Annotated in this window: 47 protein-coding genes, 1 pseudogene and 1 riboswitch (2 of these 49 running past the window's edge); of the genes and pseudogenes, 17 read left to right on the forward strand and 31 right to left on the reverse strand. The window is 64.1% G+C overall.

Translation table 11 applies throughout. The features are described from left to right. The 11 genes from ACTJLC_RS07000 to uvrA form a co-directional block, all read right to left on the reverse strand. Positions 1-1,361: the 5' portion of a TldD/PmbA family protein gene (locus ACTJLC_RS07000; protein ID WP_073430096.1), read on the reverse strand. 1 nt of this gene lie to the left of the window's left edge; only the first 1,361 of its 1,362 coding nucleotides appear in the window; the start codon lies at positions 1,359-1,361; its stop codon straddles the left edge of the window (only 2 of its three bases are visible, at positions 1-2). After that, a complete protein-coding gene (locus ACTJLC_RS07005) occupies positions 1,361-2,797 on the reverse strand; it encodes a TldD/PmbA family protein (protein ID WP_073430097.1) in 1,437 nt (478 codons plus the stop codon). Before ACTJLC_RS07005 ends, ACTJLC_RS07000 begins: the two co-directional genes overlap by 1 nt. Next, a complete protein-coding gene (locus ACTJLC_RS07010) occupies positions 2,790-4,451 on the reverse strand; it encodes an ABC transporter ATP-binding protein (protein ID WP_073430098.1) in 1,662 nt (553 codons plus the stop codon). The genes ACTJLC_RS07005 and ACTJLC_RS07010 overlap by 8 nt, the downstream gene beginning before the upstream one ends. Then, a complete protein-coding gene (locus tag ACTJLC_RS07015; protein WP_073430099.1) occupies positions 4,448-5,563 on the reverse strand; it encodes an ABC transporter permease in 1,116 nt (371 codons plus the stop codon). The genes ACTJLC_RS07010 and ACTJLC_RS07015 overlap by 4 nt, the downstream gene beginning before the upstream one ends. After that, the gene (locus ACTJLC_RS07020; RefSeq protein ID WP_073430100.1) at positions 5,517-6,569 is read right to left on the reverse strand and encodes a microcin C ABC transporter permease YejB; all 1,053 of its coding nucleotides are present in this window, start codon (positions 6,567-6,569) and stop codon (positions 5,517-5,519) included. The genes ACTJLC_RS07015 and ACTJLC_RS07020 overlap by 47 nt, the downstream gene beginning before the upstream one ends. Before the next feature lie 16 nt (positions 6,570-6,585). Then, on the reverse strand, positions 6,586-8,505 hold the full coding sequence (locus ACTJLC_RS07025; protein ID WP_073430101.1) for an extracellular solute-binding protein: 1,920 nt from the start codon (positions 8,503-8,505) through the stop codon (positions 6,586-6,588). A gap of 182 nt (positions 8,506-8,687) precedes the next feature. Then, positions 8,688-9,362 (reverse strand): energy transducer TonB, encoded by a 675-nt coding sequence (locus tag ACTJLC_RS07030; RefSeq protein ID WP_235004893.1) that lies wholly within the window; start codon positions 9,360-9,362, stop codon positions 8,688-8,690. Between the two features lie 86 nt (positions 9,363-9,448). Next, the gene (locus tag ACTJLC_RS07035; protein WP_073430103.1) at positions 9,449-9,868 is read right to left on the reverse strand and encodes an ExbD/TolR family protein; all 420 of its coding nucleotides are present in this window, start codon (positions 9,866-9,868) and stop codon (positions 9,449-9,451) included. Between the two features lie 22 nt (positions 9,869-9,890). Beyond that, positions 9,891-10,502, reverse strand: a complete 612-nt coding sequence (locus ACTJLC_RS07040; protein ID WP_073430104.1) for a MotA/TolQ/ExbB proton channel family protein — start codon at positions 10,500-10,502, stop codon at positions 9,891-9,893. 95 nt (positions 10,503-10,597) lie between these two features. Next, positions 10,598-13,300, reverse strand: coding sequence for a TonB-dependent receptor plug domain-containing protein (locus tag ACTJLC_RS07045; RefSeq protein WP_073430105.1), 2,703 nt, complete (start codon positions 13,298-13,300; stop codon positions 10,598-10,600). 1,080 nt (positions 13,301-14,380) lie between these two features. Beyond that, a complete protein-coding gene (gene uvrA, locus ACTJLC_RS07050) occupies positions 14,381-20,293 on the reverse strand; it encodes an excinuclease ABC subunit UvrA (RefSeq protein WP_374710295.1) in 5,913 nt (1,970 codons plus the stop codon). A gap of 354 nt (positions 20,294-20,647) precedes the next feature. Between uvrA and ACTJLC_RS07055 the strand changes: the two genes are divergently transcribed. Together ACTJLC_RS07055 and ACTJLC_RS07060 are read left to right on the forward strand one after the other, a co-directional pair. Beyond that, positions 20,648-20,911 (forward strand): PepSY domain-containing protein, encoded by a 264-nt coding sequence (locus ACTJLC_RS07055; protein ID WP_073430488.1) that lies wholly within the window; start codon positions 20,648-20,650, stop codon positions 20,909-20,911. Between the two features lie 19 nt (positions 20,912-20,930). Then, positions 20,931-21,452, forward strand: a pseudogene (locus ACTJLC_RS07060) (cytochrome b/b6 domain-containing protein); the annotation flags it as partial. On the opposite strand, the gene ACTJLC_RS07065 reads toward ACTJLC_RS07060, so the two are convergent. From ACTJLC_RS07065 to ACTJLC_RS07075, 3 genes are all read right to left on the reverse strand, one after another. Further along, positions 21,339-22,901: an amino acid racemase gene (locus ACTJLC_RS07065; RefSeq protein ID WP_084561450.1), complete on the reverse strand. Its 1,563-nt coding sequence runs from the start codon at positions 22,899-22,901 to the stop codon at positions 21,339-21,341. The pseudogene ACTJLC_RS07060 and the gene ACTJLC_RS07065 sit on opposite strands and share 114 nt — an antisense overlap. A gap of 165 nt (positions 22,902-23,066) precedes the next feature. After that, a complete protein-coding gene (locus ACTJLC_RS07070) occupies positions 23,067-23,384 on the reverse strand; it encodes a single-stranded DNA-binding protein (RefSeq protein WP_073430490.1) in 318 nt (105 codons plus the stop codon). 123 nt (positions 23,385-23,507) lie between these two features. Next, a complete protein-coding gene (locus ACTJLC_RS07075; RefSeq protein ID WP_073430491.1) occupies positions 23,508-24,431 on the reverse strand; it encodes a LysR family transcriptional regulator in 924 nt (307 codons plus the stop codon). 233 nt (positions 24,432-24,664) lie between these two features. Here ACTJLC_RS07075 and ACTJLC_RS07080 point away from each other — a divergent pair, with 233 nt between their 5' ends. Further along, positions 24,665-25,114 (forward strand): VOC family protein, encoded by a 450-nt coding sequence (locus ACTJLC_RS07080; protein WP_073430492.1) that lies wholly within the window; start codon positions 24,665-24,667, stop codon positions 25,112-25,114. A gap of 9 nt (positions 25,115-25,123) precedes the next feature. Here ACTJLC_RS07080 and ACTJLC_RS07085 read toward each other — a convergent pair whose 3' ends face one another. Further along, positions 25,124-26,035 (reverse strand): LysR family transcriptional regulator, encoded by a 912-nt coding sequence (locus ACTJLC_RS07085; RefSeq protein ID WP_310132260.1) that lies wholly within the window; start codon positions 26,033-26,035, stop codon positions 25,124-25,126. Positions 26,036-26,174: 139 nt separating this feature from the next. Here ACTJLC_RS07085 and ACTJLC_RS07090 point away from each other — a divergent pair, with 139 nt between their 5' ends. Continuing rightward, positions 26,175-26,918 (forward strand): SDR family oxidoreductase, encoded by a 744-nt coding sequence (locus ACTJLC_RS07090; protein WP_073430494.1) that lies wholly within the window; start codon positions 26,175-26,177, stop codon positions 26,916-26,918. A gap of 113 nt (positions 26,919-27,031) precedes the next feature. On the opposite strand, the gene ACTJLC_RS07095 is transcribed toward ACTJLC_RS07090, so the two are convergent. Continuing rightward, positions 27,032-28,057: an aldo/keto reductase gene (locus tag ACTJLC_RS07095; protein WP_073430495.1), complete on the reverse strand. Its 1,026-nt coding sequence runs from the start codon at positions 28,055-28,057 to the stop codon at positions 27,032-27,034. Positions 28,058-28,242: 185 nt separating this feature from the next. Beyond that, entirely contained in the window at positions 28,243-28,833 is a 591-nt protein-coding gene (locus tag ACTJLC_RS07100) for a DUF4142 domain-containing protein (RefSeq protein ID WP_073430496.1), read from the reverse strand. 398 nt (positions 28,834-29,231) lie between these two features. Between ACTJLC_RS07100 and ACTJLC_RS07105 the strand changes: the two genes are divergently transcribed. Next, entirely contained in the window at positions 29,232-30,212 is a 981-nt protein-coding gene (locus ACTJLC_RS07105) for a chemotaxis protein CheV (protein ID WP_073430497.1), read from the forward strand. Between the two features lie 63 nt (positions 30,213-30,275). Here the strand turns inward: ACTJLC_RS07105 and ACTJLC_RS07110 are convergent, their stop codons facing one another. The 5 genes from ACTJLC_RS07110 to ACTJLC_RS07130 form a co-directional block, all read right to left on the reverse strand. Beyond that, the gene (locus ACTJLC_RS07110) at positions 30,276-30,701 is read right to left on the reverse strand and encodes a response regulator (protein WP_073430498.1); all 426 of its coding nucleotides are present in this window, start codon (positions 30,699-30,701) and stop codon (positions 30,276-30,278) included. 20 nt (positions 30,702-30,721) lie between these two features. Beyond that, entirely contained in the window at positions 30,722-31,354 is a 633-nt protein-coding gene (locus ACTJLC_RS07115) for a response regulator (RefSeq protein ID WP_073430499.1), read from the reverse strand. A gap of 142 nt (positions 31,355-31,496) precedes the next feature. Then, complete coding sequence (locus ACTJLC_RS07120) at positions 31,497-32,069, reverse strand: ferritin-like domain-containing protein (RefSeq protein WP_073430500.1); 573 nt, start codon at positions 32,067-32,069, stop codon at positions 31,497-31,499. Between the two features lie 108 nt (positions 32,070-32,177). Next, positions 32,178-32,339, reverse strand: a complete 162-nt coding sequence (locus tag ACTJLC_RS07125) for a DUF1328 domain-containing protein (RefSeq protein ID WP_073430501.1) — start codon at positions 32,337-32,339, stop codon at positions 32,178-32,180. Between the two features lie 89 nt (positions 32,340-32,428). Continuing rightward, the gene (locus ACTJLC_RS07130) at positions 32,429-32,605 is read right to left on the reverse strand and encodes a DUF1328 domain-containing protein (protein ID WP_073430502.1); all 177 of its coding nucleotides are present in this window, start codon (positions 32,603-32,605) and stop codon (positions 32,429-32,431) included. A gap of 192 nt (positions 32,606-32,797) precedes the next feature. Between ACTJLC_RS07130 and ACTJLC_RS07135 the strand changes: the two genes are divergently transcribed. After that, complete coding sequence (locus tag ACTJLC_RS07135; RefSeq protein WP_084561448.1) at positions 32,798-34,231, forward strand: sensor histidine kinase; 1,434 nt, start codon at positions 32,798-32,800, stop codon at positions 34,229-34,231. A gap of 199 nt (positions 34,232-34,430) precedes the next feature. Then, on the forward strand, positions 34,431-34,565 hold the full coding sequence (locus ACTJLC_RS07140; RefSeq protein ID WP_073430504.1) for an entericidin A/B family lipoprotein: 135 nt from the start codon (positions 34,431-34,433) through the stop codon (positions 34,563-34,565). A gap of 269 nt (positions 34,566-34,834) precedes the next feature. Here the strand turns inward: ACTJLC_RS07140 and ACTJLC_RS07145 are convergent, their stop codons facing one another. Next, on the reverse strand, positions 34,835-35,629 hold the full coding sequence (locus ACTJLC_RS07145; RefSeq protein ID WP_073430505.1) for a DUF4397 domain-containing protein: 795 nt from the start codon (positions 35,627-35,629) through the stop codon (positions 34,835-34,837). Between the two features lie 362 nt (positions 35,630-35,991). On the opposite strand from ACTJLC_RS07145, the gene ACTJLC_RS07150 reads away from it, so the two are divergent. Further along, the gene (locus ACTJLC_RS07150; RefSeq protein WP_073430506.1) at positions 35,992-38,052 is read left to right on the forward strand and encodes an NADPH-dependent 2,4-dienoyl-CoA reductase; all 2,061 of its coding nucleotides are present in this window, start codon (positions 35,992-35,994) and stop codon (positions 38,050-38,052) included. A gap of 151 nt (positions 38,053-38,203) precedes the next feature. Here the strand turns inward: ACTJLC_RS07150 and ACTJLC_RS07155 are convergent, their stop codons facing one another. The 4 genes from ACTJLC_RS07155 to ACTJLC_RS07170 all read right to left on the reverse strand — a co-directional run bounded on the left by ACTJLC_RS07155 (position 38,204) and on the right by ACTJLC_RS07170 (position 41,332). Further along, positions 38,204-39,145, reverse strand: coding sequence for an EamA family transporter (locus ACTJLC_RS07155; RefSeq protein WP_073430507.1), 942 nt, complete (start codon positions 39,143-39,145; stop codon positions 38,204-38,206). A 365-nt stretch (positions 39,146-39,510) separates the two neighbouring features. After that, complete coding sequence (locus ACTJLC_RS07160; RefSeq protein WP_073430508.1) at positions 39,511-39,750, reverse strand: pentapeptide MXKDX repeat protein; 240 nt, start codon at positions 39,748-39,750, stop codon at positions 39,511-39,513. A 119-nt stretch (positions 39,751-39,869) separates the two neighbouring features. After that, positions 39,870-40,661 (reverse strand): molybdopterin-dependent oxidoreductase, encoded by a 792-nt coding sequence (locus tag ACTJLC_RS07165; protein ID WP_073430509.1) that lies wholly within the window; start codon positions 40,659-40,661, stop codon positions 39,870-39,872. 32 nt (positions 40,662-40,693) lie between these two features. Continuing rightward, positions 40,694-41,332, reverse strand: a complete 639-nt coding sequence (locus ACTJLC_RS07170) for a cytochrome b/b6 domain-containing protein (RefSeq protein WP_073430561.1) — start codon at positions 41,330-41,332, stop codon at positions 40,694-40,696. Positions 41,333-41,876: 544 nt separating this feature from the next. On the opposite strand from ACTJLC_RS07170, the gene ACTJLC_RS07175 reads away from it, so the two are divergent. The 5 genes from ACTJLC_RS07175 to ACTJLC_RS07195 all read left to right on the forward strand — a co-directional run bounded on the left by ACTJLC_RS07175 (position 41,877) and on the right by ACTJLC_RS07195 (position 47,014). After that, on the forward strand, positions 41,877-42,287 hold the full coding sequence (locus tag ACTJLC_RS07175; RefSeq protein WP_073430510.1) for a GreA/GreB family elongation factor: 411 nt from the start codon (positions 41,877-41,879) through the stop codon (positions 42,285-42,287). A 153-nt stretch (positions 42,288-42,440) separates the two neighbouring features. After that, positions 42,441-42,559: riboswitch (TPP riboswitch) on the forward strand. Between the two features lie 116 nt (positions 42,560-42,675). Further along, positions 42,676-44,607 (forward strand): phosphomethylpyrimidine synthase ThiC, encoded by a 1,932-nt coding sequence (thiC, locus tag ACTJLC_RS07180; RefSeq protein WP_073430511.1) that lies wholly within the window; start codon positions 42,676-42,678, stop codon positions 44,605-44,607. A gap of 294 nt (positions 44,608-44,901) precedes the next feature. Beyond that, positions 44,902-45,114, forward strand: coding sequence for a glycine zipper 2TM domain-containing protein (locus ACTJLC_RS07185; protein WP_073430512.1), 213 nt, complete (start codon positions 44,902-44,904; stop codon positions 45,112-45,114). A 252-nt stretch (positions 45,115-45,366) separates the two neighbouring features. Then, on the forward strand, positions 45,367-45,849 hold the full coding sequence (locus tag ACTJLC_RS07190) for a hypothetical protein (RefSeq protein WP_073430513.1): 483 nt from the start codon (positions 45,367-45,369) through the stop codon (positions 45,847-45,849). Positions 45,850-46,087: 238 nt separating this feature from the next. Continuing rightward, positions 46,088-47,014 carry a DMT family transporter gene (locus ACTJLC_RS07195; RefSeq protein WP_073430514.1) on the forward strand — a complete coding sequence of 309 codons (927 nt, stop codon included), beginning with the start codon at positions 46,088-46,090 and terminating at the stop codon, positions 47,012-47,014. Positions 47,015-47,480: 466 nt separating this feature from the next. Here the strand turns inward: ACTJLC_RS07195 and bamC are convergent, their stop codons facing one another. Next, on the reverse strand, positions 47,481-48,713 hold the full coding sequence (gene bamC / locus ACTJLC_RS07200; RefSeq protein ID WP_073430515.1) for an outer membrane protein assembly factor BamC: 1,233 nt from the start codon (positions 48,711-48,713) through the stop codon (positions 47,481-47,483). Between the two features lie 457 nt (positions 48,714-49,170). Here bamC and ACTJLC_RS07205 point away from each other — a divergent pair, with 457 nt between their 5' ends. The 3 genes from ACTJLC_RS07205 (at position 49,171) to ACTJLC_RS07215 (ending at position 52,971) form a co-directional block, all read left to right on the forward strand. Beyond that, on the forward strand, positions 49,171-49,635 hold the full coding sequence (locus ACTJLC_RS07205; RefSeq protein WP_073430516.1) for a DUF2844 domain-containing protein: 465 nt from the start codon (positions 49,171-49,173) through the stop codon (positions 49,633-49,635). Between the two features lie 50 nt (positions 49,636-49,685). After that, positions 49,686-50,951 (forward strand): DUF3443 domain-containing protein, encoded by a 1,266-nt coding sequence (locus tag ACTJLC_RS07210; protein ID WP_073430517.1) that lies wholly within the window; start codon positions 49,686-49,688, stop codon positions 50,949-50,951. A gap of 139 nt (positions 50,952-51,090) precedes the next feature. Next, a complete protein-coding gene (locus tag ACTJLC_RS07215) occupies positions 51,091-52,971 on the forward strand; it encodes a glycosyl transferase family 1 (RefSeq protein WP_310132276.1) in 1,881 nt (626 codons plus the stop codon). Positions 52,972-53,081: 110 nt separating this feature from the next. Here the strand turns inward: ACTJLC_RS07215 and ACTJLC_RS07220 are convergent, their stop codons facing one another. Further along, complete coding sequence (locus ACTJLC_RS07220) at positions 53,082-53,552, reverse strand: hypothetical protein (protein WP_310132279.1); 471 nt, start codon at positions 53,550-53,552, stop codon at positions 53,082-53,084. Between the two features lie 331 nt (positions 53,553-53,883). On the opposite strand from ACTJLC_RS07220, the gene leuA reads away from it, so the two are divergent. Beyond that, positions 53,884-55,599 carry a 2-isopropylmalate synthase gene (gene leuA / locus ACTJLC_RS07225; protein ID WP_073430562.1) on the forward strand — a complete coding sequence of 572 codons (1,716 nt, stop codon included), beginning with the start codon at positions 53,884-53,886 and terminating at the stop codon, positions 55,597-55,599. A gap of 106 nt (positions 55,600-55,705) precedes the next feature. Here leuA and ACTJLC_RS07230 read toward each other — a convergent pair whose 3' ends face one another. Continuing rightward, positions 55,706-56,473 (reverse strand): amino acid ABC transporter ATP-binding protein, encoded by a 768-nt coding sequence (locus ACTJLC_RS07230; protein ID WP_073430520.1) that lies wholly within the window; start codon positions 56,471-56,473, stop codon positions 55,706-55,708. Beyond that, positions 56,473-57,004, reverse strand: the 3' portion of a protein-coding gene (locus ACTJLC_RS07235; RefSeq protein WP_073430521.1) for an amino acid ABC transporter permease. 146 nt of this gene lie beyond the right edge of the window; 532 of the gene's 678 nt are visible here — the last part of the coding sequence; its start codon lies beyond the right edge, outside the window; its stop codon occupies positions 56,473-56,475. Before ACTJLC_RS07235 ends, ACTJLC_RS07230 begins: the two co-directional genes overlap by 1 nt.

Raw genomic sequence — 57,004 nt, forward strand, 5'->3', positions numbered from 1 at the left:
CACAACGTCAATTCAAACGATCTCACCAGAATGCCGGGCAATTGCATGCCGCCCGTGGCGCGCTCGCCCCAGGTCGAATCGCTCAACAGCAATTCCGCTTGCGCGCCGAGTTGTTCGAGTTCGCTGCCGAGCAAACGGTACAGGCTGTCGTCGAAGCGCATCGCCTCGAGCGGCGCGACGATCTCACCGTCCTCCACCCAGAACGTCGCGAAGCGCGTCATGCCGGTGAGGCGGCAATTCATCCGGTCGGAGAAATTCACGTACCACAGGTTGCCGATATAAAGACCGGTGCCGAGTTTCGCCAGCACGTCGTCTTCGGGCAGATCGCCGCCTTGCATCGAGAGCGCCGCCGGCGACTCGCTCGCCAAGGCGCCGTTCGGCGTCAAACCGTATTCGCGCGCGCTGCGTGCGTTGGTCAGGCATTCGGCGCTGCGGCCGGCCTCGATCAACGGCACGGTGTCGCGCAGATAGCCGTCGTCGTTGAAACCGGGTGTGATGCCGAGCGTCAGATCCTCGCTGATCGTCACGCGCGGGTCGAGCGCGATTTCTCCCACATGCAGCTTGTACAACTCGCTGCGCGAGCTTGCCTGGGCGCGCGCGGAGAAGCCGCTCCATGCAGCCGTGCCGAGCAATTCCGCGAGCGCCGCGGGCGCCAGATACGCGCGGTAACGCCCCGGCGGCAAGGCGCGCGGCGTGCGCGCGAGCACGCCGAGACGGCTTGCCGCCTGTTCGAGCTTGTGCGCGAACACGGCATCGCTCCAGTCGTCGCCGGCGTAAGCGGTCTTGATCGCGCGGCCGCTCGGATCGTAGAGCGACCAGCTGAAATTGAAGTTGTCCACTTCGTACCAGCCACGGCTGCCGCTCGTGGATGCGAAGCCGCGCACGATGGTGCCGCCCGCATAGAAGCCCACGAAATCGAGCCCCCGCGCGCATTCGGCAACCGTGCGCAACAAGCCGTCCGGGTCCGGCAGCTTGCCGGAGCGCTGCGTGCTTCGCTGCCATGCCGATGTGTCGAACAGCAGATGCGGATCGTCCGCCGCGCCGCGCAAGCCTTCGCGCAAGGCGGCGAGCGCCGCGCTGATTTCGTCGAGATCCTGTTGCGGATCGCCGCATACGGTCAGCGTCGAATAAGCCTGGCGCGCGCCGTCGATCAGGCGCAAGGTCAGCTTGCCTTGCGACACGCTGCCCGTCTGCCGCACCTTGCCGCCATTGAAGCGGATGAAGTCCGACTGTTCTCCCGCGAACGAACTGAGCGTGGTTTCCGCGCCTTGCCGCAGGCGCTCGATCGCATCGGCGAGCAAGGTGAAGTGCCACTGCCAATCCACCGACGTGGCGGCACGCGAGGACATGAACTGGCTCATCAGGCGCCTCCGAACACGTCGACGTTGCTGAACACGCAAGCCGGCGACGCATGGCCCACGCGAATGATCTGCGCGGGTTCGCCCTTGCCGCACATCGACGTGCCGTACACCTCGCGCGTGGCCGCATTGCCTACCGCGCTCAGGCTGCGCCAGAAATTCGCCGAGATGCCGCGATAGTTCGGCTGCTTCACCACTTGCGTGAGCTTGCCGTTCTCGATCAACTGGCCGAATTCGCAGCCGAACTGGAATTTGTTGCGATGGTCGTCGATCGACCAGGACGTGTTCGTGCGCATCAGAATGCCGTGCTCGATGTTGCCGATCATCTCGTCCAGCGAACTCGCGCCGGGCTCGATGTTGAGATTCGCCATCCGGTCGATCGGCGGCCGGTTCCAGTTCGACGCGCGCGAATTGGCGACGCCCGGCATGCGCGCGCGTTGTTGCGACAGCGCGCCGCCGAGCGGACGTTCGAGCACGCCGTTGCGGATCAGATACTGCTTGTGCGCCTCGCTGCCGTCGTCGTCGAATGCGTAGGACGCGGCTTCCTCGCGCAGTTCGGGATCGAACGTGACGTTCAGCAATTCCGAGCCATAGCGATACGAGCCGAACATCTCCTGCTTCACGAAGCTCCAGCCCGCGAAGTTGCGCTCGTCGCCGAGAATCCGGTCGAGTTCGAGCGGATGCCCGATCGACTCGTGAATCTGCAACATCATCTGATCGGGCATCAGCAGCAGATCGCGCTGGCCCGAAGGACAATTCGGCGCGGCCAGCAATTGCAGCGCCTCGCTGGCGACGCGCACACCCGCGCCGTCGAAGCCGAAGCGCGCCAGCACTTCCACGCCGCCCTGCGCGAGCGTGCCGTAGTTGCCGCCGAGCGTGCGCACCTGGGTATCGCCGTTCGCGTGCGCGGCCACGCTCAGTTGCGGCATCAGGAAGCGGAACTGCTGGTCGATGCGCACGCCGTCGCCGGTCATGTATAGCTGGTCGGTATGGATGATCTGCACGGACGCCACGCGCTCGACGATCCGTGCATCGAGATTCGCGCTCGCGCATTCGGCGCCCAAACGGTCGAGCCATTCGGCGCGGCCCGGCAGCGCACGTTGCGCGTTCGGCGACAGGTAGTGCCCGCTCGCCGTGGGCCGCGCCACCTCGCGATGATCGATCAGCGACACCGCCGCGCTCGCCTCGGCGCGCGCGGTGGCGATGTCGAGCGCGGCTTGCAAGCCGGCCGCCGAGAGATTCGCGGTGGCCGCATAGCCCGCTCCCGCGCCCACCCACGCGATCAGCATCGCGCCGCGGTCGCGCACCGAGCGCAGCGGCTGCGCGACGTCGTTGCGAATCTCGTGGTCGTCGATCTGTTCGTCGACAATGCGCAGCGACCAGAAGGCCGCGCGGCTCTTCAGCGTGCGGGCGGCTTGCGCCCAACGTTCGTCAATCATTGGCGGTTTCCGTATGAGTCGCCATCACGCCCGGCTGCGCGACGGTCAGCGAGGACGCCAGCAAAGACCGCGTATAAGGATGCGACGGCGCGTGCAGTACGTCGAGCGTGTCGCCGGCTTCGACAATGCGCCCCGACTTCATCACGATCACGCGATGCGCCATGGCTCGCATCACGGCGAGATCGTGCGTGATGAACAAAAAGCTTAGCTTGTACTTTTTCTGCAGATTTGTCAGCAGGTTCAGCACCTGTTTCTGGATCGATACGTCGAGCGCGCTGGTCGGTTCATCGAGCACGATGAGTTCGGGCTGCACCGCGAGCGCGCGCGCGATCGCAATGCGCTGACGCTGCCCGCCGGAGAATTCATGCGGATAGCGCAGCATCGCGTCGGCGGGCATACCCACCTCTTCCAGCAAGCTGCCCACGCGGGCGCGCCGCGCCTTCGGGTTCACTTCGGGACGATGCACGGCAAGCCCTTCGCCGATGATCTGCTCCACCGTCATGCGGGGCGACAGCGAGCCGAACGGGTCCTGAAACACGACCTGCATGCGCGCATAGAGCGCCCGGCGGGACGTCGCGGTCTTGAGCGTCGACAACGGCATGCCGTCGATATGAACGTGGCCCGCCGCCGGCTGCTGGAGGCCGAGCACCGCGGCGGCCAGCGTCGATTTGCCGGACCCCGATTCGCCGACGATGCCGAGCGTCTCGCCGCGCCGCACGCTCAGATCGACTTCATGCACCGCGCGAAATGTCGAGCGCCTGAACATCGAACGCCAGCCTTTCGCGGACGTGCTGTAGTCGACGGCGAGCCCCTGCACTTCGAGCAGGCGCCGCGCGCCGGCTTCGACCGGTTCGATTGCGCGTTGCGGCTCGCTGTCGAGCAGGCGTTTCGTGTACGGATGCCGCGGATCGGCGAACAGCGCTTCGGTCGTATTGGTTTCGACCAGCACGCCTTTCTCCATCACCGCGACGCGCTGCGCGAAACGCTTCACCAAATTCAGATCGTGCGTGATCAGCAGTACGGCCATGCCGCGGTCGGCGGCTTCCTGTTCCTGCAATGCGAGCAACAGATCGACGATTTGCTGGCGCACGGTGACGTCGAGCGCGGTGGTGGGCTCGTCGGCGAGCAGCAAACGCGGACGGCACGCGAGCGCCATCGCGATCATCGCGCGCTGCCGCTGGCCGCCCGACAGTTGATGCGGAAAACTGTCGATGCGCCGTTCCGGCTCGGGAATGCCCGTGCGCCTGAGCAACTCGATGCCGCGCTCGCGCGCCGCGTTCGGCCGCAAGCCTTCGTGCAGGCGCAGACTTTCGGCGATCTGCTTGCCGATCGTGAAGAGCGGATTGAGCGCCGTCATCGGCTCCTGAAACACCATCGCCACATCAGCGCCGCGAATGCCGCGCATCTGCTGCTCGGTTTTTTGCAGCAGATCGTCGCCGTCGAGCAAGATGCGGCCGCTCAATTCGGCTTGCTCCACGAGACGCAAGATGGATAACGCGGTCACGCTCTTGCCCGAACCCGATTCGCCGACCAGGGCCACGCGCTCGCCGCGCGCGATCGAAAGGCTCAATTCATGCACCGCGATCGTGTCGCCGAAACGCACGGAGAAGCGGTCGACTTCCAGCAAGGGGCGGCTCGGCACTGCATCGCTCATCGCGGACCTCCGCCGAACGCCGAACCGCGCGAGCGCGTGTCGAGCGCATTGCGCAACGCGTCGCCCATGAAGGTCAATAGCAGCAGCGTGATCACCAGCGCGGCGAACGCCGACATCGAGATCCACCACGCGTCCAGATTGTTCTTGCCTTCCTGCAGCAACTCGCCGAGGCTCGGCGTCGGCGGCGGCACGCCCAGGCCGAGAAAGTCGAGGCTCGTCAGCGAGAGAATCGCCGCGCTCATGCGAAACGGCAGAAAGGTGATCACCGGCGTGAGACTGTTCGGCAATACATGACGCCACATGATCTGCCAGTTGCCGAGGCCCATCGTGCGCGCCGCCTTCACGTAATCGAGCGAGCGGTTGCGCAGGAATTCGGCGCGCACGTAGTCCGACAGCACGAGCCAGCCGAACAACGAAAGCAGGATGAACAGCAGCCATAACGTCGGCTCGAAGATCGACGCGAAGATGATCAGCAGGTACAGGTCGGGCATCGAACTCCAGATTTCGATCAGACGCTGGCCGATCAGATCGGTGCGTCCGCCGTAAAAACCCTGCACGGCGCCCGCCGTCACGCCGATCACCACGCCCGAGACGGTCAACGCCAGCGCCATCAATACCGACAAGCGGAAGCCATACAGCAAACGGGCGAGCACATCGCGGCCGTACTGATCGGTGCCGAGCCAGTTGCTCGACGTGGGCGGCGCCGGATACGGATGCGCGGCGAAATAGTCGATGGTGTCGTAGTGAAAATGATTCGGCGGATAGATCGCGAAGTTGCCGTTCGATTCGAGCCGCGAACGGATATACGGATCGAGGTAATTTGCGCGCGCCGGAAAATCGCCGCCGAACAGGGTCTCCGAATAGTCCTTCACGATCGGAAAATAGTAGTGGCCGTCGTAGCGCACGACGAGCGGGCGATCGTTGGACAGCACCTCGCCAAGCAGGCTGACGACGAACAGCGACGCGAAGATCACGAGGCTCCAGTAGCCCAGGCGCTGCCGCCTGAAGCGCAGCCACGTGCGCCGCCACGGCGACGGCGATGCCGCGTGCGCCGCGCCGGAGGCGTCAGCGGTCCAGGCGGTTGAATTGGATGCGGGGGTCGACGAGGACATAGCAGACGTCAGCAATGAGTTTGGTGATGAGGGCGATCAGCGTGAACAGAAACAGCGAACCGAGCACCACGGGGTAATCGCGGCGAATCACCGAGTCGTAGGAGAGTTGGCCCATGCCGTCGAGCGAGAACAGTGTTTCGATCAGCAGATTGCCGTTCAGGAACGCGCCGACGAAAGCCGCCGGCAAGCCGGTCAGCAACGGAATCGCGGCGTTGCGCAGCACGTGTTTCCACAGCACGTCGCGCTGCGGCGCGCCCTTCGCGCGCGCGGTCAGCACATACTGCCGGCCGATCTCTTCCAGAAAAGTGTTCTTGGTCAGAATCGTGACGATCGCGAAGTTGCCGACCACCGAGGCCGTGACCGGCATCACGATGTGCCACAGATAATCCAGCGCCTTGCCCAACGCGCTCAACTCGCCGAAGTTATCCGACGTGAGGCCGCGCATCGGAAACACCTGCCAGAACGTGCCGCCGCCGAACAGCATCAACAGCAGGACGCCCAGCACGAAGCCCGGAATCGCGTAACCGGCCAGCACCAGCACGCTCGTCACGGTATCGAAGCGCGAGCCGTTGCGCACCGCCTTGGCGATCCCCAACGGCACCGAGATCAGATACGTGAGCAGCACGGTCCACAGGCCGAGCGTGACCGAGACCGGCAGCTTCGAGCGAATCACCTGCCATACGCTGTCGTGCTGATAGTAGGACTGGCCGAGGTCGAACGTCGCGTAGTGCCTGAGCATCAGCAGATAGCGTTCGAGCGGCGGCTTGTCGAAACCGAACTGTTTCTTGATCTGCTCGATCTGCTGCGGATCGACGCCCTGGCTGCCGTGATAACCGCCGCCGCCCGCCCCGGCCTCTCCGCCACGGCCAGTGCCGTGGCGGAGTTGCGTCATCACCTGTTCGACCGGCCCACCCGGCACGAACTGCGTGACGACGAAGGTCAGCGTGACCACGCCGAGCAGCGTGGGCACCATCAACAGCAATCGTCTGAGAATGTAGGCAAGCATGCTGTTCCTCTGTCGCTCAATGCGCCGCGGCGGTTTGGGTCTGCGCCGGGGTCTGCGCCGCTCGCGGCTTCGCGTACCAGTAGCTGATCACCCAATCCTCGTACTGGTAGGTCGCCGGCACGATCTTCGGAAAGCCCATCGTGGCCTTGTAGCCGATGCGCGCACCCGGCGCGTAGTACTCGGGCACGAGGTAATACGAGTTGATGAGCACGCGATCGAGCGCGCGAGTCGCCGCTTGCAGGTCTTCGATCGTGGTGGCGGCAAGCGCGGCGCGAATCAGCGCGTCGACCGCCTTCGAGCGGATGCCCGGATAGTTTTCCGAACCGATCTGCGAAGCCGCCGCGCTGCCGAAGCGGCGTTGCAGCTCCGCGCCCGGAATCGTCACCGGCGGATAGATGAAGGTGGTCATGTCGTATTGGAAATTGTCGAGGCGCTTCTGGTACAACGCGCTGTCGATCTCGCGCATGTGCGCCTCGATGCCGAGCACGCCGAGCGCCTGCATGTACGGCAGGATCAGGCGATCCATGCCGGGCTGATCGTCCATGATCTCGATGGTCATCGGCGTGCCCTTCGCATCGCGCAGCGCGCCGTCGCGGTAGTGCCAGCCCGCTTGCGCAAGCAGGTCGCGCGCGACACGCAGATTGCCGCGCAATGAATTCGGCGCGATGGTGTCGGGCTGCTTCGTCATCGGCCCGAATACCTCGGGCGGCACGCTGTCGCGATACGGTTCGAGCAGCGCGAGTTCCTTGGGTCCGGGCAGGCCGGTCGCGCCGAACGGGCTCGCGTCGAAATAGCTATGCGTGCGCCGGTATTGACCACGGAACATCATGCGGTTCATCCAGTCGTAATCGAAGGCCATGCTCAGCGCGCGGCGCACGCGCACGTCCTGGAACATCGGCTTGCGCAGATTGATCAGCAAGCCCTGCATCTGCGCGGGGCCGTCGGCGAATTCGCCCTTTTTCAGCATGCCGTTCGTGAAGTTCTTGCCGACGTACTTGCGGGCCCACTGCGTCGCGCTGTATTCGACGACCACGTCGGCGTCGCCGGCCTTGAAGGCTTCGAGTTGCGTGTAGTGATCGCGGTACAGCTTGAACGTGATGCTCGCGAAACGGTACATGCCGCGCCGCGACGGCAGATTCGCGGCCCAATAGTTCGGATTGCGGCGGTAGGTGATCTGCTTGTCGTTCTTGCGCGACTCGATCAGATACGGGCCGCTCGCGATCGGCGCCTCCGAGGCGATCTGATCGAACGGCGGGCGCGTGCCGTCGGCGCGCATGCCCCACTTGCGCGAGAAGATCGGCAAGTCGCCGGCAATCAGCGGCGCCGAGCGTTCCGCATGTTTGAAGTCGAAGCGGACGGTGGCGTTGTCCACCACGACCGCGCGTTTGATCACCGCGAACTCCGCGTTGAACATCGGCGAAGCCTGCGGACTCGTCAACGTATCGAACGAATATTTGATGTCCGCCGCGGTAATCGGGTCGCCGTTCGAAAAGCGCGCGGCCGGGTTGATGTGGAAGGTCGCCGAACCCAGGTCGGCGGCGACTTCCACGTCGTCCGCGATCAGCGGGTACTCGGAGGCCAACTCGTCCCAACTGCGCTGCATCAGCGTGTCGAACATCAGGCGCCGGATGTCGGGAGCCGGCGCGCCGCGCACCAGAAACGGATTCAGCGAATCGTAGGTTTGCAGCTCGTCGTAGTTCTGGAAGCTGAGCGTGCCGTCGGCGGGCGCGCTGGGATCGGCGTAGTCGAAGTGCGTGAAATCGGCCGGGTATTTGGGCTCGTCGTATTGAGCGATCGACGGCCTCGCCTGCGCGGGCGCCGCGCTCAAAGCCAGGCTCACGGCTAGCGCCATCGTCCATGCCGCGCTCAGGCTCAGCAGTGGCGCGCGCGTGAGCGGGGGCACGGCGCGCGGCCAGCGAAACTTCACAAGTCTCATCTTCGGAATGCGTGTGGATGCGTGTGATTGCGTGTGGATAGACGCCGGCTCGCGGGCCGGCCTGGCATGTCACGCACTACGTCGCGCGATACGTGACGCACTACGTCGAACCGGCGCGAGGACGGCTTGCGGCCGTCGCTCGCGTTCCCTTCGCCGACGCGCGTTGCCGCCGCGCGCCGTGCTTACTCGTCGTCGCTCGCGGCGGTCTTGAACGAGAACGCCACTTCACCGACGTAAGCCTCCGCGTTCTTCTCGCATCGATACGACTTCGCCGCGCTGATGACCGCCTCGTTGAACACCGAGGTGGGCGGCGTGACGCGCATGATCTTCACGTCGTTCACGCTGCCGTCCGGGCTGATCGACAGATGCGCGATCACGGTCGCCGAGATGCCCTCCTGCAACGCGCGGCGCGGAATCTGCGGCTGCACGGCCTGACAATGGCCGCGGCCGTCGACCACCCCATGCAGCGCGGGCGGCGCCGCGGGCACGGGCGGCGCGGCCGCGGCCGTGGCCGGTCCGGGCGCGGCGTTCGCCGTCGCGAGAGCGGGCGCATTCGCGTTCGGATTGGCAGCCGGCGCGATGTTGGCGGGCTTCGGCGTGGGCGACGGCATCGCCGGCGGCGGCTTGGGCGTCGGCAGCGGCTTGGGCTGCACCTGCTTCGGCACGGGCTTGACCGGCGTGGGCGCGGGCGGCGGCTCGAGCTTCTTCACTTCCGGCGGCGGCGGCGGCGGCGCCATCTCCACCTGCATCACCTTGCGCGCGGGCGGCGGCTCCTGTCTGAAGCTCACCTGCGAAAGTCCGGCGACGATCAGCAGCTCGACCACCAGCGCCACTCCCACGGCCGTCTTCATGGACATGCGGCCATGCTGCGCCGGCGTGGACTCTGCCCAGAGTGCGCCGTTCAGGCGACTTCGCGGGTCTTTCATGTCGAGTACCGGAGAGCTCATGTCGTCGGATTGGTCGCCAGTGCTACCGAGCTGATGCCCGCCGCGCGCACCAGGTCCATGACCTTGACGATGTTCTTGTAGCTCGTGCCTTCGTCGCCGGCGATCGCCACGTCGACCTTCTTCGCATCGTGGACGAGCCCTTCGAGATGCGCGGTCAATTCGGTCGGCGTGACGGGCTTCGCGTCCAGATAAATCTCGTCGCTTTTGGTGACGCCGATCGACACCTTCACCGTCTGCTGCAACTGCTCGGCCGTGCTCGATTGCGGCAGATCGAGCTTGATGCCGGCGCCCTGGATCATCTTCAGCGTGGCGAGCATGAAGAACACCAGCAGGAACATCATGATGTCGATCATCGGGATGATCTCGATGCGCGCCTTCTCTTCCGCGCCCAGGTAATGGCTGCGATGGTTACGCATGATCCTTCTCCTTGACGGTTCTTCAGGCGGCGAAGCGCGACACGAGCAGCGACTTGATCAGGTCGAACTGATTGACCGTCATGCGGATGCGCTTGTTGAAGTAGTTCAGGAAGATCACGCAGATGATCGCGATGGTGAGCCCACAGGCGGTGGCCGTCAGCGCGTGGCCGATGCCGCCCGTCACGCCGTTCGGGTTCGAGGTGCCGCTCGCGCCCAGCACGTTGAACGACTCGACCATGCCGATGATCGTGCCGAGCAGGCCGAGCAGCGGGCCGAGCGTCACGGCCGTATCGAGAATCCACAGATTGCGGTCGAGGCGCGGCATCTGGAACATGATGGTTTCCTCCAGTTCGCGCTCCACCACCGCTTCCGGTTTGCCCTGCACCTTCAGCGCGCTCTTGACGAGTTCGCCCTGCACGGTTTGCTTATAGTGTTCGGCGACCTTGCGCGCGTCGCCCAGATTGGCCGGCTCGACCATTTTCAGATCATGTTCGAGCGTCTTGCCCGCCTTGACCGCTCGCGAGAAGAACATGAAGCGCTCGACGATGATCGAGATGCCCAGCAGGAAGATAAAGGCCAGCAAGGGAATCAGGCCCATCGATTGAACTGAATAGTTGATAAGGGTATTGAGCACGGGGAACTCCCTATTACGTGTCGAACAAAGGCAAGCCGCTCCGGTCTCGATGACGGAGCCGGAGCGGCCGACTGACTAAACGGACTGCTGATGCATCAGAAACGGTACGTCGCGCCGACCTGGAAGAAGCGGCCGATGTTGGTGTAAAGCGACTGGTCGTAGCCGGTGATATCCGGGGTGGCCTGCCACTCCACGTCGAACGGCGGCTTGCGGTCGAAAATGTTGTTGATGCCGCCGTAGATCGTCCAGTGCTTGAAGCCGCGATACGTCGCCATCAGGTTGAACTGGCTATACGAGGCGACCGACAACGTGCCGCCGTCGCCGAACTCGGCCGCCACCGCATTGGTGTACGGACCGGTGTATTGCCAGGTCAGCGTGGTGGTGAACTTGCGGTAGTCCCAGCTCAGGCTCGTGTTGCCCTTCCAGCGCGGATTGCTGGCGCCGAACGGTTGCAGCAGCGCGAGGTTGTTGCCGGCGAAGTCCTGGGTCGGCGCGCCCGGGCTGTTCAGCTTGAAGTGCCACACGTACACCCAGTCGCCCGCCAGCGTGAAGGTGCCGTACTTCGTGCCGACCGACTTGCGGAAATTCATGTCGAAACCGTCGGTGTCGAGCGAGCCGAGGTTGACGAACTGTTGCTTGATGTAGGCCACCGTGCCGTCGGGATTGCGGATCACCGTGGCCGGGTTGTTCGCATCCATCACCGCGTTCGGATCGTTGGTGCCGATCACGCCGTCGATGTGAATCTTGTAGAACGCCGCGCCGATATCCGTGGACGAGTCCGGCGAGAGCTGGAAGCCGATGTTGTAGTTCTTCGTGTGCTCAGGCTGCAGATCCGGATTGCCGTTGGTCTGCTCGGTCGTGAAGTGCTTGGTCGGCACGCCGCTCGGATCGTTGGGATCGACCAGGTTCTGGTGACCGAGGTACACCGCCTGCGAGTTTTCAACCAGCGTCGGCGCACGGAAGCCGCGGCTGTACGACGCGTAGGTCGTGAGCGCCTGCACCGGCTGGAAACGCAGCGCGAAGCTCGGCGAGAACGCGCCGCCGAAATCGCTGTAGTGGTCGTAACGGCCCGCTTGCGTGAACGTCAGGTTGCGGATGATCGGAATATCGACCTGGTAGTAGACGGCGGCCACATTGCGCGAACCGTCGACCGTCTGAATGTTGGCCGGCGCGGTGATGCCCTGCGCGCTATAGGTGCGCGAGTTGATGAGCGAACTCTCGTGACGGAACTCCGTGCCGAAGCCGACGCCGACCGGGCCGCCCGGCAGATTGAACAGGTTGCCGGTCGAGGTCTTGGCGGTCACGCTGTCGAGCTTGGAGATCGCCTGCTCGTAGTCGTTCTGGAACACGCCGTTCAAGCCATTCGGCGTGGCCGACGGGTTCGAGAAATTGAAGCCGCCGTTCTGCAGGATGCTTTCCACGCCCGCCACGTTCAGCACGTTCCGGTAGGTGGTGTCGACCGTGCTTTGCGAATGGCCGTAATCCGCGGACCAGTCCCAGTCGCCGAACTTCTGCGTGGTGAACGAGCCCTTCACGCCGGTCGACGCACGCCAGAACGTCGATACCGTATCGGCCGAAACCGTATTCGGGAACGTGTAGCTGATCGGCGTCGCGACGCCGAAGGGGTTGTACGGGTTGCTCGCCGAGACGGTGCGCGAGAGCGGCAACGCCGAACCGGTCGCCGGGTTGAACGCGTTGGTCGTGCTGGAGAGCGCGGCCGGGCCTTCGTTCTGCACGGTTTCGTTGCGGCTCACCCACAAGTCGGCGTAGGCCTGCACGTCGTCGTTGATCTTGAAGGTGCCGCGCACTTTCGCGTTCAGGCGCGTGATGCCCGGAACCAGCGAGGTGGTGCTGGCGGGATTCGATTTACACGTCGAGCCGTCGTTCGCCGACACGCTGCCGGGCGGGCACGGGCTGAGCGCGACCTTGGTGCCGTCGGGCGCGGTCCAGTACGACTGCTGGTTCGGACCGAGCGGGCCGGCGAGGCCGCCGGGGAACTGGCTGAAGTCCTGATTGGCGGTGAGCGAGCGATCGGCGAGCGACGAGCCGCTGTCGCGGTAGTAGCTGGCCGCGGCTGTCACGTTGAAACGGTCCGAGTTCAGATCGCCGATGCCGCCGAGCACGCTGAAACTCCCTTGCGCGTCGCCGGGATGCTGCGCCTTGCCGAGCTGGCCGTCGATCTGCAAGCCCTGAAAGTTCTTCTTCGTGATGATGTTGACCACACCTGCGATCGCATCGGAGCCGTACACCGACACCGCGCCGGTCTTCACGATGTCGATGTGGTCGACCATGTTGAGCGGGATCGAGTTGACGTCGAAGAACGTGTCGGTGAAGTTCACCGCCTTGCCGTAGTTCGCCACCCGCTGACCGTCGACCAGCACCAGCGTGTACTTCTCGCTGAGCCCGCGCAACGCGATGCCGCCGCCGCCCTGCGCGGAGCTGTTCATCGTCGTTTGTCCCCAACTGCTGCCGGAGTTCGCGGACGTGCCGCGCAGAAAGTCCGCCACCGTCGTGTAGCCGCTCTGCTCGATCTCCTTCGGCGTGATGGTCTGCACTTCCGTGTTGCCGACCTTGTCCGACGTGCGGATCAGCGACCCGGTGACTTCCACGCGTTCCATTTTGGTCACGTTGCCCGTGTCCGTCGCGGCCGGTGCGGCTTCCGATGTCGTCGTTGCAGCGGCGCCACCGGTCGTGGCCGGCTGGCTTTGCGCGAACGCGGGAGCGGCGATAGCCGCCGACAACGCGAGTTCAGCCCAAAGTATTCTTTTGATGGCCAACGCCAATGCCCTTTGTTTCATTTTCCCCTTCTCACTCGTCAGTAAGACCACACCCTGTTGTGCAAAGAAAAGTCTTGTGAACTTCTCCGCTCGATTTACAGCGACGACGCACCACTTTTTGCAAAAGTTGCCCCGAATCTGTGCAATGCACTAAAACGAGCAAATGCATATAAATGATTCGGCAATACAAGGGCACTTAAGCTTTCTTAAAATCGCAATCGTGATTTCTTACAGAACAGTAAACCCATTGCTTTCTAATTCATTTCGATCGCCGCAAATGCAGGCGCTCGGCGGAATAATGTTTTTTCCGCGAGCGATATCCTGCGTAATCACAAGACGCACCTTCTGAATACCTAAATATTTATTTCTTGATTGCTTTAGAACTTTTGCTGTGCTGGTTCGACGGGGACAACCTCGAGGTGCGAGCCAAGATAGTCGACATCTTCGGCGACTGTCTCATCAGCTCCTCGGGAAACGCCCTATCGTCCGCGTTGTCGCGGCGGCTTGTTCCTTGTTATCGGGTGGCGGAAACATAGCAAGACAGAATCGCTTCGTCAAAATTTGTTTGATATAAGCAAATAAGTTTTCATGTGCCGTGGCGTATGAAGCTCAAAAACGGAGGTCAAAGGGCGGCGCTCGCCGAGTGGCGGACCGCATCGAAAGCCGCTTAATCGTGCGACGGCGAGAAATCCAGCGCGAGCGAAAACCGCGGCCGCTAAATGCGGTCGCATGACTTCAAAATCGGCATGGAAAGCCTGAAGACAAATAGCAGCGCAATGCGTGCGGATGTCTCGCCGGCCAGGCGCTATTCGTGATGAAGGCGCTTGATGGAAGGGGACAATATCAAACCAAAAACGGCCGTCAAACTTTTTTTGATGAATGAAGACCTGATTGGTACACCGGCCTCATTAGATAGATGCCTCTAAATTGTCGAGGCGCTCCCGGCGAATCCCACTATGTCGCGAATCGCGGCGACTAAACAAAGCGCGCCGCGCACTAAACATTAATGTCGCGATAAAAATGCGCACGGCCCACATCGCTTCTCGCGATGCAGGCCGTGCGTGGATTCATGCATGAATGCCCGCGAGAAGACGGCTCGCGCTACCCGTTGGTGCCCTCGCCTGCTTCAACCGGCGCGACGACGCGTGCCGCTTCCGTGCGTTCGAGCACCGGCTTCAGCGCGGCACCCGTGTGGCTCTCGCGCACACGCACGAGTCCTTCAGGATCGGTTGCCGCAACGATGGCGCCGCCACCCACGCCGCCTTCAGGACCGAGATCGATGATCCAGTCGGCCTCGGCGATCACGTCGAGATCGTGCTCGATGACGACGACGCTATGGCCGCCATCCGCAAGACGATGCAGCACGCGGATCAGCTTGGCGACGTCGGCCATATGCAAGCCGACGGTGGGTTCGTCCAGCACGTACAGCGTATGCGGCGGTTTCTGCCCGCGCCGCGTGACGTCGTCGCGCACCTTGCTCAACTCGGTGACGAGTTTGATCCGCTGCGCCTCGCCGCCCGACAACGTAGGCGACGGCTGGCCGAGCGTGAGATAGCCGAGCCCGACGTCTTTCATCAATTGCAACGGATGCGCGATGTTCGAGATCGGCGCGAAGAATTCGACGGCCTCGTCGATTTCCATGGTCAGCACGTCGCCGATATTCTTGCCGCGCCAGGTGACCGCAAGCGTCTCGGGATTGAAGCGTTGCCCGTGGCACACATCGCAGGGCACCTTCACGTCCGGCAGAAAGCTCATGCCGATGGTGCGCACGCCCTGCCCCTCGCAAGCCGGGCAACGGCCTTCGCCGGTGTTGAACGAAAACCGCGAGGCCGTGTAGCCGCGCGCACGCGCTTCGAGCGTGCCCGCGAACAGCTTGCGGATCGCGTCCCACACGCCGATGTACGTGGCCGGACACGAACGCGGCGTCTTGCCGATCGGCGTTTGATCGACTTCGAGCACGCGGTCGATGCTTTCCCAACCGGTGATCGAATCGCAGCCCTGCCACGCATGCGTGACGTTCAGCGGAGCGCGCGGCGCCGTGCGAGCCAGCACGCTCGAACGCCGGTTCGCGGCCGGCTGTTGCTCGGCCGCCGCTCGCGCGCGCCGCGTGGCCGGCGACGACAGCACCGAGCGCCCGACCGCATCCAGCAGATTCGCCATCAACACGTCGCGCGCCAATGTCGATTTGCCCGAGCCGCTCACGCCGGTCACCGCGACGAGGCGCGACAGCGGAATGCCGACCGTGACGTTGCGCAAGTTATGCAGCCTCGCGCCATGCACCGTCAGCCAGTTTTCCGGCACCGCGGCCGCGCGCCTGGCCGGCGCGACCACAGCGCGGCGCGCCTGCAACGGATGCACGATGGGCCGCGCGAGAAACTGCCCGGTTAGCGAATCAGGCTGCGCCGACAGATCGGCCACGCTGCCCTGCGCGATTAACGTGCCGCCGCGCTTGCCCGCGCCCGGCCCGATATCGATGATGTGATCGGCACGCCGGATCGTGTCTTCGTCATGCTCGACGACCACCAGCGTATTGCCCTTTTCGCCCAGTTTGCGCAAGGCGCTCAGCAGAATCTGGTTGTCGCGTGGATGCAGACCGATGGTGGGTTCGTCCAGCACGTAGCACACGCCTTGCAGATTGCTGCCCAGTTGCGCGGCGAGCCGGATACGCTGCGCTTCGCCGCCCGACAGACTCGGCGCGGCACGATCGAGACTCAGATAGCCGAGCCCGACTTCTTCCAGAAATTGCAGACGGCTGCCGATTTCGCTCACCACGTCACGCGCGATTTCCGCGTCGCGCCCGCTCATCTCCAGCGAGTCGATCCACGCGCGCGTATCCGACACGGTCCATTGCGCGACGTCGACAATGGACTGCGCGTTGAACGTCACCGCGCGCGCGGTGGGGTTCAGACGCGTGCCGGCGCAATCCGCGCAGGGTTCGTCGACGAGACCTTCCGGTTCCTGCTCTTCCGACGGCAAGCTCTGCTCACGCCCGCGATTGTCGTCGACGACGATCGTATCGTCGTAGGCGGCGCGTTGTTCGCGCGTGAGCGCGAGACCCGTGCCGACGCAAGTGGTGCACCAGCCATGCTTGCTGTTGTACGAGAACATGCGCGGATCGAGTTCGGGATAGCTCGTGCCGCATGTCGGGCACGCGCGCTTGGTGGACAGCACCTTCACGTCGCCCACTTTCGCCGTGGGATGACCGCCGTTGATCGCGTCGTGCAAACCGTCGAGCGGCGCCAGCAGATGCATCACGCCCTTGCCGATTTCCAGCGTCTGGTCGAGCGCCTCGCGCAACCCGGTTTCATTGTCCGGCGACACGACGAGGTCGGCCACCGGCAGTTCGATCGTGTGTTCGCGGAAGCGGTCGAGCTTCGGCCACGGGTCCACGGGCACGAACTCGCCATCCACGCGCAGATGCGTGTTGCCGCGCGCTTTCGCCCACTTCGCGAGATCCGTATAGACGCCCTTGCGGTTCACGACGAGCGGCGCGAGAAAGCCGACGTGCTGCCCCTTGTGATCGCGCAGCAACTGCGCGGCAATCGATTCGACGCTTTGCGACGTGACCGGCGTGCCGTCGTGAATGCAATGCTGCAAGCCGAGCTTCACATACAGCAAACGCAGGAAGTGCCACACTTCCGAGGTGGTCGCCACCGTACTCTTGCGACCGCCGCGCGACAGGCGCTGCTCGATCGCGACCGTGGGCGGAATGCCGTACACCGCGTCGACTTCAGGCCGCCCGGCCGGCTGCACGATGGAACGCGCGTAGGCGTTCAGCGATTCGAGGTAACGGCGCTGCCCCTCGTGAAACAGGATGTCGAACGCCAGCGTGGACTTGCCCGAACCGGAGACGCCGGTAATCACGTTGAACTTGCCGTGCGGAATATCGACGTCCAGCGATTTCAGATTGTGTTCGCGCGCATTGACGATGCGCACCACGTCCTCGCCCTCGATCGCCCGGCGCGCCCGCGCCGCGCTCAGCGCCTTTTGCAGCGGAATGCCTTGCGACGCCGGTTCGGCCGCCGCGTTCATCGCACGGTCGTATTGCAGCAGCGCCTCGCCGGTATGCGATTCCGCGCATTGCTTGACGTCTTCCGGCGTGCCCGCGCACAGCACGCGACCGCCGCCGTCGCCGCCTTCCGGGCCGAGGTCGATCAGCCAGTCGGCCGCGCGGATCACGTCGAGGTTGTGTTCGATCACGATGAGCGAATGACCGCTCGCGAGCAGTTTGCCGAACGCCTGCATCAGCTTGGCGATGTCGTCGAAATGCAGGCCCGTGGTGGGCTCGTCGAACATGAAGAGGCGTTTCGCAACGGCCTGTTTCGCAGCGCGCGCGCTGCGCGCCTGGGCCGATTCGGCGAGGAAGCCCGCGAGCTTGAGCCGCTGCGCCTCGCCGCCGGACAGCGTGGGCACCGGCTGGCCGAGCTTCACGTATTCGAGGCCCACGTCGACAATCGGCTGCAACACGCGCAATACCTCCGCGTCGTTCGCGAAGTAGGCGGTGGCTTCGCTCACGGTCAATTCGAGCACGTCCGCGATGCTCAACGCGCGCGCCGGTTGGCCGCGCTCGATCTTCACCTCCAGCAGTTCCGCGCGGTAACGGCGACCGTCGCAATCGGGGCAGCGCAGGTACACGTCGCTCAGGAACTGCATTTCAATGTGCTCGAAACCGGAGCCGCCGCAGGTCGGGCAGCGCCCGTCGCCGGAGTTGAAGCTGAACATGCCGGGACCGTAGCCGCGTTGTTGGGCGAGCGGCGCCCTGGCGAACAGCTTGCGGATTTCGTCGAATGCGCCGACGTAGCTGGCCGGGTTCGAGCGCGCGGTCTTGCCGATCGGCGACTGGTCGACGAACACCACGTCCGTGACCTGATCGGCGCCGCTCAGGCTTTTGAATGCGCCGGGCGATTCGGTGGCGATGCCGAAATGCCGCGCCATGGCCGGATATAAAACGTCTTGCAGCAAGGTGGATTTGCCGGAGCCCGACACGCCCGTCACGCAGACGAGCCGCTGCAACGGAATCTCGACCGTGACGTCGCGCAGATTGTGCTCGGTCGCGCCTTCCAGCACGATGCGCGGCGTGTCGTCATTCACCGGACGCTGTGACCAGTGCGCCGCATCCGCCACATGGCGGCGGCCGCCGAGGTACTCGCCGGTCAGCGTGCCGGACGAGCGGATCGCCTCGGGCGCGCCGTCGTAAATGATCGAGCCGCCGCGCTCGCCCGGCCCCGGACCCATGTCGATCAGACGGTCCGCCGCGAGCATTACCGAGGGATCGTGCTCGACCACCACCAGCGTATTGCCCGCATCGCGCAAGCGGTGCATGGCTTCGACGATGCGGTTCAGATCGCGCGGATGCAGGCCGATGCTCGGCTCGTCGAGCACGAACAGCGTCTTGGTGAGCGAGGTGCCGAGCGCCGTGGTCAGGTTGATGCGCTGCACCTCGCCGCCCGAGAGCGTGCGGCTTTGCCGGTCGAGCGTGAGATAACCGAGGCCGACGTCGCACAGATATTTGAGGCGCGTGCGCACCTCGGCGAGCAGCAGTTTGAGCGCGTCGTCGAGCAACGCGCTCGACAAGCTGATTTCGTCGAAGAAACGCCGGATGCGTTCGATCGGCATCAGCATCAGATCGTGCACGGTGAGGCCCGGCAAGGCCTCGAGTTGCGCGCGCGACCAGTCGACGCCGCGCGGCATGAAGCGCTGCGCGGCCGGAAGCACCTGGTCCGCGTTCGCCTTGCTGCCGAGGCGCCACAGCAGCGATTCGGTTTTCAGGCGCGCGCCGCCGCAGGTTTCGCACGGCGTATAGCTGCGGTACTTGGACAGCAGCACGCGGATATGCATCTTGTACGCCTTCGATTCCAGATACTCGAAGAAGCGCTTGACGCCGTACCAGTGGCTTTGCCACTTGCCGTTCCACTCCGGCGAACCGTTGATGACCCAGTCGCGCTCGGCATCCGTCAGTTCGCCCCACGGCGTGCCGCGGCGGATATCGGCTTTGGCCGCATAGCGCATCAGATCGTCCTGGCATTCCTTCCAGGCCGGCGTTTGCATCGGCTTGATCGCGCCTTCGCGCAGCGTCTTGCGCGCGTCGGGAATCACGAGGCCCAGGTCGACGCCGATCACGCGGCCGAAGCCGCGGCAAGCTTCGCACGCGCCGTATGCCGAGTTGAACGAGAACAGCGCCGGCTGCGGGTCGGCATAACGCAGGTCGCTTTCGGGGCTGTGCAAACCGGTGGAGAAACGCCAGATTTCCGGCTCGGCCGGGGTCGTTTCAGGCGCATTGGGCGCATCGGGCGTGGCGGGCGTGGCGGGCAGCACGTAAATGTTGACGCGCCCGACGCCGCGCTTGAGCGACGCCTCGATTGCCTCGACCACCCGTTGCTTATCCACCGCGCGCAGCCGGAAGCGGTCGGCCACCACGTCGAGCAGCTTGCGCTTGCCGGTGGGCGAATCGACTTCGCGTTGCGCCTGCACGCGCGTATAGCCGCTGGCCGAGAGCCACTGCTCCACTTCCTGCTCGGACGCCGACTCCGGCAACTCGACCGGGAACGTGACCACCAGCCGAGGATCATGCTGCGCGGTGCGCTCCAGCAACTCGGCGTAAATCGTTTCCGGCGTGTCGTGACGCACCTGGCGCGCCGTCTTGCGATCGAACAGTTCGGCCGCGCGCGCATAGAGCAGCTTCAGGTGGTCGTTGAGTTCCGTCATGGTGCCGACGGTGGAGCGCGAACTGCGCACCGGGTTGGTCTGGTCGATCGCGATGGCGGGCGGCACGCCGTCGACCCGGTCGACTTGCGGCCGGTCCATGCGGTCGAGAAATTGGCGCGCGTAGGCGCTGAAGGTCTCGACATAGCGCCGCTGCCCTTCCGCATACAGCGTATCGAACACGAGGCTCGACTTGCCGGAACCGGACGGGCCGGTGACGACCGTCATTTCGCCGGTTCTTACGTCGAGATCGACGTTCTTGAGGTTGTGCTGGCGTGCGCCGCGGATCTTGATAGTGCCGTTGGATGACAATTTTTTCGACCGTCTGAATGAGTGGGCCACCTCTCACGGACGCCTCGCGACCGCGCAAGTTCGATGCAGCCGGGCCGGCGGGAACACACGCCGAAGGCCTGGTTACGACGGGATACTATACTGTATATTCATACAGTTTTCCACGACGCCGCACGTTCGCAAAATCGCTTCCCATAGGGTGCGACTTTCGCTCGCACCTGCTTTCAAAACCCTTTCCGGCGCGGCGGGCGCCGTTATACTGGCGGTCGCCGTGAACGGTCCCCGCGATTGCCGTTCATGCTTTTGCCGCCCGGCAAGCTCAGGAATCGATTTCCCGGGCGTCATCGGTCATTTTCAATCAGGAGACGGATATTCATGTTCAAGCTTATGGTGTTGCTGGCGGCCGTAGCCGCGTCGAATGCGGCTTTCGCGAAGGCCGACTGCACGGCGCATCCGAAGAGCGAATGGATCAAGGAATCGGACGCGCGCGCTCAACTGGAAGCGCAGGGCTACAAGATCAAGAAGTTCCAGGTCGACGGCAACTGCTACGAGATCTACGGCCACAATAAGGACGGCAAGAAGGTCGAGATCTATTACGACACCAAGACGCTGGCCGTCGTGAAATCGGAAATCGAGTAAGCGGCAGCGCTTGCGAACCATGCACTCATCGCACGGCGCGCGAGTCGCGACCTGGGACATCTGGGTTCGTCTCACGCATTGGACGGTAGCGGGCATCGTCCTGTGGAATCTGTTCGGCCCGACCGATCAGATACATCGGGTGCTGGGGTACTGTGCGGCCGGGCTCGTCGCATCACGTCTCGTCTGGGGCGTGATCGGCACACGGCCCGCACGGTTCTCGAGCTGGTGGCCCACACGTGCACAACTCGTCGCTTATCTGCGTTCGCTGGCCGCGGGACAGGCGCTACACCACGCGTCGCACAATCCGCTTGGCGCTTTGATGGCAGCCGCGCTGTGGTTCTTGATTGCCGCGCTCGCGCTGAGCGGGTTCGTCATGCGTCTCGATGCATTCTGGGGAGAAGAATGGCCCCAAACCGTCCACTATTGGTTATCGGTGGCATTGCAGGGTTGCGTTGTCGTTCACATCGTCGCGGCTGTCGCAATGAGCGTGTGGACTCGTGAGAACCTCATCGCCGCCATGATCACCGGCCGCAAGCGGCGCCGCGCTTAGCCTGGACCCGCTCGCCGCCAGCGCATCAGCCACGCAGCGTCGCGCGAGCACTTCGGTCGGATCGACGAGCCGCACCATCCGTCCACCCGGGCCCGCCAGCGTCGAGCCGCGCAGCAGCAGCGGCAATTCGGTACACCCCAGCACGATCACCTGCACGCCTCGGGCGACCAGATCATCGACCGCCGCGTCGACGTCGTCGCGACATTCGCCCGTGAGATGGCCCGCCTTCGCACCGTTCGCGCCATAAATCGCGTTCATCAGCCGCGCCTGGGCGGCCGCGGCCGGCGCGATCTGCACGAAGCCGCGCGCCTCGAGCGCTTTCTCGTAGACGCGGCTCGCGAGCGTGCCCGAGGTCGCCAGCACGCCGACTTCGCGCAAGCCGGGAAACGATTCGCGCAGATAATCCGCGGTACAGGTCAGCATATTGACGATCGGAACGCCGAGCGAAGGCTGAATCCGTTCGACGAACGCATGCGCCGTATTGCACGGAATCGCGATCAGATCCGCGCCGCCCTCTTCGAGCGTTTTGCATGCGGCGTAGAGCGCGAGCGTCGGATCGTCGCCGCCGCCGAGCAGCGCCTCGGTACGGTCGGGAATCTGCGGGTCGTGCTCGACCATGACCTTGATGTGATCCTGGTCGCATGCGGCGGGCGTGTTGCGCACCAGCTTCCCCATGAAGTCGACGGTGGCGGCCGGCCCCACGCCGCCCAGCACGCCCAGCTTGAAGCGCCGCCTGGGCGGCGAGTATTGCCCCGCCGTGACGTAGCGCGCATACACCAGGTTCGCATCGACGAGCGGTATGTCCAGCGTGCCGAGCGCGCGCGCGACCAGGGCGATTTCGGCGAGCCCCGGCAAAATGATTTCCGCGCCTTGCGCGACGAGATCCGCGCATGCCGCGCGCAGCAACTCCACGGGCCGGCCATGAAAATGTCCGCTTTTGACGCCGTTCTCGCCGTACACCGCATTCGTCACGCAATCGACGCCCGCTTCGTTGCGCGGATGCAGCACCTCGTAGCGCCCGGCGTCGAAATAGCGTTCGAAGAGACCGTTATCGCGAATCGCGTCCGACGTCAGCACGCCGATGCGGCGCACCAACGGATAAGCTTGCCGCACATGCGCCGACAGCGCGCTCATGAGGTTGACGATGGGCACGGCCACGTTCGCGGAGAGCTCGTCGATAAAGACATGGCTGAGAAAGCACGGCAGGACGATCGCATCGACGCCGCGCTTTTCGAACGCGCGCATCGTGTCGAATACGTGAATCTTGAACTGCGCGTTCGCCGTGCTCTGCGAAGCCGGTCCCGGCCAGGACCGCTGTTCGAGAACGAGATCGATGGGCCCCGCGCCGCGGCGGCAGATGGCGGCCATTCTGCTCAGGACGTCGGCGCTGGCAAGCTGCGCCGCCCCGGTGACGACGCCCAGCGAACGATAGCGATTCATGATGACTTCCCCCGACATTGTTCCGATCCTCTTCGTCCGCCTCGATGCCGGGCGGCTTTTTCGCGCTTGAGGATGACATTATGTCGAGGGAGTATGACGTGGGGTTAACCACGAAAATAACAATTTCTTCGCGTTCAGCGCGGCATGGAGGCCGCGAGGATCACTTCAATCGTCAGCTTCGCGACGGCCCTCGTAAGCCGTCAGCATCTTGTGCGCGACCATGTCCACGGCCGGTTTCACCAGGCCGTTCTTGTCGGTCCACACCTTGGGCGTCAAAGTCCCGCTGAGCGCGACGCTGTCCGCATCGCCCAACGCGAGCAGCGCCGTTTGCACGTCGTCGTCGAACGCGATCACGTTGACGAAAATCGTGTCGCCGTCATGGGTGGCGGCCCGCACCTTGCAGGTGACAAACCGCCTGCCGTTCTGCCCCGTGCGAATCTGCGCCTCGCCATACAGCCGCCCGCCCACCAGTCCCTCGATCATCGCCCTACTCCTGTTGTCGCGTACCGTGCAAAAACCCGTGCAAAAAGCAGGATTGCCCAGCACGATTCGCATGATCCCACGAGAGACCGCGCGGCCCGCATGAAACAACGCATCGTTCGCGCGTCAGCCGGCGATCGTGAGATCGACGCCACGCACGAGGCGCTTCGCAAGGCGCGGTTGCCGCAACTGTTCGAGCCACCATTGCAACGCGCGGCCTTCATGATCGCCGCGCCACGCGACGTACAACACGTTCGGCTCGCGCGGATCGGCGGTCGCCTTCTCCACCAGCTCGCCCTTCTTCAGCAACGAAGCCACCCGCTGACGCGGCAGCCATCCGACGCCCAACCCGTCCCGCTGCGCCAGAATCTTGGCGCGCATGCTCGGCACGGCGAGCGATGCCTGTCCGCCGATCATGCCGTATGCGCGCCCCGCCGTCGCGCGCGACGAATCGGCGACCACCACCGCGCGATGCTCCAGTATCCGTTCGCGTGCGAGCGGTCCCGCGACGCTCGCGAGCGGATGCCGCGGCGCGACCGCGAACACCCACTCCATCACGCCGAGCTCGAACCAGCGCAAGCCGGGGATCGCCGGCGGTTCATTGGTCGCGCCGACGATCAGATCGGCGCGGCCGTCGCGCAACGCTTCCCACGTGCCGCTCAATACTTCGTGCGTGAAGCGCAGCTTGACACCCGAGCCGAGCGCGTCGAAGGCGCGCACCACGGGCATCAGCAATTCGAATTCGAGAATCTCGTCCGTGACCACCCAGAGGCGGTCTTCCCAGCCGCTCGCGATCTGACGCACGCGCTGCGTCATGCGCGCCATGTCGAGCATCAAGCGGGCGGCTTCGTCGGCGAGCAGTTGGCCTGCCGGCGTAAGTTGCAGGCGGTAGCGGCGGCGGTCGAACAGCAGCGCGTCGAAACGCGTTTCCAGTTGCCGCGCGGCGTGCGAGATCGTGGACGGCGCCTTGCCGAGGCGCGCCGCCGCGCGCGACAGACTGCCGGTCTCGCGAATCGCGTCGAGCAAAGCCAGTTCGTCTTCCGACAACATGTTCCATTCCTTCGAACGGTTTCGACGGGAAAATAGTACGGCAAAGGGGCGACGCGAGTCCACCATGGCGATCAGCCCCTGACGTCTCGCCAAAATGCCATGACGACGGGATTTCGAAAAATCCGCATGAGTGCTGCGTGCGCAACCCGAAGCGGCATGACTGCGAGCGCGCCGCATGATCGCGCGCACCTCGATACTTCGGCCATCATGGCCAGCGTGAAGGAGTCAATCTCGTGTCGACACATACCGTGACCACCCCGCCCGTCAGCGGACTGCGCATCAACAACGTGGCGCTCGCCACCGGCGATCTGAACAACGCGATCGCGTGGTATGAAAAAGTATTCGGCTTCGTCGTGACCGAACGCGGGCATTTCGATGCGGTCGGCGCGGACTACGCGATGATCGAGGCGGCGGGGGTGCGCATCGAACTGGTGTCGCGTCCGCATGCCGATCTGCAACGGGTCGATCGCACGCCGCCGCCGAATCATCTGGACGTGCTGGGCTACAAGGCCGTGGTGTTCGAAACCGACGACCTGGCCGCGGCCACCGCCACGCTGACGCAACACGGCGTCGAGTTTCTGTGGGCGAATCAGCCGCTCAACGAAGCGCGCAGTTCGACCATGCTGCGCGATCCCGAAGGCAACCTGATCAACGTCTTCGGACCACGGCGCGCGCCCGGTTGACGCGTCCGTTCACAGTGAAGCCCGCGTCGCCGCGCCAGCCGCCTCGAAGATGTCGCGCAACCATTGCGCAAACACCCTCACGCGCGACGACAACTGGCGGTTCTGCGGATACAGCACCGAAACCGGCATCGACGGCGGCGGAAAGTCCGCGAGAATGATCTTCAGCCGCCCGGCGGCCAGTTCCCCCTCCACGCGATACCGCGGCACCTGGACGATGCCGAGCCCCGCCACCGCGGAACCGGTATAGAGATCGGCGCCCGTCACCGATACCGCCGACGGCAGGACCATCGCTGTCTGCCGGCCGTCGATGCTGAATTCGAGCGGCACCGGCTTGCCGGTCGCGCTCGATACGTAATTGACCGCCCTATGCGCAGCGAGCGCCGACGGATCGGCCGGCTCGCCATACGCATCCAGATACGCGGGACTCGCCACCGTCACTTGCGGCAGTTGCGCGACGCGCCGCCCGACCATCGACGAATCCTGCAAATGGCCCGCCCGCAGCACACAATCGATGCCCTCCCGCACGAGGTCGACCAGGCGATCGTCCTCGCCGATCGTCAGTTCGATGCCCGGAAAGCGCGCGAGAAACGCCGGCAGCGCCGGCACCACGAAGTTCCGCGCCAGCGTGCCTTGCAGGTTCACCCGCAACAACCCTTTCGGCGCGGCGTTCGAAAACGAGCCCTCCGCTTCCTCCATATCGGCGATCAGCCGCACGCAGCGGCGGTAGTACGCCTCGCCGTCGTGCGTGAGCCGCACCGTGCGCGTGGTGCGTTCGAGCAGCCGCGCGCCGAGCCGCTGCTCCATGCGCTTCATCAGATTGGTGACGGTGGCGCGCGGAATTTGCAGATCGTCCGAAGCGCGCGTGAAGCTTTGCCGCTCGGCGATCCGCACGAACACCCGCATTTCCTCGAAACGATCCATGTTCGACGGCCTTGGCGCGGGCTAACCCGCCTACTGTTAAAGCAAATGGAATGATGATGCGCAGTCTAGCCCGATTATCTCAGCGACGAAAGCGTCCATGATTTGTTTCACTTACTCATTTCGATCGAGGAAACGAATCATGAACATGCTCAAAAACGCACAAATTGCCATCGTGACCGGCGCATCCCGCGGTATCGGCGCGGCGGTCGCACGACGTCTCGCCAAGGACGGCTTCGCGGTCGCCGTCAACTACGCATCGAGTTCGAACGAAGCCGACGCGCTCGTCGCCGAACTCACGGCGGCGGGAACCAGGGCGATCGCGATCCAGGCCGACGTGTCGAATGCGGACGACGTGCGCCGGATGTTCGAGGTCACCGAACAACAACTCGGCAAGATCGACGTGCTGGTCAACAACGCGGGCGTGCTCAAGCCCATGCCGCTCGCCGACACCAGCGACGCGCTGTACGACCATAACTTCGACATCAACGTGCGCGGCACCTTCAATACCTTGCGCGAAGCCGCTGCGCGGATGAACGACGGCGGACGCGTCGTCAACTTCTCGAGCACCACGCTCGGGCTGAACATGCCGGGCTATGCGATCTACAACGCAACCAAGGCCGCCGTCGAAGCCTTCACGCATGTATTCGCCAAGGAATTGCGCGGCCGCAAGATCACCGTGAACGCGGTGGCGCCTGGCCCGGTCGCCACGGCGCTGTTCCTCGACGGCAAGACCGACGAACAGATCCAGACCTTCGCCAACATGCCGCCGCTGCAACGCCTCGGCCAGCCGGACGATATCGCCTCGGTCGTGTCGTTCCTCACCGGTCCCGACGCGGGCTGGGTCAATGGACAGGTCTTGCGTGCGAACGGCGGCGTGGCCTGAGAACCGGTTGCCGGCGTTCGCGCATCCCGATGCAGTCCGCCGTCATGACAGCGGACTGTGCGCCGCTCCGGCCGAACTCGCGAAAGGAGACGCGGAGCCGGAGCGCGCGCCGCTTACACCACCTTCGGATTACGCTCCGCGAATCCTTCCTGATGCCAGTACGGATAAGCGGGACGCACGGCGCTGGCCGCGTCGAGCTTCGCCATCTGTTCGGGCGTCAGATTCCAGCCCACCGCGCCGAGGTTCTGCCGCAACTGTTCCTCGTTACGCGCGCCGATCAGCACCGTCGACACCGTAGGCCGCTGCAACAACCAGTTCAGCGCGATCTGCGGCACCGTCTTGCCGGTTTCGGCGGCGACTTCGTCGACCGCATCGAGCACGCGGAACAGATACTCGTCCGGCACCGGCGGTCCCATGTCGGCGGTTTTATGCAAGCGGCTCGTATCCGGCAGCGGCTGGCCGCGTTTGATCTTGCCGGTCAGACGCCCCCAGCCGAGCGGACTCCACACCACCGCGCCCACGCCCTGATCGATGCCGAGCGGCATCAACTCCCATTCGTAATCGCGGCCCACCAGCGAGTAATACGCCTGATTCGCGACATAGCGCGGATAACCGTAGCGGTCCGCGATGTCCTGCGATTTCATCAGATGCCAGCCGGAAAAATTCGACACGCCGGTATAGCGGATCTTGCCGGCGCGCACGAGATCGTCGAGCGTGGACATCACTTCGGCGATCGGCGTTTTCGCATCGAAGCCGTGCAACTGGAACAGATCGATGTAATCGGTTTGCAAGCGTTTGAGCGCCGAATCCACCGCCTGAATCAGGTGAAAGCGCGACGAGCCGACGCTGTTCGGCGCGTCGTCGAAACGAAAGGTCGCCTTGGTCGAAATGAGCGCCTTGTCGCGCTTGCCCTTGAGCGCCTCACCGAGTACCGACTCGGAGGCGCCGTTCGAATAGATGTCCGCGGTGTCGAACAGGGTGACGCCCGCGTCGAAACAGATGTCGATCAAACGCCGCGCTTCGGCGACGTCGGTGGCGCCCCACGCCTCGAAAAATTCGCCCTTGCCGCCGAACGTGCCGGTGCCGAAACTCAGCACCGGCACCTTGAAGCCGGACGCACCCAGATGTCTGTATTCCATTGATGAACTCCTTGGCCTGGCCCGTCGATTAACGGGCATTCAGTCTACGCGCGCCGGCGCAATCGCGCCGGCAGGCTGACAAGGATTCTGGCGTTGAGGTGTTGCAAAGACGAGGCGTGACCGTGGATTTTTATCGCGGCTCGACGGTGCACATGCCGATGCCGCGTGGGGTGCCGCGTGTTGCTTTACTGCGCCGCGACGGACAGATGCTTCCGCTTGGCGAGTGCCTGAGCCAGCGCGTAGTGCTCCTGGATGATCGGCAACGACTTCTTCGCGACGGCCTTCAACTGCTCGTCGCGGCCCGCAGCGATTTCCGCCTGGAACGCCGACAACGCCTTCTGTTGGCCGACGAGCGCGACCTGCTCGATATAGGCCTTGTCGAATTCGGCGCCGCGCAGATTGTTGATGCTCGCGAGCACCGCCGTGTCGGGATCGTTCTTCGGCACGTCGACGCCACGCGGGCTGGCCGCGCGCAGCGCGTCCGAAATCTTCGCGTTGTCGGCCGCGATGCGTTCGGCGAATGCCTTGACGTCGCGGTCGGAGGAACGCGCGGTGGCGATGCGTGCCGCGTCGCGTTGGGTCGCGACGGCCTTGGTGCCGTCCGCGATGAAGGTCTGATCGGCGGCATGCAGACGGGTGGCGTCCGCCGCCGCTATGGCCGGGGCGGCGGTGGTCGGAGCGGGCGCCGGCGCGGTTTGAGCATTGGCCGCGGTGGCGACGACGAGCAGGCTGGCGACGCAGGCACTGGTGAGGGTTGCGAGAGGCAAGCGGATCATATTTTCTCCTTGGAGTGAAGCGAAACAACAGCGATGCGTGCGCGCCCCGGATGCCGTGGGCTGCGCTCAACTTACGCAGGCGGCTTGCGAGCCGCTGGCGGCGCCACGCTTTTATCGCTGTGAATTCTAGGAGCCGCCCGGCGCACCATGTGAAACGACGCTGTCGCTTCTGTAACGGCAGGTAACGCTCAGATGAATGACCGCAAGCGGTCGCAGCGACGCTGCCGCTTTGGTCACCAATCAAAGGCATGCGTGTTAACCATGGGAATTCGAGTAAACAAGCACGAATCGCTGAACTTTCCGGACATCGCGCCGATAACAGGGATGTAAGGCGCGCGCCAGGGCCACACGCAACGTATGCATGGCGCACCACACGCACGCAATCCTGGAGAGATTCGATGGCAGTAGATCACCGCGCGAACGACGAACGCAGCAACCTGACCAGTTCCAACAAGTTCGAGTTGTTGCTGTACCGGCTGGGCTCGGTGCCCGGCAGCGACGCACACGAGCTTTACGGCATCAACGTGTTCAAGGTGCGTGAAATCTCGACCATGCCGCCGGTCACGCCGATCGCCGGTTCATCGCCGTTCGTGATGGGCGCGGTGGACATTCGCGGGCAGATCATTCCCGTGATCGACCTGCCGCGGCTGATGGGCTGCGAGCCCACGCGCGGGCTGAACATCCTGCTCGTGACCGAATTCGCGCGTTCGACGCAGGCGTTCGCGGTCGAGGAAGTGGACGACATCGTGCGGCTCGAATGGAATCAGGTGCTGTCCGCCGAGGGCGCGGCCGGCGGCAATCTCGTCACGAGCATCGCCCGCATCGACGGCAACACGGGCGACTCGCGGCTCGCTCAGGTGATCGACGTGGAGCAGGTGTTGCGCGACGTGTTTCCGTCGCAGCATCCGAGCGTGGACCCGGCGTCCGTCGGCGAAGCGCTGGGCATTCGGCGCGGCGCGAAAATTCTTGCCGCCGACGATTCCGGTTTCGCCCGCAAGCTGATCGAGCAGGCGTTGACGGCGATCGGCGCCGACTTCGTGATGGCCAAGACCGGTGAAGAGGCCTGGCACACGTTGCAGGAAGTCGCGCGCGAAGCCGAGGCCAACGGGACGCGGGTCAAGGATAGTATTGCCCTCGTGCTGACGGATCTTGAGATGCCGGAGATGGACGGGTTCATGCTGACCCGGCAGATCAAGGCCGATGAGCGCACCCGCGATATTCCGGTGATCATTCATTCGTCGCTGACCGGAGCCGCGAACGAGGCGCACGTGAGGAATGCGGGGGCCAACGGGTATGTGGCGAAGTTTGCCGCCGGGGAGTTGGCGGATGCGATTCGGAATGCCTTGAGCGGGGTGCCGGCGGCGGACGTTGCCGCTTGAGGTTGCTATTTGCCGTGCGGATGCGGCTGCTCGGCCGCGCGGTAGTCTCCCCTACCGCTACCGCTACCGCTGCCGCGCGGACGCATACTCATGCAGCGCATCGATCACCCGATCGAATTCGAACGACTTGTCATAGAAATGCCGCACCCCGTACTGCTCACATCGTTCCCGATAAGCCGGCAACGCATGATTGGTCAGCACCGCGGCAAACACGGAATCGATCAGCCCTTCGCGCTGCAAGTACGCCAGCACGGGTACGCCTGAACCCCGCTTCAACTGCAAGTCGACGATCACCGCATCGAACGCCTCGCCGTTCAGCAGCGCGATAGCCTCGTCGGCGGAATCGGCGTAGGCGGCCACGCGCAGCAAGCCGGACGCGTCGATCGCTTCCACCAGGCTCCTGCGGATCAGCGGCGAATCCTCGATCAGCAACACCCGCAACGGCGCGCGGCGGGCCGGGTCGTCAACGAGGTTCGATTCGCTGTTCATCGGAGTATCTCGATCGTCCATTATTCGATCAAGCCGTTCTTGATCGCGTAATACGTCAGATCGGCGTTGTTCGCCAACCGCATTTTCTCCAGCACGCGAGCGCGATACGTGCTCACCGTCTTGACCGACAAATGCAGTTCCTCCGCGATCTCGGTCGGAATCCGGCCTGCCGCGAGCTTGCAGAAGATCTGGAATTCGCGCTCGGATAACGCTTCGTGAGGCCTGCCCGCGGCCGGCTTGTCGAGGTTGTCGGCGAGCGTGTCGGCCACCGCCTCGGACAGATAGCGATGCCCGCGCGCCACCGCGCGAATCGCCCGCACGATTTCCTCGGGCTCGCAGTCCTTGTTCAGATAACCGTTCGCACCGGCGCGCAGCAGGTTGATCGCGTATTGACTCTCGGGATAACCCGACAGAATCAGCACGCCCTGCTCGGGACGAAGCTGCTTGATCACGCGCAAGGTGTCGATGCCGTTCTTGTCCGGCATCGCGATGTCGAGCAGCACCACGTCGAACGCCTGCTCGCGCACGAGACTGATGGTCTCGTCGCCGGTGGCGGCTTCCGCCGCGACGCACATGTCCGGCTCGTCCGCGACGAACTGCCTGAAACCGCCTCGGACGATCGCATGGTCGTCAGCTATCAGCACTCGAATCATCGTTTTGGTGTCCGTGCCAGGGAGAACGCTCCGAAGCAGACATTGTAATGATCTCCGGCATGCGTCGGCCGCCCTCGGGCGCTTTCGCACACCGGTTATGCGTTGGTTATGCGTTGGTTCTTCGTCGAGTATTCGTTATTCGCTACTCGCGGCCCTGAAGCAGGTCCGCCATGTCGTCGGCATGCTCTTCTTCAACGGCGAGGATTTCCTCGAAGAGACGCCGCGTGGTCACGTCCTTCTCGCCGAGATAGCGAACGATCTCGCGATACGTGTCGATCGCGATACGCTCGGCGACCAGATTCTCGCGGATCATATCCGTCAGATTCCCGCCTTCCTTGTATTCCGAATGCGCGCGCGTTCGCAAACCGTCCGGCGCGAAATCCGGCTCGCCGCCCAGTTGCACGATGCGCTCGGCGATGCGGTCGGCGTGTTCCTGCTCTTCTTTCGCATGCTGCGCGAATTCCGCGGCCACGGCCTCGGAGTTGATGCCCTTCGCCATGAAGTAATGCCGCTTGTAACGCAGCGTGCAGACGATCTCGGTCGCCAGTGCGTCGTTGAGCAGCTTGAGCACCGTCTCGCGGTCCGCGCCATAGCTTTGCGTGACCGGTCCGTCAGACATGTGCTTGCGCGCGTCCTCGCGGATCTTCCGGACGTCCATCACGAATGGATCGCGCGATTGGGATGCCGCGCCTTGGGCGCCAGGTGAGTTCGCCATTGAGTCTCTCCTTTATCCGGTACGGTGGGGATGACGCATCGGGCACCAATCGGGCATGAAGCGGGCACAAAGCGCACCCGATGCGTCCTTCGAGCAAGTGCATTTCGTCTACGTTCGGAATACGCCGAGCAGCAGCGTGACGACGAACACGACGAGGAAAATGTAGAACAGGATCTTCGCGATTTCGGCCGCGCCCGCCGCGATGCCCGTGAAGCCGAATACGGCGGCAATCAGCGCGATGACGAAAAAGACGATGGCATAGTGAAGCATGGCAACTCTCCTTCCTGTTGGTATTCGTATCGAACGAACCGCGCTTCAATTTCAAAAGACGCGGCGTGCAAAGCGTGCGTCGAGCGTCGCTAATCGATGATTTTTTTCGTCACCACGAAGCCCAGCACGAGGAACACCACACACAGAATCACGAACACCACGAACAGGACCTTCGCAATTGCCGCGGCGCCCGCCGCCACGCCGGTAAACCCGAGAAGGCCGGCGATCACCGCGACGACGGCGAAGAACAACGCCCATTTCAGCATGATGGCTTCCTCCTGCAAAACGGTTGAACGACCACGTTCATCCTATCGGTCGTCGACGGCGCGCGCATTCCGACGCGCTCCGGTTTTCGTGTGAGAATCCGCTGACATTCGATTACGGCAGCGTTACGCCGCCTGCCTTGAGCCGCGCGACGTTACACTGAAGCTCCGAGCCAGGAACCCGACGTGTCAGATATGCAGAACGTGTCGAACGGGCAGCACCCAGGCGCCGCGGCGCGGCTCAGCGCCTGGATGCGCAATCGCAGTTGGGCGATCGCGATGACGGTCGCGATCGTCATCACCGTGGGCGGCCTCGTGATTCTCGAGACGGCGCGCGAGCGCATCGCCGCCGAATACGAAACCGCGCTCGAGGCGCGCGACGTCACCGTGCAGTTGAGCATGCTCGCGAGCCAGGTGGCGCATCTGAGCGCGCAGCAAGACCGGTTTCTTCTGACGAAGCAGGACGCGGCCGCGCGGGATTTTTGCGCGACCGCCGCACGGATTCGCCAGAGCGGGCGGCAGTTGAGCGGCTTCTACCACGGCGGCAAGGCGGACAGCGCCGAGTCGGCGAGCTTCGCGCAGGTCGCGGCGCTGATCGAGGCGCGCATCGGGGCGGGCGCTGCCGCGATGCAACAGGTCGCGGCGCATGCCCTCGATCTCAGCGCTTGCGGCAGCACGAGCAAGGCCGGCGCCGTCGACGCCTCGCTGATCGACAGCACGCTCACGCTGCTGCGCGACAACGAGGAGCGCCGCGCGCAGCATGCGCTCGCCGCGAGCCGCGCCGATCAGCGCATCTCCACGCTGTGCGCGGCCGGCTTGTCGGCGCTGAACATCGTGCTGTTCATCCTGCTGTTTCGCAATCTCGGCATACAGATCGACCGTCAGGCGCGCGTGCAGCGTCAACTGATCACGCAGCAGGAAGAACTCGATCAGCTCGTCAATGAACGCACCCGTCAGCTCGAAGCGTTGGGCTGGCACTTGCAGGCGGTCAGCGAAAACGAAAAGACCCAGCTCGCGCGCGAGTTGCACGACGAACTCGGCGCGATTCTGACCGCGAGCAAGATGGACGTGGCGTGGGCCAACCGCAAGCTGAAGAACAGCGAGCCGGATGTCTCGGAGAAGCTGAAGCGCGCGCTCGCCAATCTCGACCAGGGCATCGCGCTCAAGCGCCGCATTATCGAAGACATGCGACCCACGGTGCTGGCGAACTTCGGGCTCGTCACCGCGCTGCGCACGCTCGCCGACGAAGCCGTGCAGCGCAACAACTGGATGCTCGATCTGCACCTGCCCGCCGACGATATCCAGCTCGACGAGCAGACGGAGATCGCGCTCTTCCGGGTCGCGCAGGAGTCGCTCACGAACGCCGCCAAGTACGCGCGCGCCTCGAAGGTGTCGATCGCGTTGCAGGTCGGCGACGGCGAAGTGGCGCTGCACATTGCCGACAACGGCGTCGGCATCACGCCCGCCGATCTGAAGCGCACGCACACTCACGGGCTGCTCGGCATGCGTCAGCGCGTCGCCGCGCATGGCGGACGCTTCGACATCCGGCGCGGCGTGCCGAACGGCACCGATATCCACGTGGTGATGCCCAACGCCAGCGCGGCGGCGCCGTCGAAAACCTCGGTGTAGCCACGCGCTGCGGGAGACGCGAGAACTTCTGTAGGAGTGCGCCGACGCAAACACCGGAGCACGCCTACAGCAAAATCGCAGCGCAACCGACAGCGCCGTCCCCGCTCATTTTTTAACATGCAATCAGACCGGGCCGACCGGCTCACGCCACCGTCGGACGACAACATCAACCGATGCATTCTCGACAAGGAGAACTTTCATGAATCGACTGATCGCTTTGCTTCTCATTGCAGGGACGGCCGCACTCGCCGGTTGCAACACCATTTCGGGAGCCGGCGAGGACATTTCGAAGGGCGGCAGCGCCATTACGAATTCGGCCGAAAAAGCCAAATAAGCAGCTTGCAATGGATCGAGCGCCAGGCGTCTAGCGGCGCCGGGTCATGCCGGATCTCCAGAGCCCGCCGCGGGAAACCGCGGCGGTTTTTTTATGGCAGCGCGCAGTACGCAGCACGCCGTTGCATTCGCTGGCGGCCTTGCAAACAAAACGGCGATCCACTCGCGTGGATCGCCGCCCCGTCCTCCCCTGGCGCTTGTCGCCTATCGCATGCGTTCGCCGCGTGTGTTAGTTCACATCGGCCGCGGCCATGCGCAGGTTTGGCGCGCTCATTGCCCCGTCAGCGTGTTCGTCAACTCGACGCTCGGCGTGCTCGTGTTGCCGTTCTGCGCCACCAGCAGATGGATCTGCCCCGGCACGAGCTGACTCAGCGTGCCGGCGATCGGCACCGAGGTCACCAGCCAGTCGGCATTGTTCGACAGCGTGAACGACGCCGACTGGAAGATCGGCGTCTTGCTGCCGGCCACGGTCGCGATCAGCACGTAGGTGCCGCCGGACACGTAGATCGAATCCTGGCCGGTCGGCGGCACCGCGTTCTTGAACGCCACGCCCGCCATCGTCGGCGACATGCCGGCGATGTTGGTGTTGGTGGACTGAACCAGATACAGGTCGAGGTTGGTCGCGTTCGCCGACGCGTTGAACGCGCGCAAACGCGCGCTATTGGACAGCAGGCCCTTGTCGAAAGGATCGTCGATCAGGCCGATATCCGGCGCGCTTGAGCCTGGCAAAGCCAGCACCGTGTATTCGTGACCCTTCGCGACATTGGGGAAGGTGCCGCTCGCGAGCGCGGTGGTCGTGCCCGTCGCCGCGTAGGCGACCGAGGTCGAACCCGTGTTGATGTTGGTGAAATTGGTCACGCCTTTATAGGCGACGTTGGTTTGTCCCGAGGGCGCCGTGCCGTTCACGATGAAGTCCAATGCCGGCCCGCTCGGAATCGCGTGGATGAAATGGATCTGCGGATTGGTCAGTCCGAGTTCCTTGCCGACGTCGTCGGAGCCGCCTCCGCATGCGCTCAGAACTGCTGCGACGGCAACCAGAGCCGTCATGGTTCGGATTAGTTTCATTTGTATTCACCTATATCGATGTTGGGCGCTGGACCCATTGATTTGCGGGCGTGCCACCTCGAATGTCACGCCGTGCGCAACCGTGCTCGTTGATCGTTGGAATGGTTCTCGCCGGCTCTGTCGAAACGAAGCTGCCCCTCCTATCCCTGTCTCACATCGCGCCTGTTTTTCGAACGGCGCGGTCCATGTCGATGGACGCTCGCAACGAGCAATGCGTGTGCCGCAGGGGACGCCATGGCTTACGGCGGCTTGGGAATGTCTTACGGGACAATGCATTGCGAGGATTAGAAAGTTTCCTCGGAAGGTTGGCCGAGCGAGCGGTGTATTGTTCGTGCGCATCCAATACTTACACGGCGCCCTGCATGTCTTACCAACACTTACTCGCCGAACTCGACCTGGGCTTCACCCGCTTGCGCAACCGCGTGGTGATGGGCTCGATGCACACCGGCATGGAGGACCGCTTCTGGCATTACCCGCAGCTGGCCGCCTATTTCCGCGAGCGCGCGAAAGGCGGCGTGGGGCTGATCGTCACGGGCGGCATCTCGCCGAATCGGCAAGGCTGGCTGCTGCCGTTCGGCGGCACGTTGAACAGCGTGTTCGATCTGCGCAATCATCGGCTGTTGACCGAGGCCGTGCATGCCGAAGGCGGCAAGATCGCGCTGCAGATCCTGCATGCGGGCCGCTATGGTTATCAGCCATTCGTCGTATCGGCGTCCGCTATCAAATCGCCGATCTCGAGGTTCAAGCCGCGCGCGCTGAGCCTCGCCGGCATCGCGAGCACCGTGCGCGACTATGCGCGCTGCGCCCGTCTCGCGCAGCGCGCCGGTTACGACGGCATCGAGATCATGGGCAGCGAAGGTTATCTGCTCAACCAGTTCCTCTGCCCGCGCACCAATCGTCGTGACGATCGCTATGGCGGCAGCATCGAGAACCGCATGCGTATCGCCCGCGAGATCGTCGAACAGGTGCGCGCGGTGTGCGGCGAGCGCTTCATCGTCGTGTACCGTCTTTCGTTGATCGATCTGGTGGAAGGCGGCAACACGTGGGACGAAACCGTGCAGGTCGCAAAGGCGCTCGAAGCGGCCGGCGTGACGATGTTCAACACGGGCATCGGCTGGCATGAGGCGCGCGTGCCGACCATCGTGACCTCGGTGCCGCGCGCGGCCTTCGCCTCGCTCAGCGCGCGCTTGAAGGCCGCCGTGAAGGTGCCGGTGATCGTGTCGAACCGCATCAATACGCCCGAGGTCGCCGAGGAACTGCTCGCGCAGGGAGCCGGCGACCTGGTCTCGATGGCGAGGCCGCTCTTGGCCGATCCCGAGTTCGTCGTGAAGACCGCCGAGGGACGCGCGCACGAAATCAACACCTGTATCGCCTGCAATCAGGCTTGCCTCGATCACACGTTCAGGAACGAGCGCGCGACGTGTCTCGTGAATCCGCGTGCCGGACGCGAGACCGAACTGGTCTATCGGACCGTTTCAGGACCGGCGGTGCGCTCGGTGGCGGTGGTCGGCGCGGGTCCGGCGGGACTCTCGGCGGCGACGGTGGCGGCCTCGCGCGGGCATCGCGTGACGCTGTTCGATGCGAGCCCAACCATCGGCGGCCAGTTCAATCTGGCGATGCGCGTGCCGGGCAAGGAGGAATTCGGCGAAACGATCCGCTATTTTCAGAGCCAGTTGCAGCGTCATCGCGTCGACGTGCGGCTCGATACGCGCGTCGATCCCGCGCTGCTCGCCGCGGGCGCTTACGACGACGTGATCGTCGCCACCGGCATCGTGCCGCGGCGGCCGGCGATTCCCGGCATTGACGGGCCGAACGTGCTGTCCTACGTCGACGTGCTGCGCGGCGCGCCGGTCGGCGCACGCGTCGCGGTGATCGGCGCGGGCGGCATCGGCTTCGATGTCAGCGAGTTCCTGCTGCATCGTCCGGGCGAGCCGTTGCCGATGTCGCGCGATGCGTGGCTCGATGAATGGGGCGTCGATCTCGCGGTGCGTGAGCGCGGTGGCCTGAAAACGCCGGCGCCGCCCCAGCCGGCGCGGCAAATCTGGCTGTTGCAGCGCAAGGCCGGCAAGCTCGGCATGGGGCTCGGCAAGACTTCCGGCTGGGTGCATCGCGCGACGCTCGCAAGGAACGGCGTGAAGATGCTCGGCGGCGTGTCGTATCTGGAGATCGGCGCGCGCGGTTTGAAGATCGCGCGTGAGGGCGTCGAGGCATGGCTGGATGTGGACACGATCGTCGTGTGCGCGGGGCAGGAATCGCTGCGCGATCTGCTGCCGCGGGCCGCGGCGGCGGGCGTGGTTGCGGCGGAGAGGTCCGTGGAGACGCAGAGTCCGCGCTATCACGTGATTGGCGGAGCGAAAGTCGCGACGGAACTGGATGCCAAACGCGCGATTCGCGAAGGCGCGGAAGTGGCGGCGGCGCTTTGATGCTGAAGGGAATGCGCCGCGGTGGTTTGTGCTGTCGTGCTGTCGTGCTGTCGTGCTGTCGTGCTGTCGTGCTGTCGTGCTGTCGTGCTGTCGTGCTGTCGTGCTGTCGTATTCGCGCCGCCGCGCCACTGCGGCGGCGCCTCGCACACGCTCAGGCGAGCGCCTTCTTCCGGTAATCGAACCAGAAAGACAGGCCCACGCTCGCCAGAATCACGATGGTCGCGATCACCGTCGAGCGCGTGACCGGCTCGCCGAGCAGCAGCGCGCCGAGCGCCACCGCCACCACCGGATTCACGTACATGCAACTGCTGGCGATGATCGGGCTCGTGTGCCGGATCAGGAAGCCGTACGCGACGTACGCGGTCATCGTGCCGATCAGCATCAGGTAGATGAACGCCAGCAGCGGCAGAAAGTGCACTTCGAGCATCCGTTCACCGGAAACCAGCGCGACCAGCGTCGACATCGCGCCGCCCAGGCCGATTTGCAGCGAGGTCGACAGGAACAGATCCGAGGGCAGCTTCAGCCGCCCGGCCAGATGCGCGCCGCCGGCCCAGAACAGCGCGCCGCACAGAATCGCGAGACTGCCGCCCGCCGAGCCCGGCGTTTCGTCGCCGTGGCTCAGGATCGCGATGCCGACCAGCCCGAGGCCGACTGCGAACCACTCGCCCCGGCCGATCTTGCGCCCCGCCACCGCCGCGATCACCGTCGCGAACAGCGGCACGGTCGCGACCATCACCGCCGCGGTGCCGGTGCCGACCGTGCGCATCCCATAGGCCAGCATGCCGCTCGACAAACCCACCAGCATCGTGCCGACGAGTCCCGCATTGCCGATCTCGGCGGCGCTCGGCCAGACCGGATTGCGGCGCGCCGCGAAGATGAAAAGCCCTACGCCGGCAAACAGGTTGCGCAGACCGGACAGCAGCAGCGGCGGGAACGAACCGAGCGCGACGTGCACGGCGAGATACGTCGAGCCCCACACGAGGTAGACGACGGCGAGCGCGAGCGCGATCTGTCCGTTGCGCGACTGCGGCAAACGGATGGAAAAACCACCCGGGACAAGGCGCGAAAAAAGGCTGGGAAGTTGCGACGACATGCGTTCAACCCGCCCATGCCGCTCGAGGCGCCGCGCCCCCGCTGAAGACCCCGTGGCGGGATGGCGGACACCGCATCGGCGATGCGGTCTGACGGGCGAGGCTGGCGGACATGTTGGTGGAACGAGAAGACGATAGATGGCCAAAGGGGCCACAACGCCGCGGTGGTCGAAGGAAATCGCTCCACGGCTGACACGCGTCCAATGTTGGGCGCGCATCGCATTATGCAGTAAGCGCCCACCGCGCCGTGCGAAAGAATCGTAATTTTTTGCGTGTCCGCAACAAAAAAGCCGGGGACGTTTCCCCGGCTTTCAGCGCGCGCGCCCCAAGCCCTTTCGGGCTATGCGGCGGGCATCGAACAGCGCGCTCAGTTCGCCATTGCGCCGGACGCTTCGTGCTTCATGCCCATCGCGTCGCCGTCCTTTTTCATCTTGTCGTGCTTCTTCTTCATGCCGTCCTTCTTCATGCCGTCCTTCGACATGGAATCCTTCGACATCGCGTCATGCGACATCGAATCGTTGGACATCGCGCCGCTTGCCTGCGCGAATGCCGCGCCGCCGCTGGTCAGGAAAGCGACGGCGATTGCTGCGATTGCGAACTTCTTCATGGGATGACTCCGTTGTCGTGAATGAATAGAGCCGGCGCCTTGCTCATGCCGGCGTGTTTCCGAAGCTTCTGCCGCCTGGGGTCGCGCATCGGGATGCGGCATGCGGCGACCCGCGCGCGTCAGGAGCCTCCGAACCAGTTGTAGCCCTGGTCGACCCAATAGCCGCCAGGATACGTGTTGGTGACGAACATCTCGACGATGTGCTTCGGGTTCTTGTAGCCGAGCTTGGTCGGCATGCGCAGCTTCATCGGGAAGCCGTATTTCGCGGGCAGACGCTCGCCGTCGTATTCGAACGTGAGGAGCGTTTGCGGATGCAGCGCGGTCGGCATGTCGATGCTTTCGTAGTAGTCGTCGGCGCATTTGAAGCCGACGTATTTCGCGCTGGTGTCCGCGCCGATGCGCCGCAGAAAATCGGCGAACGGCGTGCCGCCCCAGCGGCCGATCGCGCTCCACCCTTCCACGCAAATGTGCCGCGTGATCTGCTCCGCATGCGGCAGCGCATACAGCTCGGGCAAGCTCCAGACGCGCTGGCCGGTCACGAGTCCACTGATCTTCAGCTTGTAGCCGGCGCCGTCGACCTCGGGCACTTCGTCGATGCCGTAGTACGCGTTGAACGGAAACGGCCGGGTGATCTGCGCTTCGGTGTAGGTCGGCGCAAGCTGCTTCGGATCGAACAGCGCGGCTTGCGCGCGATCGTTCAGGCGCGATACGGCCGTGAGGAACGTGTTGACCGATTCGTCGTCGGTCAGCGAGCAGCCGGTCAACATCGACAAACCGCCGAGCGTCAGCAGCCGTTTGCCGAAGAGGCGCCGCGACGGCATCGCGAGTTCGCGCCGGGCGTCGATCAGGATCGACTCGCGGTCGAGCCGATGGCCGGTCGGCCGAGCGGATTCTGGATTGGGCTTGTTCATGATTCGGTATCCTCGGGCTTGGCGTAAGCGGCTCAACGTCCGCGCAGCATGGCGACGAGCGAGCGCGGCACGAGCGCCACCATCGCCAGATGCACGACGATGAACGCCGCCATCAGCGACATCGCGAAGAAGTGGACGATGCGTGCGTTGTCGTAGCCGCCCATCAGTTCGCGCAGCAGCGGAAACTGCACCGACTTCCAGATCGCGAGGCCCGACAGCACCAGCACGATCAGGTCGCAGACGACGAACAGGTAGGCGAATTTCTGCACCGCGTTATAGACGCGCAGATCGGCGTGCGAGAGCTTGCCGGTCAGCGCGGCGATGAGGTCGTGCAGCACGGCGCGCGGCGAGATGGGCAAGAACTTGCGCACGAAGCGCCCGCTCGCGAGATTCAGCGCGAGATACAAGAGACCGTTGAAGACCAGCAGCCACATCGCCGCGAAATGCCATTGGAGCGCGCCGCCGAGCCAGCCGCCGAGCGTGATTTCCGGCGCGAAACGAAAGCCCGGAAAGATCGGCGAGGCGTTGTAGATGCGCCAGCCGGAGAGCATCATCACGATGGCCGCGAGTGCGTTGAGCCAATGCGTGACGCGCACCCACAGCGGATGAATCGCGCCGCTTTGCGGCTTGGCGGGCGGCGCGCTTTCGCGCAATGCATGAGAAGTTGCCATGAGATTCTCCGTGAACGAAGGCCGCGGCGCGATCAACGGCAAGCGGCGAATTCCGCGGCTTGCCGCGCGGCGGAAGGTTTGCATGACGTGCGCCAACAGGGTCTGCACGTTTGTCGAACGATGCGGTGGGTTATGACACCCCGTTTTGAATTTTTTTGTCTGACGCCGCGCATCGCCCGACATCGAACTGAGAGACTGAACGGCGCATGGCCCGTGCTAACATGGGTCTTCCATCGCGCCGGTTCCCTGTCTTGCGGCGCTTGTGCGAACCTCTTTCTTTCGACCTTGCCGGCTACTCTCATGCGCTTTCCGACTTACCGTGCCTTCACCCGTTTGCGCCGCCGCGGCGCGACCGGGTACGCGTGCGCGGACGTCGCACGGTGCCATGCCGGCGAGCCGTCCCGAACGCTCCCGCTTCCCGCCGCCCGGCGCCCGATCTAACGCTGCTCCCTCCTATACCGGAGCCGCATCGTCGGGCTCCGGGCCGATCTCATCCGCACGCTGTCCCCTCACCTGCAGATTGAATTGAATTGGAGCACCCGTCATGAAAAAGACGAAAACCTGTTACCTCACCGAACTCGACGTCGCCCGTCTCGAGAAGCATGCGGCCGCGCCGGGCGCCGACGCGAAAATGCAGGACATGCTCGACGACGTGCTGGAACGCGCGGTGATCGTCGACGCCCGCGAGATTCCCGCCAACGTGGTCACGATGAATTCGCAAGCCACGCTGATCGACGAAAGCACTGGCGAGCACATGACCTGGACCGTCGTCTATCCGCCCAATGCGGATTTCGCGCAGGGCCGCCTGAACGTGTTCTCGCCGGTCGGACTTGCCTTGCTCGGCGCCAAACGCGGCGAACGCATCAGCTTCACGCCGCCGAGCGGCACGCCGAAGGTGCTGAAGCTCGACAAAATCCTGTTTCAACCGGAAGCCGCCGACGATTTCACGTTGTGATTTCATGTTGTAAGCGGCACGCGTGCGAGGCGCCACTGTTGCGCCGCATCATGTCCAGCCGCGCGGCGGTCTTCATGGAATAGTACGCCGCCGACCGGCGTTCGAATTATCGAGACGGTTGCCAAGCAGCGCTCGCGCAGTGTATTGTGTGCGCTGCTAACGCGGGGGTCCTGCGTCGCACGGAGGTTGGAGGTCCGTGTTGCGTGGGTGAGAAATACCCTTTGAACCTGATCTGGATAATGCCAGCGCAGGGAAGCGTACGGATTTCGCAGCGGGTCTGGTTTCATTTCTCGCGATTTCCGACGACATTCATCTCATCTCCTGCTTAGCGGCCCCACATTGCCTTGCATGGGACCAGCGCCAACTCTGGTCGACACAGGAGATAAGCATGAACGCCAATCCGAAGTTCCTTTCCGCCGACGCCCACGTCGATGCCGCCGCTGTCGCGCCGCTGCCGAATTCGCGCAAGGTCTACGTGACCGGCTCGCGGCCCGACATCCGCGTGCCGATGCGTGAGATCTCCCAGGCCGATACGCCGGACAGTTTCGGCGGCGAGAAAAATCCGCCGGTCTATGTCTACGACACGTCGGGCCCCTACTCCGATCCTGAGGCGAAGATCGACATTCGCGCCGGTCTGCCCGCGCTGCGTCAAGCCTGGATCGAAGAGCGCGGCGACACCGAAGCGCTGACGGGTCTCACGAGCGACTACGGCCGCGAACGCGCCGCCGATCCCGCCACCGCCGAGTTGCGCTTCCAGGGCCTGCACCGCACGCCGCGCCGCGCCAAGGCGGGCGCCAACGTGTCGCAGATGCACTACGCGCGTCGCGGCATCATCACGCCGGAAATGGAATACATCGCGATTCGCGAGAACCAGCAGCGCGCCGCCTATCTGGAAAGCCTGAAGACGAGCGGCCCGAACGGCGAAAAACTCGCCGCGATGATGGGCCGCCAGCATCCGGGCCAGGCGTTCGGCGCGAGCGCGTTCGGCCCCGACGGTCTGAAGGAGATCACGCCCGAATTCGTGCGCGAGGAAGTCGCCCGCGGCCGCGCGATCATTCCGAACAACATCAATCACCCGGAAAGCGAGCCGATGATCATCGGCCGCAACTTCCTCGTGAAGGTGAACGCGAACATCGGCAACTCGGCGGTGACGTCGTCGATCGGCGAGGAAGTCGACAAGATGACCTGGGCGATCCGCTGGGGCGGCGACACGGTGATGGATCTGTCCACCGGCAAGCACATTCACGAAACGCGCGAGTGGATCATCCGCAACTCGCCGGTGCCGATCGGCACGGTGCCGATCTATCAGGCGCTGGAAAAGGTCAACGGCAAGGCCGAGGATCTGACCTGGGAAATCTTCCGCGACACGCTGATCGAGCAGGCCGAGCAAGGCGTCGACTACTTCACGATCCATGCGGGCGTGCGTCTGCAATACGTGCCGCTCACGGCCAGGCGCATGACGGGCATCGTCTCGCGCGGCGGCTCGATCATGGCGAAGTGGTGCCTCGCGCATCACAAGGAAAGCTTCCTGTACGAGCATTTCGAAGACATCTGCGAAATCATGAAGGCGTACGACGTGGCCTTCTCGCTCGGCGACGGCCTGCGTCCCGGCTCGATCTACGACGCGAACGACGAAGCGCAACTGGGCGAACTCAAGACGCTCGGCGAACTCACGCAGATCGCGTGGAAGCACGACGTGCAGACGATGATCGAAGGCCCCGGCCACGTGCCGATGCAGCTGATCAAGGAGAACATGGACCTGCAACTGGAATGGTGCGACGAAGCGCCGTTCTACACGCTCGGACCGTTGACCACCGACATCGCGCCCGGCTACGACCACATCACGTCGGGCATCGGCGCGGCGATGATCGGCTGGTTCGGCACCGCCATGCTTTGCTACGTCACCCCGAAGGAACACCTCGGGTTGCCGAACAAGGACGACGTGAAGACCGGCATCATCACGTACAAGCTCGCCGCGCACGCCGCCGATCTGGCGAAGGGCCATCCGGGCGCGCAGGTGCGTGACAACGCGTTGTCGAAGGCGCGCTTCGAATTCCGCTGGGAAGATCAGTTCAACCTCGGTCTCGATCCGGACAAGGCGCGCGAATTCCACGATGAAACGCTGCCGAAGGATTCGGCCAAGGTCGCGCACTTCTGTTCGATGTGCGGCCCGCACTTCTGTTCGATGAAGATCACGCAGGACGTGCGCGAATTCGCGGCGCAGCAAGGCGTCACCGACGACGAAGCGCTGAAGAAAGGCATGGAAGTGAAGTCGATCGAGTTCATGAAGAAAGGCGCTGAGATTTATCAGCGGCAGTAAGCGTCGAAGGAAACAGAGCGGAGCGGCGCGCGCGCGTCGTTCCCAGCGTCGACGCGCTGCATCGCAGCATCGAAGCCCGCCGCTGGCGGGCTTTTGCATTGGCGCGCGCGGCAGGCACGCGTCATGCTGGACATGGGGAAACATTTGATTACGAAACCGGCAGTCCGCTGACAAGCGCACACATCTGGATACGGGCTGCGGCGATAAGATCAAATGCAAGGACGGGGAGAACCGTTCATTTCCGAATAACGGCTTCGAAATTCGTTTCGGACCTCAGTCAGGGGAGTAGACATCATGAAAACGATTCGTCGGATGGGCACCTTCGCAACCATTGTCGCGGTCGTCGCGAGCCTCACCGCGTGTGAAGGCATGACCACGCGTCAACGGGATACGGCAATCGGCGCGGGCGTGGGCGGCGTCGCGGGCGCGGCGATCGGCGGCAACGCGCTGTCGACACTGGGCGGCGCGGCAGTCGGCGGCGTGATTGGCAACCAGGTTGGCAAGTGAGCGACGCTCGTGCGTCGAGTAAATGGCTTGGGTTGAACGCGGGCGGGGCTGAAGAATCCGCCCGCGTCTGATTTGCGAAGCGCTTTTGAGGAGACGAGCGTCGTCTCCAGTCAAGCCGCTTCGTCACATCGCCTCGCAGCAACGAGGCGAAATACGCCGTTACGGTTTCGCAATCCGGTTATCGCGTGGGCAGCGTAAGCTCATGGCGTTACGCCCCGAACGGGGGCGTCGGATGCAAACCAGGAGCGCGTCATGAAGTCCCGCGTCACTAATCCTCTCGGTGCGATCGGCCAGCGGCCGCCGCGCAGCCTGTTCCGTCTTCCGCGAACGGGACTCGCGCTCGGCGCCGCCGCGTGTGCGCTGGCTTTGTCCGGTTGCTATTACCCCTACGGCTACTATCCGGCGTACTACCCGTACTACGCGACAGTGCCGGCCACGATGGCGCAACGCGAAGTGCCGCTCGGCACCGTCGGCGACTCGGCCAGCCAGCCGCAACAGACCGAGCCGGCGCAACAAGGGCAAGCCGGACCGCCGAGCTCGCCGCCCGCCTATGTGGTCGCCCAGCCGCCCGTGTACGTCGCGCCGGCTTATCCCGCTTACTATCCGGCGCCTGTGTATCCTGCGTATCCCGCCTATTACGGATACGGCTACCCAGGCTGGTACGCGCCTTCGCTGTCGATCGGCTTCGGCTGGGGTTGGGGCGGGCATCGCGGCGGACGCGGCTACCATCACTGAACGAATGCGCGGTGCGAGGCGTCGGTGTTTCGCCTGTGCATGGTCGAAGTCGCAATTTTTCTCACATCAGCGTGAAAATTGCTCGCTTGGTGCGCGTCCGCCACGGCGCTTACGATGACATCCGTCAGACGCCTTTATTCCCGAATCTTGCCGTTTCATTCCAGCATGAAACGTTTCGCGCGATTGCGCTGCTACGATGCATTGACGTCTCGACTCAACCGCGCGCGGCGCCCTCCCGATGAATACTAAAAACCTGCTGCAGTTGCTTATCCTCGCCGCCCTCTGGGGCGCATCGTTTCTGTTCATTCGCGTCGGCGTGACCGACTTCGGCGTCGCGCCGTTGATGGCGCTGCGCGTCGGCATCGGCGCGGCCTTTCTAGCGGTCGTGCTGATCGCTCGGCGGCCGCTGGCTCAATCGGCGACGATCCTGCGCACCCGCGCCTTTCCGCTGCTGGTGGTCGGCATTCTGAATTCGGCGGCGCCGTTCTGCCTGTTCGCGTATGCCGAGTTGACGTTGTCGGCGGGCGTCACGTCGGTGATCAACGCGACCACGCCGCTGTGGGGCGCGCTGGTCGCCTTTCTCTGGCTGCGTGATCGCCTGAGCGCGCTGCGCACGCTCGGCCTCGTGATCGGCTTTCTCGGCGTATTGATGCTCGTCTGGGATCAGATCGCCACGCCGAACGGCTCGGCGGCCACGCCGCTCAGCACCGCGCTCGCGGCCGGCGCGGCGCTCGGCGCAACCTTGCTGTATGGCATTGCCGCCAACTACACGAAACGCCATCTGACCGGCGTCGACGCGCTGACCGTCGCCACCGGCACGATGACCGGCGCGACCATCGTATTGCTGCCCCTTGCCGTCATCTACTGGCCGGCCGCGCCGGTCTCGCTGCAGGCTTGGGGCGCGGTGCTTGCGCTCGGGATCGCGTGTACCGGCGTCGCCTATATGCTGTTCTTTCATTTGATTGCGGTGGCGGGACCGGCGCGCGCGATCACCGTGACCTTCGTGATTCCGATCTTCGGCATTTTGTGGGGGGCGCTGTTTCTCGGCGAAGGCGTGTCGCCGGGCATGCTGGAAGGCTGCGGGGTGATTCTGGTGGGCACCGCCCTCGCCACGGGCGTGATCAAACGCCTGCCGTGGATCGGCACACGACGCGCCGACACCTGAGCGGCGTTTGGCGCGATGCGTTCCGGGGGCGCTGCTTCTCCCTGATCCGTCCGTCCGGCTCCGCACGCGGGGACCGAACTAAAGCATCAACAGTAGCCCGCACTCCACTGAGTGCGGGCGAAACCGTCGCCCTACGAGGATAGACGACGGGGTCACCGGGGCCGTGCATTCGCAGGCCGTCATCGGGCCGGCATCAACTCTGCAGGCGGTGCGGGTCGAACCCGCCGCCACTCGGACCGGGTGGATAACCCGGTCCCGTGGGTCCGGCAACGCGCTGCGCGCCATGACGCGCCGCCTCCGAACGATGCCCCGCGCGCTGGTCCCACCTCTAAACGCCGCGCCGCCGGCATGCCGACCGAATTCACCGTTACCGCTCGAACGCGACAAAAAGCGCGCATAAAAAAACCCGCCCGGAATGGTTCCGGGCGGGTTTTCATTCAGGCGCATTTGCCTGCCGCGGCTTCGCTCAGCGCAACTGATCGGCCATCAGACTCATGATCTGGTTGGCCTGCGGGCCGTCCTGGATATTGCCCTTGTCGTCGACCACGGCCACGCGGGTCTCGTTGGGCGTGATCGCGCGGACGTTCACCAGATACTGCTTGGCCACCTTCTCCTTCTTGCCGTGGAAGACCTGGCTCCAGAAGCCCTGCTCCGCCGACGTCATATCCTTCGGATCGACGTAGCGCACGAAGTACAGGCCACGCGTCAGATCGCGATCGTCGACGGTGAAGTTGCTGCGATCCAGCGCGAGACCCACGCGCAACCAGGCACGGTCATACGGCTCGCCGAGCGTCAATTCGCTGGAGGCGAGCTGCGACGGCGCGTTCGCCGAATCCGGGTCGCGCACCGGCTGCTGCGCCGACAGCGCGACGTTTTGCGCCGCCGTAGCCGCGGCCGCCGACTTCGCGCCCGCCGTGGCCGCGCCCGGCGCGGTTTGCGCGCCGGCCGGCGAAACCTCGGCGCTTTGCGTACCGCCGCCTTGCGCGCGCGAATCGGCCAGCGCGAGCGCCGCCATCAGCCGCTTCAGGTATTCCTGCTCGAGGCCCGGATCGTTCGGCTTGGGTTCCCACTTGCTCGAATCGTTATTCGTGCCGGTAAGCGCCTCGCGCATGCCCTTCTGGCTGACGAACACATAGGTGCCGCCGTTCGGCGCGGCTTCGAGACGCGTGCGGTACTTGTTGCGCTCCGACGTGACGTAGCTGTTGCCCATTGCCTTGGACAGCGTGCTGCGGATCAGGCCGTCGTTGATCTGCGCGTGCGTTTCGTTCCAGTCGGTCTCCATCACGCCCTTGTCGCGTTGGTCGACCACCAGCAGGAAGCCCTGTTCCTGCCAGAAGCGGCGGATCTGCGGCCACGCCTGTGCGGGCGCCTTGTTGTCGATCACGAGCCAGCTTTCGGTGCCGTCGCGCTGGATATGCATGCCCTTGACCGGCGGCACGACAGCCACGGCATTGTCCGCCGGCGCTTGCGCCCGGACCTGCTTGAGCGTGGACAACGAGGTTTCGCCGCCTTGCGGGGGCAAGGAACGCTGATCGGGCGTCTCGTCGATCATGTTCGGCGGTACGGCAAGTGACACTTGCCTGGACTTCGAGTCGCTCTTGTAGTCGATTTTGGTCGGCGACGAGGTGCCGCAGCCGGCGACCAGCCCGCCTGCCATCAGCATTACTGCAAACCGCTTGGTAAGACGAAGATCAGTCATGTTCGGGGAATCCTTCCGCTACGCCACGGCAAGTTTCCGTGGATCAACCCAACATTTTACCGATCCCGGCGAGCCGTGTGCAAAAACCGGGGTTGGCGCGTGAATCGGGCGACCCGCGACGCGCGCCGAAGCCATCGCGGCAAGCCATTTGACGTGCGCGGGATTGCGCCTCGCCGAAATCCCGCCGCGCAAGAAAAGCCGTCGCTCCACGGTCCCGGGAAGCGCTCGTGCACGCCGCGTTTAACAGTTGACAACATTTCCCAATCGCTTGTAGGACGCGCTCCTGCTGTCTGTCAGATCATTGTTTTAAAAGGCACTTCCCGCTCACATGGCTGACCATTTCGGGATTGCGTGAAGCGTGCAACGTCGCGCCAGATAACGATCAGGAAACCTGAGTGTTATCTTGAAATGGAGATCTCAATAAAACTCCAACGCACCCATCGCGAGACGGACAGCCATGCGAAATCCCCGTTTTTCCCCGACCTTCACCGCTTTGGCGATGGCGTTCATCGTGTTGTGCGCCAGTGCCGATGCGCAGGCCCAACTAGGCGGCGCGATGCCCCTCGCCGCGAATTCGACCGGAGCAGCGCCGAAAACATTGCTGAACGGCGCGCTGCGCCTTCGCACATCGACCGACGCCGGCAATACCACCATCAACGAATACGCGACGAACACCGGCCAGATCATCGCCTACGCGTGGGAAGGTCCAACCATGCCGAATCTGCGCGCGCTGCTCGGCAAGTACGCCGACTCCTACCTGAACGGCGCCGCCGCGCTGCCGCCCGACGGCAATCTGCACGCCTCGCGGGTGGTGCGGGCGGACGTGATCGTCGAATCGGGCGGCCCGATGCGCGGCTACGTGGGACGCGCATGGCTGCCGGCGGCCTTGCCGCCCGGCGTCGTCGCCGACGACATCCGCTGAAGCACACAAACCATCCGAAAACCGCCTCGACGATCGATCGCCACCACGCCATGAAGACCTTCTCTCACGTCAGCGCCCTGCTCCTCGTCTGCATCGCACTCGCCGGTTGCGGCGGGGGCGGGGACGGCGGCAGTCCGTCAGCCTCCGCCGCCCCGGCCAGCAGCCCCGGCGCCGCCAGCGCGCCGGGCGGCGCGGCGCCGTCTCCGGCTTCCGATGCGGGCACGTCCGTGCCGCAGTCGAACGTGCCGAATGTCCACCCGATCATGGTCACCACCGCGCCGCTTCTCACGCGCAACATGCTGACGACGAGCGTCACCGTCTGCCGGCCCGGCACCGGCAATTGCGCGATCATCGACAACATTCAGGTCGACACCGGCTCGCATGGCCTGCGGATTCTCGCCTCGGCGTTGCCGGCGACACTGTCGCTCCCGGTGGTGCCTTCGGGCAACGGGATCGCGGGCGAGTGCGCGGTGTTCGGCGGCGGGTACACGTGGGGTGCGGTGCGCAGCGCGGACGTGCGCATGGCCGGCCAACTGGCGGAGTCGATTCCGCTTCAGTTGATCGCCGATCCGGCGCTGCCCACCGTGCCGACCGACTGCACGGGCTCGGGCCGGGCGATGATGACCGTCGACGGCCTGCGCTCCAACGGCATTCTCGGCGTAGGCCTGTTCGCCACCGACTGCGGCGGCGGCTGCGTCAGTAGCGCGTTGCCCCGCTGGTATTACAGTTGCGACGCGAGCGGCGCGTGCCTCGCGAGCGCCCAGGCCCTCGTGCGGCAAGTGACCAATCCGGTCAGCCGCTTCGCGCTCGACAACAACGGCGTGGTGATCGATCTGCCGGCGATACCCGACGCAGGCGCGCCCACCGTGTCCGGCTCGATGATCTTCGGCATCGGCACCCAGGCGAACAACACGCTCGGCAGCGCGAGCGTCGTCAAGGCGAATTCGCAGACGGGCTACGTGGTCACCACGAGCGGCGGCCAGAGTTACTCGCAAAGCTATATCGACAGCGGCTCCAACGGTCTCTTTTTTCGCAATACGCAGTTGCCGCAGTGCGGCTACTGGTACTGCCCAAGCTCGACGCAAACCGCGAGCGCCTCGATTATCGGCACGAATGGCGCCGCGACTCCCACGTCGTTCTCAATCGGCAACTCGAGCGCATTGTTCGCGTCGTCGAACAACGCCTTCAACAATCTCGCGGGCATCGCCAGCAGCGGCTTCGGCTGGGGCCTGCCGTTCTTTTTCGGACGGCGCGTCTACACCGCGATCGCATCGCGTGCGACATCGGCCGGGCCGGGTCCGTACTACGCCTTCTAAAGCGGGCTTCTTTTTACGCGGAAAATTCCCTAATTCGGACATCGATCAAATGTGGCAATTATCGGCCGGCATAATCCAAACCCGCGACCCGCCATCTTTCCAAGATGATTAGTCATACATATCCTAGAATAGTTAAACGATGGAAGAAGCCACTTTTTCGCTCGATCATTTCGAGCAGCTCGTCTACACACGGCAGCATGTGAAAGCCTCGCTGCAGCTACTTTCCGCGCTCGCGCTCCTTCAGCACAAGCGCGGCAAGCTGGACGAAAGTTTTCTCGCCTCGGGCATCGCCGACCTCTCTCCCGCCGAGCAGCGCGTGCGCTTCTGCACCCGCCTGGCGAGCGCGACGTCGACGTTGTTCGCGGACCCCGGCTTCAAACTGCCGAACGACTGCTTCAGATTGTTTCTCACGCTTCATGAATGGGTCGGCGTCGTGTTCTCGGCCACGGCGTTCGGCACCGCCGACCACGTGACCTGTCACCTGAATCCGCGCGGCCCGGACAACCCGGAATTTTTCGCCGGCGACACGTTCATCGAAAAGCTATGCGTGCTTTATTCGGCCGACTCCGAACTGGAACTGAACTTCGGCGCGCTGTGGGCGTACGACAAAAAGCTCGCCGCGAGTCTCGCCCTTGTCCTGCTGGCGCCAAACTTCAAGGGCTCATCGAGCGCGCACATCAAGCGTGAAGCATTGATCGAATGGCTGCCCGGCAAGCTGCGGCAGATCGACGACCTCGACGACCTGCCCACGGCCTTGCTGCACAACGCATACATGTTCTGCAGCTACGCGAATACGCCGCGTCGTCATGAGCTCAAGCGCGACATCAACGTGCTGGTGCGCCGCAAGCTCGACCAGTTGGGTCTCACCGATCTTCAGGCGCCGAAGCCGTCGCCCGCGAAGAGCGGCGCGCGGCGCGGCAAGAAACCGCTGATGATCGTCGTGCTGGAATGGTTCGGCGGCGCTCATTCGATCTACCGCACACACTCGCGCACGATCGAGGCCGCGCGCGAGCATTTCGAGGTGGTGGGCTTCGGCTTGGGCTACGCTGTCGACGACATCGGGCGGGCCGTTTTCGACCGCTTCATCGAACTCGAGGACCCGGACTACATCGGCGAATGCCTGCGCACGATCCGCGACTTCGCCGAGGCCGAGAAGCCGGACGTGCTGTACATGCCGAGCGTGGGCATGTTCGTGCTGACCGTGTTCATGTCGAACCTGAGGGTTGCGCCGTTGCAGATCGCCGGACTCGGCCACCCGGCCACCACGCATTCCGACAAGATCGACTACGTCAGCGTCGAGGAAGACTACGTGGGCGACCCGGCCTGCTTCAGCGAACGCCTGATGATGCTGCCGAAAGACGGCCAGCCGTACCGTCCGTCGGTGTCGCTGCCGGACATCGTCGCGCAAATTCCGCCGCGCCGCGAGACGGTCGAGGTGATCGTCACGGCAAGCGCGATGAAGCTCAACCCCGTCTTTCTCGATACATGCCGTGAGATCGGCGAACGCGCCGCCACGCCGGTCGAGTTTCATTTCATGAGCGGCGTGCCGTCCGGCCTGCAGCTCGACCGGATGCGCGACGTGATCGGCCGCGTGCTGCCGCGCGCCGTCGTGCACGGCTTTCATGATTACGCGGACTATCTGACACGCGTCAACCAATCCGATCTGTTTCTCAGCCCCTTTCCGTTCGGCAATACCAACGGCATTGTCGACGCGCTCACGCTCGGTTTGCCCGGCGTGTGCAAACGTGGTCCGGAAGTGTTCGAACGAATCGACGGCGCGCTCTTCGAGCGCACCGGCATGCCCTCGTGGGCCACGACCGACAGCGTCGAGGATTACATCACCGCGGCGCTGCGGATGATCGACCGGCATGATGAACGCATCGCACTGCGCCAGCGGCTGCTCGACACGCGCGCCGTGCAGCGTTGCTTCGAAGGACGGCCGCAGGCATTCGGCGAAAGCGTGCTGAAGCTGATGCGCGAAACCAAAAGCAAAAGCCACCGCGCCGAGGCGATGGCTTGAGGTTCGGCTCGCGCTAGTCGAGATCATGCCGTGCAAGGGGGCGCGGCACGATGTGCTCGATGCACTTCCTGGCTGAGCGCTCGCTTGCGCGGCGAGCGCGGCGAAAAACGTTACTGCGCGGCTTCGCCGTGGTTTTCATCGGCCGGCGCGGCCAGCCTGGCCGGCGCGAGCCAGTTGAACGCATTCAACGTCGAACCGTGGAACGTGCATTCCGCAGCCGCCGGCTGCACGACCTTTTTCGGCTTGGCGGGTTTGAGCGGCAACGCGTCAGCACCTGATACGCCGGATGCGCCGCCAGCGTGCACCGCCGATGCCGCGGAAACCGCACCCACGGATGAAGCAGCCACGGCGGCCACTTCCGAAGCCGTCGGAACGTGCTCGATCGAGCCTTCCACCACCACCCGCGAGCCGTCGATGCCAACGCCCCGATTGGCGATTTTCAGCGTATCCGACGACTTCTCGGCCAGCTTGCTTCGCATCAACTGCTCGCATGCGTCCGAGTTCTTGTAGACGGCAGTGCAGGCCGCCAGCAGCGCGGCAGCGGTCATGACGCAAGCGAGGGAGAGAATCCGAATCTTCATTGATGTTCCGTTTTTCAAACCGTCGGCAATTGTAGCTTACAGATCGACTGCAAACCGGCGCGTTGATCGAGCAGACGGCGAGCACACGGCGCTTGACGTCGTCCCAATAATATGTTCCCATTGCGCCCTATGTACCGCGCCCAGACCACCTCCTCGCTACTACTAGCCCGCTCTACCGGGCTAGGTCTGCTGCTGCGCGCTTCCATCTGATACACCGAAGCACCGCTTGATTCCCCAGTAACTGACCCAGCCCCGGTTTCCGACCGGCGGCATGCTTTGTCTTTTCGTCGTCCGGTCGACCACCCGCTTGTCGAACCCACGGATGATGAAAATGTTGAAAACCCCCGCTAGCAAATACCACGCGTTCAAGCCGATCGATTTGACGGACCGTCAGTGGCCGTCGCGCAGCATCACGCGTGCGCCGATCTGGATGAGCACCGATCTGCGCGACGGCAATCAGGCCTTGTTCGAGCCGATGAACGCCGAGCGCAAGATGCGCATGTTCAAGACGTTGGTACAGATCGGCTTCAAGGAAATCGAAGTCGCGTTTCCATCCGCTTCGCAAACCGATTTCAATTTCGTGCGCGAGCTGATCGAAGGCGGCCACATTCCCGACGACGTCACCATTGAAGTGTTGACGCAAGCCCGCGACGACCTCATCGAGCGCACCTTCGAATCCTTGCGCGGCGCGCCGCGCGCGATCGTCCATCTGTACAACGCCACGGCGCCGGAATTCCGCCGGATCGTATTCGGCCTCGACCAGAGCGGCGTGAAGGAACTCGCGCAAAACGCCGCGCGCACCATGAAGCGTCTCGCCGACGCCGCTCCGGAAACGCACTTCACGCTGCAATACAGCCCGGAAGTGTTCAGCGGCACCGAACTCGAATTCGCGAAGGAAGTATGCGACGCCGTGTTCGACATCTGGCAACCGACGCCGGAACACAAGGCGATCGTCAATCTCCCCGCCACCGTCGAAATGTCGACGCCGAACGTCTACGCCGATCAGATCGAGTGGATGCATCGCAATCTCGCGCGCCGCGATGCGTTGATCGTATCGGTGCATCCGCACAACGACCGCGGCACCGCGGTGGCGGCCGCCGAACTCGCCGTCATGGCGGGCGCGGATCGAATCGAAGGCTGCTTGTTCGGCAACGGCGAACGCACCGGCAACGTCGACCTCGTCACGCTCGCGTTGAATCTGTACACGCAAGGCGTCGATCCGGGACTCGACTTCTCGAACATCAACGAAGTCGCGCGCACGGCCGAGGAATGCACGCAGTTGCCGGTGCATCCGCGGCATCCGTATGTCGGCGATCTGGTGTTCACCGCTTTCTCGGGCTCGCATCAGGACGCGATCAAGAAGGGCCTTGCCGTGCAGAAACCGGACGCGGTCTGGGAAGTGCCCTATATGCCGATCGATCCGAGCGATCTCGGCCGCACTTACGATTCGGTGATTCGAGTCAATAGCCAGTCGGGCAAGGGCGGCATTGCGTACCTGCTCGAACAGGGTTACGGCGTGGTGTTGCCGCGCCGCTTGCAGGTGGATTTCAGCTCGGCGGTGCAGCGGTTTTCCGACGACAGCGGGCAAGAAGTCACGCCTTCGCAAATCTGGGCCTTGTTCCAGCAGGAGTACGTCGAGAGCCATGCGCCCGTGCGCTATGTCGGACATAGCCTGTCCGAACAGGGCAATGGCGCGCGAATCACGCTGACCGTCGACGTGAACGGCCAGCGGCGCGTACTGAACGGCGCGGGCAACGGTCCGCTCGACGCATTGATGCACGCGATGGGCGTGCCGGTGCGAATCCAGCATTACGAAGAGCGCGCGCTGACTCAAGGCGCCGACGCCAGGGCGATTGCGATTGCCGAAATGGCCGGCAACGACATTGCGGGCAGCGCGTTCGGCGTCGGCATCGACGCGAATCTGGTGACCGCGTCCATTCGAGCCGTGATCAGCGGTGTGAATCGTGCCTACGCGCGAGCGAACGGCGCCGCGCAAGCGCAGTTCTTTGAAGCCGCGATGAACGACGAAACCGTAACGGCTGATTGACGCCCTTTCCTCGACGTTAAAAAATTCGCCCGGCAAGCTTCACGGCTTGCCGGGCGAATTGTTTTTCTCACAGTTTTCTCTCAGGTCTATCGCTTCACGTCCACTCTTATTCGGTCCATGCGTCCGGCAAGCTGTGCGTCAGCGTCGATACGAAACGCGCGGTTTCCGGCTCGCGCGGTTGCATGAAAATATCGCGCGACGGGCCGGCCTCCACCACCACGCCGTTATTCAGAAACACCACGTCGCGCGCGATCGTCGCGGCGAGCCGCAAGTCGTGCGTCGCCATCAACATCGTCATGCCCTCGGCGGCGAGTTGCTTGAGCACTTCGACGACCTCGGCCGCGAGACCCGGATCGAGCGCCGACGTGGGCTCGTCGCACAACAGCACTTCCGGCGACGGCGCCAACGCCCGCGCAATCGCCACGCGCTGCTGCTGCCCGCCCGACAGCGTCGCCGGCCAGACATCCGCCTTGTGCGCGATGCCGACTTTTTCCAGCAACTCGTCCGCGCGTGCACGCGCTTTTTCCTTGTCCCACTTCAGCACGGTCAAGAGCCCTTCCATCACGTTCTGGCGCACCGTCAGATGCGGAAACAGTTGGAAGTTCTGAAACACCATGCCCGTACGGCGGCGAATCGTCAGCACCGTTTCGCGCGAGGGTTTGCGCTCACGGCTGAATTCGAGCCGTTGATCGCCGAGTTCGAGCGAACCGGCCTCGGGAATTTCGAGCAGGTTCACGCAGCGCAGCAAGGTACTCTTGCCGCTGCCCGACGGGCCGATCAACGCGGTGACGTTACCCGACGCGAGTTGAAGATCCACCGAACTGAGCACGCGATGTTCGGCGAAGTACTTGTCGATTTTCTCCAGTCGGATCATCAGTTGCCCGCCTGAAAAAGTGCATGGCGGCCGAACTTGCGCTCGAGTTTGACTTGCGCCGACGACAGCACCGAACTGAAGACCAGATAAACCAGCGCGGCCTCGGTATAAAGAATCAGCGGCTCGTAAGTCACCGAAGCGATCCGCTGCGCGGCCTGAAACACCTCGGGCACGGTCAGCACCGCGGCCAATGACGTGTCCTTCACCAGCGCGATAAACGAATTGGACAGCGGCGGCAGCGCCACGCGCGCCGCTTGCGGCAGGATCGCGCGACGCAGCGCCTGCTCGCGCGTCATCCCCATCGAATACGCCGCCTCCCACTGCCCTTTCGGAATCGACTCGATCACCCCGCGTATCACTTCGGAGTTATACGCGCCGACGTTCAGCGAAAAGCCGATGATCGCCGCCGTCAACGGGTCGAGCACGATGCCCACGTTCGGCAAGCCGTAGAAGATCACGAACAGTTGCACGAGCAGCGGCGAGCCCCGAAAGAGCCACACGTAAAAGCGCACGATCGCGATCGCCCACTTC

It is taken from the genome of Paraburkholderia sp. 22099, assembly GCF_052045835.1.
Lineage (GTDB): Bacteria > Pseudomonadota > Gammaproteobacteria > Burkholderiales > Burkholderiaceae > Paraburkholderia > Paraburkholderia terricola.

What these genes read in the sequence shown, in the direction of transcription:
- ACTJLC_RS07135 (WP_084561448.1), top strand. Translation starts at nt 32,798, where the DNA reads ATGCAGAACGTGTCGAACGGGCAGCACCCAGGCGCCGCGGCGCGGCTC.
- leuA (WP_073430562.1), top strand. Translation starts at nt 53,884, where the DNA reads ATGTTGAAAACCCCCGCTAGCAAATACCACGCGTTCAAGCCGATCGAT.
- ACTJLC_RS07055 (WP_073430488.1), top strand. Translation starts at nt 20,648, where the DNA reads ATGTTCAAGCTTATGGTGTTGCTGGCGGCCGTAGCCGCGTCGAATGCG.
- ACTJLC_RS07085 (WP_310132260.1), bottom strand. Translation starts at nt 26,035, where the DNA reads ATGGATCGTTTCGAGGAAATGCGGGTGTTCGTGCGGATCGCCGAGCGG.
- ACTJLC_RS07075 (WP_073430491.1), bottom strand. Translation starts at nt 24,431, where the DNA reads ATGTTGTCGGAAGACGAACTGGCTTTGCTCGACGCGATTCGCGAGACC.
- ACTJLC_RS07030 (WP_235004893.1), bottom strand. Translation starts at nt 9,362, where the DNA reads ATGTCCATGAAGACGGCCGTGGGAGTGGCGCTGGTGGTCGAGCTGCTG.
- ACTJLC_RS07120 (WP_073430500.1), bottom strand. Translation starts at nt 32,069, where the DNA reads ATGGCGAACTCACCTGGCGCCCAAGGCGCGGCATCCCAATCGCGCGAT.
- ACTJLC_RS07105 (WP_073430497.1), top strand. Translation starts at nt 29,232, where the DNA reads ATGGCAGTAGATCACCGCGCGAACGACGAACGCAGCAACCTGACCAGT.
- ACTJLC_RS07215 (WP_310132276.1), top strand. Translation starts at nt 51,091, where the DNA reads ATGGAAGAAGCCACTTTTTCGCTCGATCATTTCGAGCAGCTCGTCTAC.
- ACTJLC_RS07195 (WP_073430514.1), top strand. Translation starts at nt 46,088, where the DNA reads ATGAATACTAAAAACCTGCTGCAGTTGCTTATCCTCGCCGCCCTCTGG.
- ACTJLC_RS07110 (WP_073430498.1), bottom strand. Translation starts at nt 30,701, where the DNA reads ATGAACAGCGAATCGAACCTCGTTGACGACCCGGCCCGCCGCGCGCCG.
- ACTJLC_RS07095 (WP_073430495.1), bottom strand. Translation starts at nt 28,057, where the DNA reads ATGGAATACAGACATCTGGGTGCGTCCGGCTTCAAGGTGCCGGTGCTG.
- ACTJLC_RS07220 (WP_310132279.1), bottom strand. Translation starts at nt 53,552, where the DNA reads ATGAAGATTCGGATTCTCTCCCTCGCTTGCGTCATGACCGCTGCCGCG.
- ACTJLC_RS07090 (WP_073430494.1), top strand. Translation starts at nt 26,175, where the DNA reads ATGAACATGCTCAAAAACGCACAAATTGCCATCGTGACCGGCGCATCC.
- ACTJLC_RS07170 (WP_073430561.1), bottom strand. Translation starts at nt 41,332, where the DNA reads ATGGCAACTTCTCATGCATTGCGCGAAAGCGCGCCGCCCGCCAAGCCG.
- ACTJLC_RS07175 (WP_073430510.1), top strand. Translation starts at nt 41,877, where the DNA reads ATGAAAAAGACGAAAACCTGTTACCTCACCGAACTCGACGTCGCCCGT.
- ACTJLC_RS07140 (WP_073430504.1), top strand. Translation starts at nt 34,431, where the DNA reads ATGAATCGACTGATCGCTTTGCTTCTCATTGCAGGGACGGCCGCACTC.
- ACTJLC_RS07145 (WP_073430505.1), bottom strand. Translation starts at nt 35,629, where the DNA reads ATGAAACTAATCCGAACCATGACGGCTCTGGTTGCCGTCGCAGCAGTT.
- ACTJLC_RS07020 (WP_073430100.1), bottom strand. Translation starts at nt 6,569, where the DNA reads ATGCTTGCCTACATTCTCAGACGATTGCTGTTGATGGTGCCCACGCTG.
- ACTJLC_RS07150 (WP_073430506.1), top strand. Translation starts at nt 35,992, where the DNA reads ATGTCTTACCAACACTTACTCGCCGAACTCGACCTGGGCTTCACCCGC.
- ACTJLC_RS07210 (WP_073430517.1), top strand. Translation starts at nt 49,686, where the DNA reads ATGAAGACCTTCTCTCACGTCAGCGCCCTGCTCCTCGTCTGCATCGCA.
- ACTJLC_RS07025 (WP_073430101.1), bottom strand. Translation starts at nt 8,505, where the DNA reads ATGAGACTTGTGAAGTTTCGCTGGCCGCGCGCCGTGCCCCCGCTCACG.
- ACTJLC_RS07165 (WP_073430509.1), bottom strand. Translation starts at nt 40,661, where the DNA reads ATGAACAAGCCCAATCCAGAATCCGCTCGGCCGACCGGCCATCGGCTC.
- ACTJLC_RS07155 (WP_073430507.1), bottom strand. Translation starts at nt 39,145, where the DNA reads ATGTCGTCGCAACTTCCCAGCCTTTTTTCGCGCCTTGTCCCGGGTGGT.
- ACTJLC_RS07015 (WP_073430099.1), bottom strand. Translation starts at nt 5,563, where the DNA reads ATGTCCTCGTCGACCCCCGCATCCAATTCAACCGCCTGGACCGCTGAC.
- ACTJLC_RS07160 (WP_073430508.1), bottom strand. Translation starts at nt 39,750, where the DNA reads ATGAAGAAGTTCGCAATCGCAGCAATCGCCGTCGCTTTCCTGACCAGC.
- ACTJLC_RS07100 (WP_073430496.1), bottom strand. Translation starts at nt 28,833, where the DNA reads ATGATCCGCTTGCCTCTCGCAACCCTCACCAGTGCCTGCGTCGCCAGC.
- ACTJLC_RS07065 (WP_084561450.1), bottom strand. Translation starts at nt 22,901, where the DNA reads ATGAATCGCTATCGTTCGCTGGGCGTCGTCACCGGGGCGGCGCAGCTT.
- thiC (WP_073430511.1), top strand. Translation starts at nt 42,676, where the DNA reads ATGAACGCCAATCCGAAGTTCCTTTCCGCCGACGCCCACGTCGATGCC.
- ACTJLC_RS07115 (WP_073430499.1), bottom strand. Translation starts at nt 31,354, where the DNA reads ATGATTCGAGTGCTGATAGCTGACGACCATGCGATCGTCCGAGGCGGT.
- ACTJLC_RS07190 (WP_073430513.1), top strand. Translation starts at nt 45,367, where the DNA reads ATGAAGTCCCGCGTCACTAATCCTCTCGGTGCGATCGGCCAGCGGCCG.
- ACTJLC_RS07185 (WP_073430512.1), top strand. Translation starts at nt 44,902, where the DNA reads ATGAAAACGATTCGTCGGATGGGCACCTTCGCAACCATTGTCGCGGTC.
- ACTJLC_RS07130 (WP_073430502.1), bottom strand. Translation starts at nt 32,605, where the DNA reads ATGCTGAAATGGGCGTTGTTCTTCGCCGTCGTCGCGGTGATCGCCGGC.
- ACTJLC_RS07005 (WP_073430097.1), bottom strand. Translation starts at nt 2,797, where the DNA reads ATGATTGACGAACGTTGGGCGCAAGCCGCCCGCACGCTGAAGAGCCGC.
- ACTJLC_RS07035 (WP_073430103.1), bottom strand. Translation starts at nt 9,868, where the DNA reads ATGCGTAACCATCGCAGCCATTACCTGGGCGCGGAAGAGAAGGCGCGC.
- ACTJLC_RS07045 (WP_073430105.1), bottom strand. Translation starts at nt 13,300, where the DNA reads ATGAAACAAAGGGCATTGGCGTTGGCCATCAAAAGAATACTTTGGGCT.
- ACTJLC_RS07010 (WP_073430098.1), bottom strand. Translation starts at nt 4,451, where the DNA reads ATGAGCGATGCAGTGCCGAGCCGCCCCTTGCTGGAAGTCGACCGCTTC.
- ACTJLC_RS07125 (WP_073430501.1), bottom strand. Translation starts at nt 32,339, where the DNA reads ATGCTTCACTATGCCATCGTCTTTTTCGTCATCGCGCTGATTGCCGCC.
- bamC (WP_073430515.1), bottom strand. Translation starts at nt 48,713, where the DNA reads ATGACTGATCTTCGTCTTACCAAGCGGTTTGCAGTAATGCTGATGGCA.
- ACTJLC_RS07070 (WP_073430490.1), bottom strand. Translation starts at nt 23,384, where the DNA reads ATGATCGAGGGACTGGTGGGCGGGCGGCTGTATGGCGAGGCGCAGATT.
- ACTJLC_RS07205 (WP_073430516.1), top strand. Translation starts at nt 49,171, where the DNA reads ATGCGAAATCCCCGTTTTTCCCCGACCTTCACCGCTTTGGCGATGGCG.
- ACTJLC_RS07230 (WP_073430520.1), bottom strand. Translation starts at nt 56,473, where the DNA reads ATGATCCGACTGGAGAAAATCGACAAGTACTTCGCCGAACATCGCGTG.